At 66.8% G+C, this 48261-nt stretch carries 40 protein-coding genes, 2 pseudogenes and 1 other annotated feature; of the genes and pseudogenes, 12 read left to right on the top strand and 30 right to left on the bottom strand.

The window, feature by feature from the left end:
- Positions 1-754: 754 nt before the first annotated feature.
- Positions 755-1612, top strand: a complete 858-nt coding sequence (purU, locus tag QLH51_RS14640; RefSeq protein ID WP_125660631.1) for a formyltetrahydrofolate deformylase — start codon at positions 755-757, stop codon at positions 1610-1612.
- Here purU and QLH51_RS14645 read toward each other — a convergent pair.
- The 8 genes from QLH51_RS14645 to QLH51_RS14680 all read right to left on the bottom strand — a co-directional run bounded on the left by QLH51_RS14645 (position 1602) and on the right by QLH51_RS14680 (position 8298).
- Entirely contained in the window at positions 1602-1856 is a 255-nt protein-coding gene (locus QLH51_RS14645) for a hypothetical protein (protein WP_125660634.1), read from the bottom strand. The two genes, purU and QLH51_RS14645, sit on opposite strands and share 11 nt — an antisense overlap.
- Entirely contained in the window at positions 1853-2326 is a 474-nt protein-coding gene (locus QLH51_RS14650; protein WP_206429196.1) for a hypothetical protein, read from the bottom strand. The genes QLH51_RS14645 and QLH51_RS14650 overlap by 4 nt, the downstream gene beginning before the upstream one ends.
- Positions 2323-2565: a hypothetical protein gene (locus QLH51_RS14655; protein ID WP_125660637.1), complete on the bottom strand. Its 243-nt coding sequence runs from the start codon at positions 2563-2565 to the stop codon at positions 2323-2325. The genes QLH51_RS14650 and QLH51_RS14655 overlap by 4 nt, the downstream gene beginning before the upstream one ends.
- A 233-nt stretch (positions 2566-2798) precedes the next feature.
- Complete coding sequence (paoC, locus tag QLH51_RS14660; RefSeq protein WP_125660640.1) at positions 2799-5003, bottom strand: aldehyde oxidoreductase molybdenum-binding subunit PaoC; 2205 nt, start codon at positions 5001-5003, stop codon at positions 2799-2801.
- A complete protein-coding gene (locus QLH51_RS14665; RefSeq protein ID WP_125660643.1) occupies positions 5000-5953 on the bottom strand; it encodes an FAD binding domain-containing protein in 954 nt (317 codons plus the stop codon). Before QLH51_RS14665 ends, paoC begins: the two co-directional genes overlap by 4 nt.
- A complete protein-coding gene (gene paoA, locus QLH51_RS14670) occupies positions 5950-6576 on the bottom strand; it encodes an aldehyde dehydrogenase iron-sulfur subunit PaoA (RefSeq protein ID WP_241217962.1) in 627 nt (208 codons plus the stop codon). Before paoA ends, QLH51_RS14665 begins: the two co-directional genes overlap by 4 nt.
- 14 nt (positions 6577-6590) lie before the next feature.
- Positions 6591-7757, bottom strand: a complete 1167-nt coding sequence (locus tag QLH51_RS14675) for a (R)-mandelonitrile lyase (protein WP_125660646.1) — start codon at positions 7755-7757, stop codon at positions 6591-6593.
- Positions 7758-7785: 28 nt separating this feature from the next.
- Positions 7786-8298, bottom strand: a complete 513-nt coding sequence (locus QLH51_RS14680) for a nuclear transport factor 2 family protein (RefSeq protein ID WP_206429197.1) — start codon at positions 8296-8298, stop codon at positions 7786-7788.
- A gap of 367 nt (positions 8299-8665) precedes the next feature.
- Here QLH51_RS14680 and QLH51_RS14685 point away from each other — a divergent pair, with 367 nt between their 5' ends.
- A complete protein-coding gene (locus QLH51_RS14685) occupies positions 8666-9559 on the top strand; it encodes a LysR family transcriptional regulator (RefSeq protein WP_125660649.1) in 894 nt (297 codons plus the stop codon).
- 165 nt (positions 9560-9724) lie between these two features.
- On the opposite strand, the gene rhaT is transcribed toward QLH51_RS14685, so the two are convergent.
- Both rhaT and QLH51_RS14695 read right to left on the bottom strand, forming a co-directional pair.
- Positions 9725-10780 (bottom strand): L-rhamnose/proton symporter RhaT, encoded by a 1056-nt coding sequence (gene rhaT / locus QLH51_RS14690; RefSeq protein WP_125660652.1) that lies wholly within the window; start codon positions 10778-10780, stop codon positions 9725-9727.
- Positions 10777-11715: a DUF4861 family protein gene (locus tag QLH51_RS14695; protein ID WP_125660655.1), complete on the bottom strand. Its 939-nt coding sequence runs from the start codon at positions 11713-11715 to the stop codon at positions 10777-10779. The genes rhaT and QLH51_RS14695 overlap by 4 nt, the downstream gene beginning before the upstream one ends.
- 317 nt (positions 11716-12032) lie before the next feature.
- Between QLH51_RS14695 and QLH51_RS14700 the strand changes: the two genes are divergently transcribed.
- The 3 genes from QLH51_RS14700 to kduI are packed head-to-tail and all read left to right on the top strand — an operon-like array spanning position 12033 to position 15290.
- Entirely contained in the window at positions 12033-13298 is a 1266-nt protein-coding gene (locus QLH51_RS14700; RefSeq protein ID WP_125660658.1) for an MFS transporter, read from the top strand.
- Position 13299: 1 nt separating this feature from the next.
- Positions 13300-14454, top strand: a complete 1155-nt coding sequence (locus tag QLH51_RS14705) for a glycoside hydrolase family 88/105 protein (protein WP_125660661.1) — start codon at positions 13300-13302, stop codon at positions 14452-14454.
- Between the two features lie 2 nt (positions 14455-14456).
- Positions 14457-15290 (top strand): 5-dehydro-4-deoxy-D-glucuronate isomerase, encoded by an 834-nt coding sequence (gene kduI / locus QLH51_RS14710; protein ID WP_125660664.1) that lies wholly within the window; start codon positions 14457-14459, stop codon positions 15288-15290.
- Positions 15291-15303: 13 nt separating this feature from the next.
- On the opposite strand, the gene QLH51_RS14715 is transcribed toward kduI, so the two are convergent.
- Both QLH51_RS14715 and QLH51_RS14720 read right to left on the bottom strand, forming a co-directional pair.
- A complete protein-coding gene (locus tag QLH51_RS14715; protein ID WP_125660666.1) occupies positions 15304-16578 on the bottom strand; it encodes a BNR repeat-containing protein in 1275 nt (424 codons plus the stop codon).
- A gap of 65 nt (positions 16579-16643) precedes the next feature.
- Positions 16644-19544 (bottom strand): TonB-dependent receptor, encoded by a 2901-nt coding sequence (locus tag QLH51_RS14720; protein WP_125660669.1) that lies wholly within the window; start codon positions 19542-19544, stop codon positions 16644-16646.
- Between the two features lie 108 nt (positions 19545-19652).
- Between QLH51_RS14720 and QLH51_RS14725 the strand changes: the two genes are divergently transcribed.
- Both QLH51_RS14725 and QLH51_RS14730 read left to right on the top strand, forming a co-directional pair.
- Entirely contained in the window at positions 19653-20363 is a 711-nt protein-coding gene (locus tag QLH51_RS14725) for a FadR/GntR family transcriptional regulator (RefSeq protein ID WP_125660672.1), read from the top strand.
- A 527-nt stretch (positions 20364-20890) separates the two neighbouring features.
- Positions 20891-21076: a hypothetical protein gene (locus QLH51_RS14730; RefSeq protein ID WP_125660676.1), complete on the top strand. Its 186-nt coding sequence runs from the start codon at positions 20891-20893 to the stop codon at positions 21074-21076.
- A gap of 231 nt (positions 21077-21307) precedes the next feature.
- Here QLH51_RS14730 and QLH51_RS14735 read toward each other — a convergent pair whose 3' ends face one another.
- The 8 genes and pseudogenes from QLH51_RS14735 to QLH51_RS14770 all read right to left on the bottom strand — a co-directional run bounded on the left by QLH51_RS14735 (position 21308) and on the right by QLH51_RS14770 (position 29658).
- On the bottom strand, positions 21308-22243 hold the full coding sequence (locus QLH51_RS14735) for a glycerophosphodiester phosphodiesterase family protein (RefSeq protein ID WP_125660680.1): 936 nt from the start codon (positions 22241-22243) through the stop codon (positions 21308-21310).
- 16 nt (positions 22244-22259) lie between these two features.
- Positions 22260-25034, bottom strand: a complete 2775-nt coding sequence (locus tag QLH51_RS14740; RefSeq protein ID WP_125660683.1) for a TonB-dependent receptor — start codon at positions 25032-25034, stop codon at positions 22260-22262.
- Between the two features lie 99 nt (positions 25035-25133).
- Positions 25134-26252, bottom strand: coding sequence for an ROK family protein (locus QLH51_RS14745; RefSeq protein ID WP_206429200.1), 1119 nt, complete (start codon positions 26250-26252; stop codon positions 25134-25136).
- A 115-nt stretch (positions 26253-26367) separates the two neighbouring features.
- A complete protein-coding gene (locus QLH51_RS14750) occupies positions 26368-26763 on the bottom strand; it encodes a hypothetical protein (protein WP_125660689.1) in 396 nt (131 codons plus the stop codon).
- Positions 26764-26904: 141 nt separating this feature from the next.
- A complete protein-coding gene (locus tag QLH51_RS14755) occupies positions 26905-27528 on the bottom strand; it encodes an ABC transporter ATP-binding protein (RefSeq protein WP_241217966.1) in 624 nt (207 codons plus the stop codon).
- 234 nt (positions 27529-27762) lie between these two features.
- Positions 27763-27873: pseudogene (locus QLH51_RS14760) on the bottom strand (2Fe-2S iron-sulfur cluster-binding protein); the annotation flags it as partial.
- Between the two features lie 410 nt (positions 27874-28283).
- Positions 28284-28628 (bottom strand): EthD domain-containing protein, encoded by a 345-nt coding sequence (locus tag QLH51_RS14765; RefSeq protein ID WP_164516202.1) that lies wholly within the window; start codon positions 28626-28628, stop codon positions 28284-28286.
- A gap of 46 nt (positions 28629-28674) precedes the next feature.
- Positions 28675-29658 carry an aldo/keto reductase gene (locus QLH51_RS14770; protein WP_125660695.1) on the bottom strand — a complete coding sequence of 328 codons (984 nt, stop codon included), beginning with the start codon at positions 29656-29658 and terminating at the stop codon, positions 28675-28677.
- Positions 29659-29832: 174 nt separating this feature from the next.
- Between QLH51_RS14770 and QLH51_RS14775 the strand changes: the two genes are divergently transcribed.
- From QLH51_RS14775 to QLH51_RS14785, 3 genes are all read left to right on the top strand, one after another.
- A complete protein-coding gene (locus QLH51_RS14775; protein WP_125660698.1) occupies positions 29833-30726 on the top strand; it encodes a LysR family transcriptional regulator in 894 nt (297 codons plus the stop codon).
- A 463-nt stretch (positions 30727-31189) separates the two neighbouring features.
- Entirely contained in the window at positions 31190-32767 is a 1578-nt protein-coding gene (locus QLH51_RS14780; RefSeq protein ID WP_283514631.1) for a carboxylesterase/lipase family protein, read from the top strand.
- A gap of 445 nt (positions 32768-33212) precedes the next feature.
- On the top strand, positions 33213-34211 hold the full coding sequence (locus QLH51_RS14785; protein WP_164516204.1) for a quinone oxidoreductase family protein: 999 nt from the start codon (positions 33213-33215) through the stop codon (positions 34209-34211).
- A 238-nt stretch (positions 34212-34449) separates the two neighbouring features.
- Here QLH51_RS14785 and QLH51_RS14790 read toward each other — a convergent pair whose 3' ends face one another.
- Positions 34450-35199: an SDR family oxidoreductase gene (locus QLH51_RS14790; RefSeq protein WP_125660707.1), complete on the bottom strand. Its 750-nt coding sequence runs from the start codon at positions 35197-35199 to the stop codon at positions 34450-34452.
- Positions 35200-35351: 152 nt separating this feature from the next.
- The gene (locus QLH51_RS14795) at positions 35352-36338 is read right to left on the bottom strand and encodes a hypothetical protein (protein ID WP_125660710.1); all 987 of its coding nucleotides are present in this window, start codon (positions 36336-36338) and stop codon (positions 35352-35354) included.
- Between QLH51_RS14795 and QLH51_RS14800 the strand changes: the two genes are divergently transcribed.
- Positions 36337-37452, top strand: coding sequence for an AraC family transcriptional regulator (locus QLH51_RS14800; protein WP_283514632.1), 1116 nt, complete (start codon positions 36337-36339; stop codon positions 37450-37452). The genes QLH51_RS14795 and QLH51_RS14800 overlap by 2 nt on opposite strands.
- A gap of 77 nt (positions 37453-37529) precedes the next feature.
- Here QLH51_RS14800 and QLH51_RS14805 read toward each other — a convergent pair whose 3' ends face one another.
- From QLH51_RS14805 to hutI, 6 genes are all read right to left on the bottom strand, one after another.
- On the bottom strand, positions 37530-38267 hold the full coding sequence (locus QLH51_RS14805) for a UTRA domain-containing protein (protein ID WP_206429203.1): 738 nt from the start codon (positions 38265-38267) through the stop codon (positions 37530-37532).
- 77 nt (positions 38268-38344) lie between these two features.
- Positions 38345-38908 (bottom strand): HutD/Ves family protein, encoded by a 564-nt coding sequence (locus QLH51_RS14810; protein ID WP_164516205.1) that lies wholly within the window; start codon positions 38906-38908, stop codon positions 38345-38347.
- Entirely contained in the window at positions 38905-40569 is a 1665-nt protein-coding gene (gene hutU / locus QLH51_RS14815; RefSeq protein WP_125660716.1) for a urocanate hydratase, read from the bottom strand. The genes QLH51_RS14810 and hutU overlap by 4 nt, the downstream gene beginning before the upstream one ends.
- Positions 40566-41387, bottom strand: a complete 822-nt coding sequence (gene hutG / locus QLH51_RS14820) for an N-formylglutamate deformylase (protein WP_125660719.1) — start codon at positions 41385-41387, stop codon at positions 40566-40568. Before hutG ends, hutU begins: the two co-directional genes overlap by 4 nt.
- A gap of 3 nt (positions 41388-41390) precedes the next feature.
- Entirely contained in the window at positions 41391-42917 is a 1527-nt protein-coding gene (gene hutH / locus QLH51_RS14825; RefSeq protein ID WP_125660722.1) for a histidine ammonia-lyase, read from the bottom strand.
- Between the two features lie 44 nt (positions 42918-42961).
- Entirely contained in the window at positions 42962-44167 is a 1206-nt protein-coding gene (gene hutI / locus QLH51_RS14830) for an imidazolonepropionase (RefSeq protein WP_125660725.1), read from the bottom strand.
- A 91-nt stretch (positions 44168-44258) separates the two neighbouring features.
- Between hutI and QLH51_RS14835 the strand changes: the two genes are divergently transcribed.
- On the top strand, positions 44259-45611 hold the full coding sequence (locus QLH51_RS14835) for a formimidoylglutamate deiminase (protein ID WP_125660728.1): 1353 nt from the start codon (positions 44259-44261) through the stop codon (positions 45609-45611).
- A gap of 37 nt (positions 45612-45648) precedes the next feature.
- Here the strand turns inward: QLH51_RS14835 and QLH51_RS14840 are convergent, their stop codons facing one another.
- Together QLH51_RS14840 and QLH51_RS14845 are read right to left on the bottom strand one after the other, a co-directional pair.
- On the bottom strand, positions 45649-47253 hold the full coding sequence (locus tag QLH51_RS14840) for a TonB-dependent receptor domain-containing protein (RefSeq protein WP_125660730.1): 1605 nt from the start codon (positions 47251-47253) through the stop codon (positions 45649-45651).
- Positions 47153-48044, bottom strand: a pseudogene (locus tag QLH51_RS14845) (IS3 family transposase); the annotation flags it as partial. The pseudogene QLH51_RS14845 and the gene QLH51_RS14840, both read right to left, overlap by 101 nt.
- Positions 47647-47763 (bottom strand) — a sequence feature (AL1L pseudoknot). Its footprint overlaps the pseudogene before it by 117 nt.
- Positions 48045-48261 lie beyond the last annotated feature (217 nt).

The raw sequence follows: 48261 nt of genomic DNA on the forward strand, positions 1-48261 counted from the left end.
GTGTCTGGGCGAGGGCGGGTGCGGCGCAGAAGGGCAGCGGCGCCAGCAAGGCCGCGGCACGGGCAAATTTGAACACGATCGATCCCTGTTATGTTGTAACGTGCCCTTGCGGTCGTTTTCACGGGCTGTCAATCGCGCCCGGAGTCGCCATGGATCATCGCCGTTCCGCGCCGGATGCGCCCCGGCGGCGTACCGCGCCATCGGCATGTTTCGCCAGCAGCGCGCGTCGGGTCGTCACCGGCGTTCATCGGGTCGATGTCGTTCGCCGCTGCGTTCGGCCGGACGCCGTGCCGTTCAACGGGTCGGCGGGGCATTGCGGAACCATGGTCGCCGTGTCGATGCCGGGGAGCGTTCGGTCGCTAGGTGTTTGATCCACGCATATTGAACCGGGCGCCATCCCGGCGAAGGCCGGGATCTCCCGGTGGTAGCGCGCAGCAGGAGCCGATGGAGACCCCAGCCTTCGCTGGGGTGACGTTTCCATACGGATGGATCAAACTCTATAGCCTGATGGCCTCGAACGGAGCCGTTCGTCCTGAGTAGTCGCTGAGCTTGTCGAAGCGGCGTATCGAAGGACTGTGGTGATGCTTCGATACGGGCCTTCGACAAGCTCAGTCCCTACTCAGCACAAACGGTTCTTCCTGATGTCATTTAACACCCGGCGTTTCTTCGCCGCGGGGCGGGCTTCGGCGCCGTCCGGCCTTGCGGATCGGTGCCGGCCATGGTTCATCCGCCCGTCTCCAGCCAAGGCCGCGCCATGTCCGACCGTCTCCATGTCCTGACCCTGTCCTGTCCCGACCAGCCGGGGATCGTCGCGCGGGTGACCGGGCTGTTGTTCGATCATGGCGGCAACATCCGCGAGGCGGCGCAGTTCGACGATGCCGAGACCGGGCGCTTCTTCATGCGGGTCGTGTTCACCCTGCCCAATGCGGCGGCGGGCGACCTGGACGGGCGCTTTGCCGGACTGGCGCAGCGCGATGGCATGACGTGGTCGATCCGCCCGGCCGATCGTGCGCGCCGGGTGCTGCTGCTGGTGTCGAAGTTCGACCACTGCCTTGCCGACCTGCTCTATCGCTGGCGGATCGGGGAGCTGGCGATGGAGGTCGTCGGCATCGTGTCCAACCATCCGCGTGCGGGGTTCGACGGGATCGACCTGGGCGGGGTGCCGTTCCACCACCTGCCGGTCACCCCCGCGACCCGTGCGGCACAGGAAGCGGCGATCAAGGCGGTGGTCGATGACAGCGGCGCCGAACTGGTCGTGCTGGCGCGATACATGCAGATCTTGTCGGACGATCTGGCGGCGTTCCTGTCGGGACGGTGCATCAATATCCACCACAGCTTCCTGCCCGGGTTCAAGGGTGCCAAGCCCTATCACCAGGCCCATGCCCGCGGGGTCAAGATGATCGGCGCCACCGCCCATTACGTCACCGCCGACCTCGACGAGGGGCCGATCATCGCGCAGGATGTCGAGCATGTGTCGCATGCCGACAGTCCCGAGACGCTGGTGCGCAAGGGGCGCGATATCGAACGGCGCGTGCTGGCGCGGGCGGTGCGCCATCACCTTGCCGACCGCGTGCTGCTGAACGGCGCCAAGACGGTGGTGTTCACCGACTGAAGCGCGCCCGCACCGCCCGCAGCCGCGCGGCGTGGATCGCCATCGCCGTGTCGGCATGGCCGCGCCACTGCGCCCGTATCGCCTGACCCACCCGCCGACCATGGACCATCAACGGCAAGCCGAGCAGGGCGGGGGGCAGCAGCATGACGGCCAGCGCCGATCCGTCGAGCTTCACGCACAGCGCGGACGCCCCGCCGGTCAGCAGCATGCCGCCTGCCCGCCATGACCAGTCGCGCCGGGTCACCGGCGGCACCCCGGGGCGGCGTCGTCGATGACTGCCTTACCCGCCGCCGCCAGCAGCGCGGCGTCGTGCGGCGCGCGGCACAGCACGATATCCGCCGGAAACGCCGTTTCCTCGCCCAGCGCCGCTGCCATGTCGACGCAGTCGAAGCGATAGCCGATTGCCGGATCGGCGTGGCGCAGCGCGGCGGCCCGTGCCCGGCCGATCATCGCCGGGGCACCGTCGATGCCGCGCACCTCGATCGCGGTGAAGCCGATCGCGCGGGCATAGCGCGCCGCCTCGATCAGCAGCGTGCCGCAGCCGCAATCGGCATCGACGATCCGCACCGAACGCCGGTGCCGCAGCCGCAGCCCGTCGAGCGTCGCCGCGATCCGCGCCCAGCGCGGGTCGGCGCGCGGGGCGCGGCGGACCGGAACGGCGGGCCGCGGCACGACCGGATGCCCGGCAGGGCGCGGCTGCGGCAGCGCATTCATCGCTCGGCCCCCAGCGGTTCGAACGACACGCGCGGCACCAACGGTTCGGCGGCGCAGCGCAGGACCGCGCGATACACCCGGCATTCGGCCGCCGCGAACTGCATCGCCGCGCCGCGCGACACGAAGCGGCCCTCGAGCATGCCGTGGCTGTCCTGCACCAGCCAGTGGCCGGCACGGTCCTGTCCTACGAAGATGGCGGTCCCGCGTTCGTCGGGTTCCGGGTCGGGTTGGTACGACATGGGCGTCGCAAGTCCTCGCATGATCGGACGTCCGGCGTCCGCCCCGACCAGCTACGCATCCCTCCATAGGCTTTCGAGATCGATTCCGGGAAAGCGCATAGCGGCGGCGTAGCGCAGCGCATGGTTGGCCCCGGCCGGGGGCGCAAGGCTATCCGGGACGGCAGCCTGACCGGCGTTTGGCGCGTGCGAAATCGACCGCATGGTACGGCGCGAGAACCGCTGCGCACCCTGCATCACACGATCTCCGGCAGCTTCGCCAGATGCTTGTCGAGGGTGATCGGATATTCCCGGACCCGGACCCCGGTCGCGTTGTAGACCGCGTTGGCGATGGCAGGGGCGACGCCGGAAATGCCCAGTTCGCCCACGCCCTTCGCCTTCACCGGCGACATGGTGGGATCGGTTTCGTCGAGGAAAATGACCTCCTGATGCGGGATGTCGGCATGGACCGGCACTTCGTATCCGGCGAGGTCGTGATTGACGAAGAAGCCGAAGCGATTGTCGACGGCCAGTTCTTCCATCAACGCCGCGCCTGCGCCGCCGACCATGCCGCCGATCACTTGGCTGCGCGCGGTGACGGGGTTGAGGATGCGTCCGGCCGCGCAGACGGCGAGCATCCGGCGGATGCGGATTTCGCCGGTATAGGCATCGACCGCGACTTCGCAGAAATGCGCGCCGAAGGTCTGTTGCGAGAAGCGCTGCGACAGGTCGCCATATTCCATCTTGTCTTCGGCGGTGATCGCGCCGTCCTTCGCGGCCCGGGCGAGCGGGGCCCGTCGGTTGCCCGAGCGCACCTCGCCGTCGACGAACTCGGCGTCGGCGGAGTTGAACCCGAGCTTCGTCGCCACCGCCTCGCGCAGTTTGACGCACGCGGCATAAGCACCGGCGGTGGCCGATGCGGCGCCACCCTGTCCGCCACCCCCGAAGGCTTCGGGGAAATCCGAATCCGCGAGCTTCACCACGACGCGGTCGAGGGGCACGCCCATCATCTCGGCGACCGTCTGGCCGATGATGGTGTAGCTGCCCGTTCCCATGTCGGTCATGTTGCTCTCGACGGTCACGAGCCCCTTGCCGTCGAGCGTGACACGCCCGCCGGCCGGGATGATCGGCGCGCCGCGGATCGCGGCGGCCATGCCCATGCCGATCAGCCAGCGGCCTTCGCGGCGACTGCCGGGCTTGGGGTTTCGTTCCTTCCACCCGAAGCGTTCGGCGCCGGTGCGCAGGCAGGGGACGAGCTGCCGGATCGAGAAGGGGCGCGGCGTCTGGCCTTCGTCGCCGGGGACGACCTGCGTATCGTTGAGGACGCGCAGCTCCACCGGGTCCATCCCCAGCTTGTCGGCCAGCTCGTCCATCGCCACTTCGAGCGCCATCAGGCCCGACGCCTCGCCCGGCGCGCGCATCGCATTGCCTTCGGGCAGGTCGAGCGTCGCGAGCCGGGTCAGGTTGAGACGGTTGGCCCCGGCATAGAGCAACTGCGTCTGCGCAGCCGCGATCTCCGGACCGCCGCCGGGCAGATTGCCCGACAGGGTTTCGTGGCCGACCGCGACCAGCCTGCCGTCGCGCCCCGCCGCCAGACGGACCCGCTGGATCGTGGCCGGGCGATGCGACGTATTGTTCGGCATCAGCGGGCGCGGCAACGCCACCTTCACCGCCCGGCCGACCGCGCGCGCGCCGAGCGCGGCGAGGATCGCGTCCGAACAGACGCTGCCCTTTCCGCCGAACCCGCCGCCGATATAGGTCGCGACGACGCGAATCCTGTCCTGCGGGATGCCCAGCTTGTTGCCCAGATCGCGCCGCGCCCAGCCGACGATCTGCTGTGCCGACCATATCGTCAGGTGGTCGCCATCCCAGCGCGCGATCGTGGCGTGCGGCTCCAGCATCATGTGGCTGTGGTCGGGCGTGGTGTAGGTTTCATCGACCTTCACCGGAGCCGATGCAAACGCCGTGTCGAAGTCGCCGATGCGAATATCGGGCTGGCGCTGATGCGGCTTCGCTCCTGCGCGTGCGGCGGCAAGGTCGAACGCGCCCTGTTCGCGCGCATAATCGACGCGGATCAGCGAGGCGGCATGGCGCGCCTGCTCGAAGGTTTCCGCGACGACCAGCGCGATCGCCTGATGGTAATGCTCGACCTCCGGCCCGGTGAGCGGCCTGGCGACGTAGAACCCTCCCGTCTTGATCGGGCCGGCATTATCGGCCGTCACGATCGCGAGGACACCCGGCGCGGCCCTGGCCTCGCGCACGTCCATCGACGCTATGCGGCCCTTGGCGATGCCCGCGCCGACGACATAGCCGTAGGCGGCGTTCGGCGCGGCCGCATGGTTCTCATAGGAATAGACCGCGCGCCCGGTCGTCTTCAGCGGTCCCTCGATGCGCGGGTGCGGCTTGCCGACAACCGTTTCCCGGTCGATCGGGTTGGTGCCTGCTGGCGTGTCGAACTTCATGCTGACTTGCCCTCCGCGATGGTGGCTGCAAGCGCCCGCGTCGCGAGCGGTATCTTGAACGCATTGTCGTCGGTCGGGCGGGCGTTCGCGAACGCCCTGGCCGTCACGGCAGCGGCCCCTTGGACCATCGCTGCGTCGGCCGCCTCGACCCGCCACGGTTTGTGCGCGACCCCGCCGAACGCCACGCGTCCGCTCCCGTCCTTCTGGATCACGGCCGCGACCGAGACGAGCGCGAAGGCATAGGATGCCCGGTCGCGAACCTTCTCATAGTGGTGCGTACCGCCCAGCGGCCGGGGCAGCGTCACCGCCGTAATCAGTTCGCCCGCCTCCAGATTGTTGTCGAGGTGGGGCATGTCGCCGGGCAGGCGATGGAAATCGGCGATCGGGATAGCGCGGGTCGTGCCATCCGCCTTGACCGTTTCCACGGTCGCATCCAGCACGCGCATCGCGACGGCCATGTCGCCGGGATAGGTGGCAATGCACTGGTCGCTCGAACCGATCACCGCGAGCTGACGCGAATAGCCGCCGATCGCGGCGCAGCCCGACCCCGGCTTGCGCTTGTTGCAGGGCATGTTGGGATCGTAGAAATAGGGACAACGGGTCCGCTGCAGCAGGTTGCCCGCCGTGGTCGCCTTGTTGCGAAGCTGGCCGGAGGCACCGGCCACGATCGCGCGGGTCAGCACGCCGTAATCGCGGCGGACGCGGGTGTCGGCGGCGAGCGCGGTGTTCGTGACCAGCGCGCCGATCCGCAATCCGCCATCCGTCGTCGGCTCGATCCGGTCGAGCTTCAGGTCCTGTACGTCGACCAGATGCCGGGGCGTCTCGATTTCCAGCTTCATCAGGTCGAGCAGGTTGGTGCCCCCGGCGAGGAACCTTGCTCCGGGCTGACGGGCCACAGCGGCAGCGGCTTCCGCGGGCGTCTTCGCGCGCTCATAGGTGAAGGGCTTCATGCGCTTGCTCCCGCAACGTCGGCCATCGCCTCGGCGATGTTGGAATAGGCGCCGCACCGGCAGATATTGCCGCTCATCCGTTCGCGCATTTCGATGTTGGTCGGCTGCGGTCGCGCGGAAAGATCGGCCTGCACATGGCTCGGCACGCCGCGCCTTATCTCGTCCAGCACCGCGACGGCCGAACAAATCTGGCCCGGCGTGCAATAGCCGCACTGATAGCCATCATGCCGGACGAACGCGGCCTGCATCGGGTGGAGCTTGTCGGGCGTGCCCAGCCCCTCGATCGTCTTTACCTCGTCTCCTTGATGCTGGACGGCGAGGCTCAGGCAGGAATTGATCCGCTCGCCGTTCACGATGACGGTGCAGGCGCCGCATTGCCCGTGATCGCAGCCCTTCTTCGTGCCGGTGAGTTGCAGATGCTCGCGCAGCGCATCGAGCAGCGTCGTGCGCGTGTCGAGATTGAGGTCACGACGCGTGCCGTTGACGGTGAGCGATACCGGCATGGTCGCGGGCGCAGCCGATTTTGCGGGCTGTGCTTCTACGTGCGGTGCCGCCGCCAGCGCAGCCGCTGCGGCGCTGCCGGCGAGGACACCGCGCCTCGACATTTCCAGCTCGGTCATCATCGCCGTCTCTCCCGTCACAACTTGTCGTAAACGTCGTCGGCGACCGGTTCGAGCCACGTCACGGACGTACCGTCCTGCGCTTCCGACACCGCCACATGGGTCAACGCGCTATCGCACGCCGCGCCGTGCCAGTGCCTGACGCCCGGCGATATGAACACGGTGTCGCCGGTCGCGATCGGCTTCGCGGCCTCGCCGTCGACCTGGACCCATCCCCGCCCGTCGGTGACGATCAGCAATTGGCCCAGCGGATGCGTGTGCCAGTTCGTATGCGCGCCCGGCTGGAACGTCACCGTCGCACCGCCAAGGCGGGCATCGCCGGTGGCTTTGAAAGGCGACGCGACCGATACGCTGCCGGTGAAATACTCGGCGGGGCCGGATTTCGGCTCCTGACCGGGACGGATGACCTGAACCTGTGACATGACGGCAATCTCCTTGTTGGCGAACACCTTGCCCGCGACGCCGATGGCGGCGTTCGCCTTCGGCCACCCTGCGTAGAACGCGAGATGGGTCAGGGCCTCAACGATCTGCGGCTGCGTCAGCCCATTTTCGAGGCCATATCGGACGTGGAAGGCGAGCTGGTCGCCATCACCGCCTGCGGCGAGCGCGGCGATGGTGACGAGGCTGCGGTCGCGCGGCGACAGGTCGGTGCGCCGCCACAAGTCGGCGAACACGACGTCGTTGGTAAGCTGCGCGAGCTTGGGTGCGACCGGGGCGAGCGTCCGGTCGACGGTCGCGGCACGCGCGGGATCGGAGCCGGGGAGCGGCGCGGTGGCCGGAGGCAGCGTGCCAAGCGACTTCAGATCGACATGGCGTGCGGCAAACACCTTCTCGACCTCGTTCAGGGCCGACACGGCGTTCGGCCACCCGGTATAGAAGGCGAGTTGCGTCACCATGCCCGCGACCTCGGACGGCTTGAGGCCGTTATCGAGGCCGCGACCGAGATGGCTCGTCATCTGCGCGGTCTTGCCCGTGGCGATCAGCACCGACAGGGTGACGATGCTGCGGTCGCGCGGGGCCAGCTCGGGACGCACCCACACGTCGCCGAACAGCACCCGGTCGGTATAGCCGGCAAGTGCCGGCGCGATCGCCTGCATGTTCTTCGGCGCGACCGACGGACGCTCCTGCGCCTCGACCGGCACGGCCATCGCCAGCACGGCGGCAGTTGCGGATGCGACCTTCATCGTTTCGTCTCCCATCCTGACCTCCGATTCAAATCAATTGCTGCCGGCGCTTGCCTTCACCGGACGGACGAGGCGCGAGAAGGTGAGCTGGGTCAGGCGCCATTTGCCGGCCTGCCGGTTGTAGATTTCCGTGACCATGAAGGGATTGGTGACGGTGCGACCGCCTACCACGGCTTCCAGATCGAGGTCTTCCAGCACGATCGTCGCCGAACACGCGCACGTCCACCGCATGGATCGAGGCCTTCTTGTACCAGATACCGCCGCTCTGGATGGTGGCCAGTTCCACCGCCTTGCCCCACGTTCCGCCCATGTGGGTGAACATGGCACGGTCGTCGAACAGCGCCGCCAGCGGGTCGACCTTCCTGTCCGCCATCCAGACCCATTTGGTCTTCGACAGGTCGATGATCTGCTGCTCGGTCGGGGTATGCGTCGCGGCGGTCCTGATCGTCTCGGTGGGCGGTGCCGGCGTCTGTTGCGCGAGTAGCGGCTGCAAGGGCAACATCGACAAGGCGACGGCACCCAGCAGGCCAAGCCGCGTCATTCCGTGGGTCGATCGGGTGTTCATCCAAAACTGCTCCCGCATGTAGTTGAAGAGGCGAGGCCGGTGCCGGGGCATCGGCCCGCGAATGACGAACGGCGCTCGGCGTTGGTCGAGCCACACCGCCTCCGCGCGATCCGTAGCTGGACCATCGCCATGGCTGGCTCCCATGCAACGAAGCCGAAGGGCGGATACCCCATGATCGCCGCGGCCCGATACGCGCGTCTGCATCGTCAAAATCCTCGTCCGGCCCGCCGGTCACGCCTCGGGCCACGATGATCGCAATGTAACCCGAAGCGGTTCTAAGGATTAGACAGGGTAAATCGCTTGGGTCTATGACATCATGTCATGAAACCCCCGGTGCCCCGACATGCAGCGTGAAGAGCTGGGCAATCTGGCCCTGTTCCTGGCCGTTGCGGAGGAGCGCAGCTTTACCAAAGCGGCGGCGAAACTCGGCATTTCGCAGTCGGCGCTCAGTCACACGATGCGCCGTCTCGAAGCGAAGCTGGGTCTGCGATTGCTGACCCGGACGACGAGGAGCGTCGCTCCGACCGAAGCCGGCGAACGTCTGATCGAGACCTTGCGCCCCGCCCTGGAGGACATCGGCGACCGGCTGGCATCGCTGACCGAGCTGCGGGAGCGTCCGGCCGGCACCGTCAGGATCACCTCCAGCGCCCATGCCGCGCGAGCCGTGCTGTGGCCGGTCACCGACCGGCTGACCGCCGAAAACCCCGACATCAATGTCGAGATCAGTATCGACAACGGCCTCGTCGATATCGTCAGCGACCGGTTCGACGCCGGCGTTCGGCTGGGCGAGCGACTGGATCAGGACATGATCGCGGTGCCCATCAGCCCCCGGCTGCGCATGGCCGCGTTCGCCGCACCGGGCTATCTGGACCAGCACGGAACGCCGCAGACCCCCTATGATCTGGCGGAGCACAATTGCATCAGCCTGCGGATGGCGACGTCGGGTGGTCTATATGCCTGGGAGTTCGAGCGCGACGGCAAGGAACTGAAGGTCAGGACGAAGGGGCAGCTCGTGTTCAACGACGCCGACATGGTCGTCGCCGCGGCGTTGGCCGGACGCGGTATCGCGTTCACGATCGAGGGGCATGTCGATCGCCACTTTGCCGCCGGATCCCTTGTCAGGGTTCTGGAGGACTGGTGCGAACCGTTCGACGGCTATTACCTCTATTACCCCAGCCGGCGACAACCATCCCCCGCCTTCACGTTGATGCTGGAAGCGCTGCGTTACCGCGCCTGATGCGACAGGTGGCGAACCTAGAGCCGATCGACATTCAGCCCTGACGGCCTGCAAACGGCGGTTCTGCGCGCTTCCGGTGCTCACGTACCGGTAGTACGCTGCGCTCCGGGTCACGCAAAACCACCGTTTTCGGCACGCCATCTTCTGAATGTCGATCGGCCCTGGTCACCCAACCATATTGCCGTAACCGATGACGATCGTGGCGAGGATCAGCAGCGCGACCCCGGCCCAGACCATGACGCGGGTGGCGGGCGCGGCGTCCTTCCACTCCTTCAGCGCGAAGCCCCAGAGCGTGCCGAAGATGATGATCGACGCCATGTGCAGCGTCCAGCTGGAAAAGCCGAACTTGCCCATCTGGCTCTCGCCCATGGTGTAGAAGAAGAACTGGAAATACCACGCCGTCCCCGCCAGCGCGCACAGGGCGAAGTTGCGGGCCATCGGCGCGCCTGCCGCCTTGCCGCGACCGAACCATTCGCTGCCGCTGCGGTTGCGGACGATCAGGATCGTACACCACACCGCGTTGGTCAGCAGCCCGCCGAACATGACGAGGCACAGCACCGGCAGCCCGGTCCACAGCGGCCCGGTCCCTGCCGCCGCCGACAGCGCCTTGATCGGTTCGCCCGCCGCGAGGCCGAAGGCGAAGCAGGCCGACATGATCCCGGCGAAGATCGCGACGGCGAGCCCCTTGCGGAAATCGAATTCGGCAACCGCCGCCGCCTTCTGTTCGGGGGACAGCGCCTGATCCTTCTTCGCGCCGGCCATGGCGACGACGACGATCCCGGCGAGCGTCAGGGCGAGGCCGAGCAGGATGATGTTGCCCGACACCGTGTCGAGCAGCTTGGCAGAGAAATCCCCGGCAAACAGCGGCGGGATCAGCGTGCCGAACACGGTACACAGCCCCAGCACGACCGCCATGCCCAGCGACAGGCCGAGATAGCGCATGACCAGCCCATAGCCCAGGCCGCCGAAACCCCAGAGGATCCCGAAGAAGATCGGCCAGAGCAACGTCGGCGAAGGTGTCGCGGAGAGGACGCCCAGCAGGTCGTTGGTCTGGATCGAGGCGAAGAACCAGGGTGCCAGGAGCCAGGAGAAAATGCCGCCGGTCAGCCAGTAGATCTCCCACGACCAGCGCTTCACCCCGCGATAGGGGACGTAGAAGCTGGCGGAGGCGAAGCCGCCGAGCCAGTGATAGAGGACGCCGGTCAGCGGATTGGGGGTCATCGGGTCTGGCCTGTTCGGGTTGCGGGCTGGAAGTCGAGCGGGGCGCGTCGCGCATGGTCTGTCCATGCCGCCGCCGACCGGAACCCGCCGACGCCGCGGCTCCACGCCGATCCGGCGTAATAGACGAAGGGGCGGGCGGGGACGGCGTTCAGCAGGATCAGGTAATTGTCCGCATCCTGACGGATATCGACGATCGCGGCGGGATCGACGCGAAGGGCGAGCCCCAGCGTGCCGTGGTCGGCGTTTTCGGGTCCCCAGAGCGCGATCAGGCCGCGGGCGCGGTCGATCGTCACCGTCGGATTGTCGCCGCCCGCGCGCTTCGACAGGCCGATGCCGATCGTCAGCGGACCCGCCCGGTCCGAGCGGATGGTCGATTCCATGCGCGTGAAATGGGTGCCCATCGGCAGGCTGAAGCGCCGCGTTTCCCAGACCCGCCGACCGACATCGACCGGCCATGGCGCATAGTCCACTTCGAACGATGCGACCCGCCCTCCGGTCCGGAGGATGCGATGGGCGACGAAATTGCGCGAAGTCCACAGCTTGTTGTCGAACCAGATGCCTAGGCCGCCCATGCCGCGACTGCTGCCGACATGGTAGAAATCGATACCCTCGCCATGAAAGGCGTGCTGGTCGCCGGTGCGCAGTTGCCGGTCCATGAACGGCCGTGCGACATTCTTTCCCCAGGCGTCGATGCCCGAGCCGGACGGCGGCTCGACCGCTTCGAGCGCATGGCCGTAGATGCGGTGCGCCGTCCGGTCGTTTTCCCACAACAGGTCGTCATGGCGATAATCGGCGAGGATCACGCGCGCGCCCGGCGTCCGGTCGGCGGCGGGTGGTTCGGGCAGGGGGCCGACGACCGGCGGGAGCGGTGCATCCTGCCCCGGCGCGGCGGCGGCTGCGGTCAGGAGAGCGAGCAGGGCGATCGATCGGCGCATTCGGGTGGGTCCCTGCGGGTTGAGGGCCAAGCGTAGCGCGAAAGAATTGATAGGACAACTGGTCGCGTGCTGCCTCCATGCTGTTCGATGTCAGCGGTGGTCGGAATGTGATGACTTTGGCGTGCAGGAATGGTCGATCAGCCGGGGCGGAGCAGGACGACAGGACGAACCCGATAGGGCGGCGCGCGCGGTCGCAGCGTCCGCCGCGTTTCCATTCTTTCGGGGAGCGGTTGACAGTGCGGAAATAGTTATCCTACCAATTATGGCGACCGGAACGATCCGGTGGGGAGGGTGCCGTGACCGGAACGAGCAGCACGATGGCGACCAGAGCCGGATCGTATCGCTGGACGATCTGCGCCCTGCTGTTCGCCGCGACGGCCATCAACTATATCGACCGGCAGATGATCGGCGTGCTCAAGCCGCTGCTGCAAGCCGACCTGGGCTGGAGCGAGCGGCAATATGCCGACATCGTGTTCTGGTTCCAGGCGGCCTATGCCATCGGCTTCCTCGGCATCGGCCGGTTCATCGATCTGGTCGGACCGCGTATCGGCTATGCACTGGCGTTCGGTTTCTGGACGCTGGCCCATATGGCGCACGGCATGGTCAACAGCGTCGTGCAGTTCGCGGCGGTGCGCTTCGCACTGGGGCTGGGCGAGTCCGGCAATTTCCCGGCGGGGCTGAAGGTCGTCGCCGAATGGTTTCCGCAGAAGGAGCGGGCGTTCGCGGTCGGCCTGTTCAATGCCGGGGCGAATGTCGGTGCGATCGTGACGCCGCTGCTCGTGCCGGCGATCGCGCTGACCTATGGCTGGCGGATGGCGTTCATCGCGACGGGCGCGTTCAGCATCGTGTGGCTGGTGGCGTGGGTCGCGATCTATCGCCGGCCGCGCGAGCACGTCCGGGTCGGCGCGGCCGAGCTGGCGCTGATCGAGAGCGATCCGATCGCGCCGGCCGGGCATCTGCCGTGGCGGCGGCTGTTCGCGCGGCGCGAGACCTGGGCCTATGGAATCGCCAAGTTCATGACCGATCCGATCTGGTGGATGTTCCTGTTCTGGCTGCCCGATTTCCTCGGCAAGCGCTATGGCCTCGACCTGAAGGGCTACGGCCCGCCGCTGGTCGCGATCTATGTCCTGTCCGATCTGGGCAGCGTTGCCGGCGGATGGATGTCGTCGCGGTTGATGGCACGCGGCCGCAGCGCGAACGTGGCGCGCAAGCTGACCATGCTGGTCTGCGCACTGGCGGTGCTGCCGATCGTGACCGTGCAATATGTCGACCATCTGTGGGGCGCGGTGTTGCTGATCGGCCTGGCCACCGCCGGGCATCAGGCGTTCTCGGCCAACCTGCTGACGCTGCCGTCCGACCTGTTCCCGCGCGCCGCCGTCGCGTCGGTGGTCGGCATCGGCGGCACGGCGGGCGCGATCGGGGGCATGCTCATCGCGCAGTTCGTCGGCCATGTGCTGGAGGCGACCGGTAGCTATGCTCCGATCTTTGCCGTAGCGGGCAGCGCCTATCTGCTGGCGTTGCTCGCCATCCATCTGCTCAGCCCGCGTCTGACCCCGGTGCATATCCCCATTGTGGAGAAGTGAGATGAAGAGCGTATCGTTGTTGGCGCTGGTCCTCGCGGGGCTGCCGGCCGCGGTGCCGGCGCAGGCGCCGGCATCGGCCACCGCCCCGGCGCAGCAGCCGCTGGTGCTGGCCGAAAAGGTCGCGGGGTGGCAACTGGCGCGGATGGGCGACCTGTCGCAGGTGTCGCGGGTAACCGACGAGACCGCGCGCCCGCGCAGCTGGGAACAGGCGGTGTTCTGGGTCGGCATGACCGCGCTGGCCGATGCCGGGGCACCGCCCGCGATCGGGCAGGCGGTGCAGGCGATGGGCCGGCGCAACGAATGGCAACCGGGGCACCGGCCGTTCTTCGCCGACGATCATGTCATCACCCAAAGCTATCTATGGGCGGCGAAGCACGGTGCGGGCGCGGCGGCGATCGCCCCGACCAGGGCGACGTTCGACAAGGTGCTGGCGCAGCAGCCGCGCGTCCACCTGTCCTTCTACGTCCCGCCATCGGGTTATGGCGATACCGCCTGCCTGTCGCGGTGGTGCTGGTGCGACGCGCTGTTCATGGCGCCGCCCGCGATGCTCGAACTGGCGCGGCAGACCGGGGATGCGCGCTATCGCACCCATGCGATGTCCGAATGGTGGGCAACGACCGATTTCCTGTACGACGAACAGGAGAAGCTGTTCTTTCGCGACAGCCGCTTCTTCGAACGGCGCGACGACAAGGGGCGCAAGCTGTTCTGGTCGCGCGGCAATGGCTGGGTCTTTGCCGGCATCGCCCGGTCGCTGCCGCTGCTGCCCAAGGGGAGCGCCGACGCGGTGCGGATGACCGCGCTGTACCGCGCGATGGCGAAGCGGATCGCGGCGTTGCAGAAGCCCGATGGCTATTGGGCACCGTCGCTGCTGGCGCCGGAGGGTTCGCCGCCCGAAACCAGCGGCACCGGCTTCTTCACCTATGGCCTTGCCTGGGGGATCAATGCCGGGCTGATCGACCGGGCGGCCTATGAACCGGTCGTGCGGCGGGGCTGGGCGGCGCTGGAACGCGCCGTGCAGCCCGATGGCAAGCTGGGGTATGTGCAGCAGGTCAGCGACCGGCCCGAACAGGTCGCGGCGGGCGATACGCAATATTACGGGGTCGGTGCGCTGTTGCTGGCGGCGACCGAGGTCGCCCGGCTGAACGGCAAGCGTTGAGCATGTTCGAACGGACCTATCACCCCACGCACCCGGCGATGATGGCGGGGGCGAGCAACGCCGATCTGGCCGGACAGCACCGGATCGACGACCTGTTCCGCGACGGCGAACTGGTGCTGGTCTATTCGCATGGCGAGCGGTTCGTGATCGGCGCGGCGGTGCCGGGTGCGGGGTCGCTGCGCCTGCCCGACCAGACCGAGCCGGCGAGCGCCGCCGGGCTGCCGCTGCTCGACCGGCGCGAGCTGGGGGTGGTGCAGGTCGGCGGACGGGGAACGGTGACCGTCGACGGCGTGGCGACGATACTCGATGCCTGTGAGGCGCTGTACGTGCCGATGGGCAGTCGCGAGGTGACGTTTTCGGGGGAGGGCGCGCGCTTCTTCCTGCTGAGCGTGCCGGCGCACCGGGCCTTTGCGTTGCGCAAGGTCAGCGCCGCCGACGCGCCGCCGATGCGACGGGGCGATGCCGCGACCGGCAATGCGCGGACGATCCATCAACTGATCCTGCCGCACCGCTGCGCCAGTGCGGCGCTGTGTCTGGGCATCACCATCCTCGATCCGGGCAGCGTGTGGAACACCATGCCGCCGCACGTTCACGACCGGCGCAGCGAGGTGTACCTGTATTTCGGGCTGGGGCCGGGCGAGCGAGTGATGCACTATATGGGCCGGCCCGACGCGATGCGGCATATCGTCGTCGGCAACGAACAGGTCGTGCTGTCACCGCCATGGTCGGTGCATATGGGGGTGGGCACGCGCGCCTATGGCTTCGTCTGGGCGATGGCGGGCGAGAATCTGGATTACGAGGATATGGACGTCGCCGACGTGGCGACGCTGCGATAGGGGCGACGCGCCGTCAGGGCAGGACCAGCCGCAGCGTCGTCGGTTCGGGAATGTCGCTAGTCGGCAGGTCGCGGTGCGGGGGACGGGTCGGCCACGCGATCGCCGCGCCATCGGCCTCGACGGTGTTGAGCGTCATGCCGGGCGGGGTTGCGATCATGGGCGCCAGGCGATCGGCCAGCGTCGTGCCGGGGCGTTCGGCGACCCGCCCGAGGGTCGCTTCGTCGACGATCAGGTCGATCGGTGCGTTGTCGCGGCGGACGCGGATGCGCATGCGGCCGGGCGCGTCGGGGACCGCGCCCTCGACGAACAGGCGACTGTCGAGCGAGCCGCCGCCGCCGAAATCCCAGCGGAAACCGCGCCAGTCGCTGGCCTGTGCGATCCGCCAGCCCTTGCCTTCGAAGCGGGCGAGGAAGATCTGGGTGGATCCGTCGGCGACGAATTTGTGATAGGTGATGATCGGGCGGCGCTGGCGGTCGAAGCCGATCACGGTGTTGTTGTTGATCATGCCGGCGCGTTCGGGAACGGGATCGACGACCTCGGCGGCCTTCAGCGTGATCGGTAGCGCGAGCGGCGTGCCGTCGGCGCGGGTCCAGTAGATCAGGTCGCGGCTGACGGCATAGGACAGGTCGTGGTTGGTCGCGGCATCGGGCGTCTCGCGCCATACCCAGGCGAGGTGGAAGCGCCCGTCGGGACCGAGGGTCGGGCCGACGAAATAGGCGTTGCGCCGTCCCTCGCCATCGGCGAGCGGGGTGGCAAGCAAGGCGCTCCAGCGGCCGGTCGCGGCGTCGTAGCGGTTGTAGATCTCGTTGCCGTTGCCGCTGCCCCCGTCGCGATACTTGAAGGCCAGGCCGCCTGCGGCATCGGTCAGGAAGACCGGATAGGTCATGCGCCGTTCGCGCGACGCATCGACCATCGTTGGAATACGGGCTAGGGTGCGCGGATCGCCCGGCCGCGTCGTGCGGTAATAGACCAGCGGGTCGTTGTGCAGGTTGGCGACGACATGGATCTGGCCCATGCGATCGACGGCGGCGGCGACATAATTGTGGCTGTCCCACCCGGTCCAGCTGTCGAGCCGGTGATAGACCCAGCTGGCGCCGTTGTCGCGCGCGCGGGTGGCGACGGTCAGCTGCCGGTTGGCATCGTAATAGGCGATGACCATCTGCCGCTGCGTCGTGACCAGCGCGAACCGGCTGTAATGCCCCGACCAGACGCGGTCGATCGCTTCGAGTTTCGGCGGCGTCGGTTGCGCTGCGACCGGCGCGGCGAAGAGCAGGGCGGCAAGCAGCATCACGGACTCCGGGCAAGGGGGCGGCGGCGCGGCGCGAACGCCGGCCGCCGTCAGGCTGGGGGATATCAGAACAGTGCGCGCACGCCGAACTGGAAGGTGCGGCCATCGAAATCGGCACGGCGCGGTTTCAGCGGATCATTCTCGTATTCGATGCGCTCGGCATTGGTGATGTTGAACGCATCGACGGTCAGCGACAGCCGCGCGTTGAGGTTGAGCGAGGCCGATGCATCGAGCTGGCCGCGTTCGCGCACCTGCCGCGCCGCGCCGGCAAAGGTGCCGCCCGCCGCGAGGTCGTATTTGCTGCGGTAGTTATAGGTCAGGCGCAGCCCGAACAGCGGCGTTTCGTAATAGCCGATCAGGTTGCCGGTATGCTTCGACACGCCCGGCAGGATCGCGGCGCTGCCCGACGCGGTGCGGCCCGAGACCTCGGTATAGGCATAGTTGATGCCGCCGCCCAGACCGTTCCACGGCGCGGGCAGGAAGTCGAGATTCTGCTGGATCGAGAATTCGACGCCGCGCACCGTGATCGGATTGGCGGAGTTGATGTTGCCGTTCACCACCACCTGTACCGGCTGTCCGGCCGACACCAACGTCGTCGACTGGCAGGTGTCGCCGACCAGTTGCAGCGGGCCGAGGCCGAAGCCGCCGCCATCACTCGGGCAGAGCCGCGTCCGGTCGGTCTCCGGCGCGATCAGCCCGTCGATCCGCTTGGTGAAGGCGGCGAGCGAGATATTGCCGCCGGGCCGGTTGTAGAATTCGAGCGAGACGTCGAACGAATCCGCGGTGAAGGGTTCGAGATCGGTATTGCCGAGCGTCACGTTGAACAACGTGCCGCTGCCCGAAATCACCGTGGCCGGCGATACCTGCCGCGGCTGTGGCCGGACGAAGGAGCGGTAATAGGCGCCGCGCAGGATCAGCCGGTCGGTCAGGTCGGCGGCGACCAGCGCCGAGGGCAGCCATTCGCCATAATCATTGTCGTCACGCCGCGACGACGGCACGCCGCGCAGATATTGCGTCGACAGGATGCTCGACCGGGTATGTTCGTAGCGCAGTCCGACATTGCCGCGCACGTTGATACCGGCGACCTCCCCCTCCAGCTTGCCCATGGCGTAGGCGGAGGCGATATCGTTGGTGATGTCGAAGTTCAGCTGGCCGACGCCGCCATCGGCGGTGTTGTTCACGAAGCCGTTGCCGGTCAGCGTCTGGCCGGGTTGCAGCGTCACCGGCTGCAACTGGCTGCGGAGCAGGTTGAAATCGACCGTCTGCCAGTTGCTGTTATAGCCATCGACCTTGTTGCCGAAGAAGCGGTCGGCGAACGGGCTCTGGACGATGATCGCCGAGGTCAGGTTCTGGCTCTGCACGCCGAACACGGTCGAGCGGAATTGCTGCGAACTGAAGCCGGTGCGCTCGGCCCGGACCCCGGCCTGGATGCTGCGCAGGAAGCCGGTGCCGAAGAAGCGTTCCACGTCGCTCTGCCCGGCATAAAGATCGTTGCGCGCCACGGCCTCGCTACCCGCGACGATCAGCACGTCGCCGGTGGCATTGCGGAGCTGGTTCGCATCGAGCACCGCGAACGGCCCCGGCGTGAACACGATGGCGGGGGAGGGGGCTATGGTCGCGCGATAGTCGGCGATATCGGCCCCGCCCGATGCGATGCTGCCGCTGGTGCCGTTGCCACCGGCCCGGGGCAGGCGGCGGAAATCGAACTGGGTCTGCAACACCGAATTGCTGGCATCGGAATAGGAGAAGGTGGTCAGCAGCCGCCAGTCGTCATTCTTCCACCCGATATCACCATACAGGCCGAAGGCGCGGACCTGCGACGGTTCGGAGCGGTAGGAGCCGAACACGCGGGCGTTCGAAAAGTCATAGGCGTTGATGTAGCGATTGCCATCGGCCAGCGTGAACACGTCACCGGTCGGGTTCACGACGGTATTGCCGTCGCGCATGTCATATTCGTTCAGGTCGGTATTGGCCTGCTTGTAGTCGCGCCGGGTATAGATGCTGTTGAGCGACAGCGTCAGTTCGGGCGTCGCCGCATATTCGAGGCCACCGGCCAGCGACAGGCGATCCCCCTTGTTGGTCTTGACGAACTGCCGCACGTCGGAGGGGAACAGGACGTTGCCGGTGGCGCCGTAGCGCGCGGCGTAGTTCGGCGTCGTCGTCCGCGAAAGCGGGGTATACTGGTTGAACGAGATCGAATCCCGCCGGAAATTCTGTTTCGACCACGCGCCTACCGCATAGACGCCGAGCGTGTCGTTCAGGAAATGCTTCGAATAGCTGCCGGTGAACGACGGGACCACCGCCTGCGTCAGCGCTTCGTAGCCGGCCATCGCCTTGACCGACAATGCGCCGTCGGCACGGGCAAGGGCGCGCTGGATCTGCAGATCGACATTGCCGCTGATGCCGCCAGGCAGTTCGGCGGCGCCGGGCGATTTCACGACCACGAACGCGCTGAAGATGTCGGATTCGAACGCACCGAGCGGGCTGGACCCGTCGAGCACCGGATCGGCGAAGCTGTTGCCGTTGATGGTGGTGCGGGCATAGGTGCCGGGCAGGCCGCGCACGTTGATCGTCGCGTCGCGGCTCTCCGCCTCGCGATTGATCTGGACGCCGGGCACGCGCTGCAATGCTTCGCCGACGTTCAGGTCGGGAAAGCGACCGATGCCGTCCGAGGAGATGCCGTCGGTGACGCCGACCGCGCGGCGCTTGGCCTGTAGCGCATTGGCGTAGCTCTGGCGGATGCCGGTGACGACGATCTCGCCCTCGCCACGGGCGCCTTCTGCCTGAGCGATCGCAGCGTCGGCGACCGGATCGGTGCCGGTCACCGGGCTGGGCGGACGATCGGTCGGCGAGGTGGCTGGTTCCTGTGCGGTGGCCTGTGCCTGTACGGCCGCCGGCAGCGCGGCGACCAGAATGGCGGCGGCGGTGCCGAGCAGCCGCAGCCGCCCGGTCGAAATGAACTCCATGGTTCCTCCCCTGTGTAGTTGCACCGAGTCGTAGTACAACTTTTCCGGCCTCACAAGATAGGTACTACAAATCTTGCGAACTTTGCATGGATGGGGTAGGGCGGTATCATGGTGAGCGTTTCTCTCGCGGACGATCTGTTCCGCAAGCTACATGCCCAGATCCGCTCGGGCGCGATCGGTCCGGGCGACCGGTTTCCGACGCAGCGCGAGATTGCCGAGCAGGAGCAGGTGAGCCGGACGGTCGTGCGCGAAGCGGTCGCCCGACTGACCGCGCAGGGGCTGACGGTCTCGCGCCAAGGGTCCGGGGTCTATGTCGCGCCCGATGCCCGGTACGAGGCGTTTCAGGTCACGCGCGACGATCTGCTGGAACTGACCGAGGTCGTGAAGCTCCTCGAGATGCGGCTGGCGATCGAGACCGAAATGGCGAGTCTCGCGGCGCAACGCCGCAGCGATGCCGATATCGCCGCGATGCGCGCCTGTCTGGCGGCGATTGTCGATGCCGGCGAAGATATGGTCGCCGCGGCGGAGGCCGATGCGGCGTTTCACCTCGCAATCGCAGAAGCGACCGGCAACAGCTATTACGAGCGGCTGATCGAATTCGTCGGCGTGCGACTGGTGCCGCCACGGACGCTGGTGTTGCGTAACCAGTCGGTCGCAGCGCTCGACGCGTATTCGCTCACCATACAGCAGGAGCATGATGCGATCCTGAACGCCATCGAACTGGGTGATGGCGAAGGCGCCCGGTTCGCCGCACGCCGCCATATCGCGAACAGCATCGTCCGCCACAGCCGAACAATGCACAAAGAACATGAGGGCTGATTGGTAGGATAAGATCCGCCGAAACCCGGCGCTTGCGATGTCGCCGGTGCGAGCGGCACGGACGCCGGAAGCGGGGTGACCGCGTGGGGGATAGGTCGAGCCGGGCCCGGTCGGAGCAACGCTGTTCGGCAGCGCGCGAGGCCGGTCGAAGGTTTGGACGAATAACATGCTCCCGCCGCAGCTTGCGCATGGCCGGCGGGCGTCATCGGGTTCGATCGACTCGGCAGCGATGAGCCGTTCTGACGACAGCGTTGACGTAGCGATTGGGTCGACGGCTGGGATGGGCTTGATCGGCGGAGACCGTTCCTCGAACATGTCGACTGGAACCAAGCTGCCCGCTTTCAGTCATTCCGCCGCCGGGTACATCCGGGCGACATCGAGCCAACAGTTGCCGGGTAGGGCTTCCGGGCTGTCGTCCATCGGAAGGGCGGCGGCGAGGGGAAAGTCGGTGTTGAGGACGTGCCGGGCGGTGTCCTGCGGCCACCAGACAAGCCCAGCGTGGGCCCGCGCGCCCAGAGACCCTGCGAATGCCGGGTGCAGCTGAAGTCGTCGACGATGAACCTTTCCCGCTCGGGCGAGATTTCATCCGCGACGTTCTGCGCGGCGATCCGGGCTTCGGTCGCCGCCGTCTCCTGCTCGAGTTCGGCATGGGCACGGACGAAGAGCGTCTGGCCTTCGCCGGATCGCGCGTCCTGAGCGGGCGACGCACCTGACGCCGGCCCGGCTCATCCCGCAGATGCGGCGGCAGTTCCTTGCGGCGATGGTGGATGCCGGTGCGGGGATGTCGCCGGGGTGCGATCATCTGCACCATGCGCTTCCATGTAATGCACGCCGGAAAGTAGCTATATTATCGATAAATTGGCGACATCTATAAGTCGTCATCATGAGACTATTGGATAATCGCAATGGCAGGCTCGAGGATAAACTGAAAATCTGCCGCGCAGCTATTTTCGGGTACTGCCTGCGGCGTGATAGCGCAGCAGCGCTTCGGGCTCGTCGGTCTGGATCATCGTGATGCCCGACCGGTAGAGCCGGCCCCACACCGCATCGGGATCGCGCAGCGCATCCACGTCGCCGCCGACGCCGGCGATGAAGCCGTCCCACAGCGAATTGACCCACAGCCGCCCGCCCGTCGCCCGGACGCGCGCGACGATGGCGGGCACCGCGGCGGCGGGCGTGCGCGGGAGTTCGTAACCGATCGGCCGGCGCGCGCCCGATGCCTGGCGATCGACCACCGCGGGAAGGTCGGTGCCCGTACCGTCGCCGCTGGCGATCATCGGCATGAACGGAACGCGGTCGAACGGTGCCATCGCGGCGAGCGGTGCAGACCCGGTGCCGGCCGATACCTTGACGATCACCCGGTCCGCCGCGCCGAGGCGCACCGCCATGTCGATCACCTCGGCATAGATGGCGTCCTTCACGTCGAGGTTGAGGACGATCCGCCCCTTCGCCAGCGCCAGCATCTCCGCCAGCGTCAGCACGCTCTGGTCGGTCGGTGCGGCTTCCGCTCCGCCCTCGTTCGCGCGCAGGTGAAGCGCCTTCAGCTGGGCGAGCGTCAGTTGCGCCACCGCGCCCTTGCCATCGGTCGTCCGATCGACCGTGGCGTCGTGCATAATGACCAGATGCCCGTCACGGGTCTTGCGGACGTCGGTTTCCATCACGTCGACCCCCAGCGTCGCGCAGTGATCGAGCGCGCGCGCAGAGTTTTCCGGCGCGGACGGCAGCCCGTGGTGCGGCGCCGGTTGATGGCAACCGCGATGGGCGATGACGATCAGACCGGCTTGCGGGTCGCGGATGCGCCGCATCGTGTCGACCGGATCGGTGGCATGCGCTGGCGCGGTGACCGCGGCGAGGCCCAGCAGGGCGGCGAGTGTTCGCATGGTAAGGAAATCCGATTCAGAAACGGGGCGTGAAGCGCACGCCGAGCCAGAAGGTGGTCGGGACCGAATAGCTGTCCTTCAGCAGGTTGCGTCCCGGCCCGGTCAGGCTGGTCAGCCGTTCGTGCGTGACGTTCGCGACCTGCCCGACCACCGCGACGCCGCTCGACAGCGTATAGGACGCGCTGAGATCGACCTGCTGGCGCGGTGCCCAGTACAGGTCCTGCCACGGGGTGTTGGTGACGATCGAGCGCAGCGCGCGGCCCTTGCGCACATAGGCGGCGCGCAGTTCGAGCCCGCCGTCCGAATAGAATAGCGAGGCGTTGACGATATAGTCGGGCTGGCCGACCAGCCGGTCGGTGCGGCGGACCGCGCCCGCAGTGCCGAACGGCACGTCGATGAAGCCGTCGAGCCAGGAGGCATTGGCACTGAACCCGACACCCTTCAGCAACGGATCGACGAAGCCGAGCGAGTTGACCACCGCATTGGCCTCGACCCCCCTGATCCCCGCCTTCGACGCATTGTCCGGCCGACTGACCAGCGCGTTGGCATAGGTGACGCCATCGAAGGCGAAGCCGGTCGATCCGACGTTGAAGATCTCATCCCGGATGTTCTTGTAGAAGGCAGCGAGCGACAGGATGCCGCCGTAGCGGCTCGACAGTTCGTAATCGAAGGCGACGTCGATGTTGGTCGAACGGCGCGGCCTGATGTCCGGGTTGCCGATCGTGACCGTCACGTCGGTGGCGTTCGGATTGCCCTCATCCTGCGCGTTGCGGAACCCGATCGAGGTGCGCGCGGCATAGCTGTCATAGGCCGGACGCCCGATCGTCTGGCTCGCGCCGAAGCGCAGGTCGATCTGCGGCGTGGCGTGCCAGGTGGCGATCGCCGACGGCAGGACATAGGTGTATTTCGAGCTGGTCGCGAACGGCCGGAATGTCCCCGCCGCCCGCAGCCGTCCGACCGTATCCTGGTCGGTATGGTCGAGCCTCAGCCCCGCTTCCGCGGTGAAGGCGTCGGTGCGGTAGCCGGCGAGCGCATAGGCGCCGACGATCTTCTCGACATGCTCGAAATCGTCCTGGTTGTTGTAATTGGACTGGTTGGTCGAATTGAACGCGCTGGCCGGCAGCGTGCCGATGTCGCCCAGCGCCTTCGCCGGGTCGATCGTCAGCAGGAACAGCCCGTTGGAATAGCGCAGCGGCGCGCCCGTCGGCCCGAGCGCGGTGGCGAGTGTCAGCGTCCGCGCGCCGCTGGTATTGGGCGACAGGTCGATGCGATCGAGATTGAAACTCGGCCGGTCGTCGGTGTAGCTTCCACCGAGCGCGAAGCCGACGCCATCCGCATCGCGACCGCGGTTCCAGGCATAGTCGATCCGCCCGGTCAGAACCTCGTTCTCCGCCCGGCGACGGTTGAACGGCCGGTAATAGTACAGGCCGTAATTCTGCAGATTGTAGAAGGCGGCGGGGTCCACGTTGAAACTGTGGTCCAGGTTGCCGGTGTCGTAGGTGATCGCATAATCGCGCGTCGGGGTGATCGACGGCCCGGCAATTCCCGGCGCGGGACGATTGGTGCCGGTGATGTACTTTATCATCTGGAACTGTTCGTCATAGGTCGCCCGCGACGCACCGAACCGCGCCGATAGTTGCTGCCGGTCGTCGGGTCGCCAGTCGATCCCGGCCTGCGTTAGCGCGGTGCGGGTGACGACGTCGGAATGGGCATAGCCGACCTCGATATCGCCGACAGGGTAGAAGCCCGAGGTCGGCGTCTGGCGCTGCACCGTCGTCGTGGTGCGCGGATCGATCAGCAGCTCGTTGCGGTCGATCGCATCCTTGAAATAATAATAGCCGAGCGAGAGATAGCTGGTCAGCGTGTCCGATATCCGCGCCTCGAACTTGCCCGTCAGGCCGTAGCGGTCGCGCTTGCTCTGCACGTACCAGTATTTGTCCTGCTGCGGCACCGCGATCCCGTTGCCGAGGTTGGTTCCGGACTGGCGGATGCCGGCATCGTTGTAGAAATTATAGTGGACGCTGTCGGTCGTCATATGGGTATCGGTGTAGCTGTGCAGCGTCTGGTAATTCCCGGACAGGACGAGGCCGAACTGGCGATCCGCGCCGAAGGTCGTGCTGGCGGTGCCGCTGATCCGGGTGCCGAAATCGGGTTGCTTCGCCGGCAGGCCGGTGTCGCTGGAATGGCCGAGCGACGCCTCGCCGGTGAAGAAGGGTTTGCCACCGCCTTCGAACGCACTGCGCGTGACGATGTTGATCGCGCCGCCCACCGCATTGGGATCGAGATCGGGGGTGAAGGTCTTCACCACCTGCAACTGGCTTATCATCGACGACGGCAGGATATCTAGGCGGACGCCGCGCGTGATCGACCCCAACGTGCCGTTGGGCGTGCCCGGAGAGGCGAGTTGCAGGCCGTCGACCGTCACGTTGTTGTAGTTCGGCCCCAGCCCGCGGATGATCGGCGTCGCCGCCTCGTCGCGCGGATGTTCGTTGTCGGTCGCCGGGATCACGGACACGCCGGGGATGCGCTGCAACGCCTCGACGATCGTGGCGTCGGGCAGCGCCCGCACGTCGGTCGCGCCGATCGCATCGACGATGTTGGTCGCATCGCGCTTGGCCCGGATCGCAACGTTGTTCGCGCGGCGTACCCCCGTCACGACGATGTCGCCGCCTTCGGCTGCGGGCCGCGCCGGCGTGGCCGGCTCGTCGGTTTGTGCGCGCGTTTGCGCGGCTGCCGTGCCGGACATGAACAGCAGACCAAGTGCAGAGCCGATGTGGAGATGATGTTTCATGATGCCCCTCAACCGGCATCGAGGACGATGCCGCTTTCATGGCGAGGGCCGCTATCCGCGTGATGTGACCGATTTAGTTATTTCCGGAGAAATAAAGAATTATCTGGCGGTCAGCGCGTGGATGGGGAGGAGCGCCGCACCGATCGCGACCGCAGCGCTGCCCAGGCGCGAAGTTCGCAGGCTTGGGCTGGCGACCGATAGGTGGTGCGGCATGGGGTGCCGCCCAAGTCTATCTGTCAGCGTGTCGAGGACGGCCAGCGGCAGCGCGCCGGATATCACGATCGTCTCCGGGTCCAGCCAGGCAGCCCCCGCGACCAGTACCGGGTGCAGTTGGTCCGCGGCCCGGGTACACCAGGTATCGATCAGCGGTGCCTGTCGATCGAGGCACTGGTCGATATCGGCCAGCGACTGGATATCCTCGCCCGCCGCCTGCAACGCCGCAAGCAGGTCGATACCGGATGGTCGCGGCCCATCCATGGGAAATACCAGCCCGATCTCCCCTGCATTGCCGTGATCGCCCCGAAACAGATCACGGTTCAGAATCGCACCCGCCGCGACGCCGTGGCCGATGGAGACAACCAGCGCCGACCGCGTTGCGGATGCCAGATCACCGTCGTAGAATTCGGCGAGCGCGGCGAGGGTGGCGTCGTTCTCGACCCAGACCGCTTCGCCCAGTTCCGCTGAAAACAGTTCGGGCAGATCGACGTCGCGCCATCCGCGCAACCGGCTCACCGCCATGCGATGGCCCGGCCCGTCGATGGTCGATGGCCCCGTCGCGGCGATGCCGATGCCGAGGAAACGCGCACGGCGAATCTCGCTTCGCGATTCCAGCACCGCGATGCGATTGCGCAGCACCGTCGCGAACAGCCGCGGGTCGGGACTGTCGAAATCCTCGATGTGCCGTCCGATCGGCCGGCCTGCGAAGTCCACCAGCACGACCTCCATCCATCCCGGGTGCAGCGTCGCCCCGACCGCGTAGCATCCGCCGGGATCGAGTTCGAGCGGGATAGTCGGTCGCCCGCGCGGGCCGGGTTCGTTCGCCCCGGCCTCCCGGACAAGCCCCAGCGTCAGCAACTCGCGGCTGATCCGCGTCATCGCACCGTTATGGATGCCGAGCCTTGCCGCCAGCGCTGTACGCGGCACCGGTCCGCCGATGCGCAGGTTCCAGATGATGCGCTTCTGTTCGTCGTGGAGTTGAAAGGCGGGTCTGGGCTTCACGTTGCAATTCCCGAATCGCCCGGACCTGACGGATCGTGCCGCGCAGCATTGGTCGATGCAACCCGGCGGTCGAATATCCAGCATCCGGAACCAATCGGACTACGCCGGGAACAGGTCAGTGCCACGTTCCTGCCGTCGGCGTGGCCCTCCAGATACTCGATTTGTTCGCATCGATGCTGAGCTGACGCGCTGCCGGGCCCAGCAGAACCACAGTCTTGTCGAGATTGCGCTGCGTAGGGCCGCTGCCCCGCTGTTCCCATCGATCGAACCAGGGATGATCGCGGTATTCCACATCGTGTCGCAACGGTGCGATGTCGATGTGCGACCGTACGGCTTCTGCGCATGCGATGCGCGGTATTGCGGGAGGTGAGCGTCGACGCGAAGGCGTTTCGCGCACCGGGAGCAGGCACGCGAAATCGACCGCTCCCGCGTGGAACGAGAATTGCGGGATGTCGGTCGGCAGGCTGTGCATGCTCTGGTGAAGCTCACGCAGCCCGGTCTTTTCCGTCATCGATCGTTTGCCTCTCGTGCTGGCCGCTCACGGATATGGGCCGGCGGCAGTGTCTGTTCGAGAGGTGAGGGGGCGCGGCCGGACCTTTCTCGTTCGGTATCAAAGAACGAGTACGGGCCGGCATGCATTGTCCCACCTGGATTAGACGATAACTGCCGAACCCGCTGTTCCCGCCTGCCGCTCGAACAGGCGACGGTAATGCCCGCCGTCGGCTCGCAGGAGAGCGTCATGCGTGCCGTCCTCGACGATCCGTCCATTCGCGAACACGAGGATTCGATCGAGCGCCCGGACGGTTGAAAGCCGGTGCGCGATGACGATCGCGGTGCGGTTCACCATCAGCCGCTCCATGGCCTGCTGGATCGCCCCCTCGGACTCGGAATCGAGGCTGGAAGTGGCCTCGTCGAGGATCAGGATCGGTGCATCGGCGAGGAAGGCGCGGGCAATGGCAACGCGCTGACGTTCGCCACCTGACAGCTTTACCCCGCGCTCGCCGACCGGGGTGCGATATCCCTTGGGCAGCCCCATGATGAAGTCGTGCGCATTGGCTAGCCGTGCCGCCTCCTCGATCTCCGCCTGGGTCGCATCGCCGCGGCCATAGCCGATGTTCTCGGCAAGCGTCCGGTGGAACAGCACCGGCTCCTGTGGCACGATCGCGACCTGCCGGCGCAGCGAGGCTTGCGTCGCGTGCGCCACGTCCTGCCCGTTGATCGTCACACGGCTGGTATAGAGCGGCACGAACACCTCGGTCAGGGTGGCGAGCAGCATCGCCGTGGCACAGGCAACCGCCAGCAGCGGCGCGCGCGCCCAGAGCCGGAAGGTGAACGCCAGCACCTTGCGCAGCACAAATCCTCCTTCAGCGCCGTCGCGAGGCCTTTGCGGTCCTTTCAGGAAACGAAATCCATCGAATTCCTGAGCAGGTGGACGATGCAGGTCTGGACGATCGCGTTCGCTATGAGGTCGGTCTAAACGTGGCTCGGGGGCCCCTGCCTTGATCTCGGCCAGAACCGCGATCGCCGAGCAGATCTGCCCGGGCGTGCAACATCCGCACTGATATCCGTCACGTTTGACGAAAGCAGCCTGCATCGGATGCAGTTTGTCTGACGTTCCCAAGCCTTCGATCGTCGTGATCGCATCGCCCTGACCGGTTCGAGCCAGGTCACCGACGTGCCGTCAAGCGCTTCCAACACGGCGACATGCGTCATCGCCGTATCGCGAGCCGCACCATGCCAGTGTTTGACGCCCGACGAGATGAAGACGGTATCGCCCGTCGCGATCGGCTTTGCAGCCTCGGCGAACACCACTTCGTTGGTGAGCTGAGCGAGCTTGGGTGCGATCGGCGCGAGCGTCTTTTCAACGGTCGCGGCACGTGCGCCATCGGAGCCGGGAGCGGCGCCGTGGCCCGGGGGATCGCTGCGAGCGATTGCAGATCGACATGTCGTGCGGCGAATACCTTCTCGACCTCATTCAAGGCCGAGACGGCGTTTGGCCATCCGGCGTAGAAGGTTAGCTGCGTCACCACACTACTCGAAGACGGCTATCTCGTTGGTGATCAGCAGTTCGGTCTTCTCACCGTCAATAAAGCCTTCTTCGTCCGGGCTGATCGATTCGATGTAGTCAGACGACGCAAAGAACGCCTTCACGTCATCCACGCTGTCGAACCAAACCTCGGCGATACCGTCAAATTTCGAGGATGGTGTAACAGGCAGCGTGTCGCCGGTTGGATGGCTTTGGAGGTATCGACGCATATATTTCCGCGCTGATGGCGGCGCTTTGACAGTATCCAAATGCTTTGTCCGCCAATGTTCGGCGAACTCATCATGCGTAAGGCCTTCCTTGCGGACGATCAGAATGTTCAGCTTTATCACCACATTTCCTTCAAGATTGCCTCATGAAGGCCAGCCGGATCTTCGTTCAGCGGTCGATCAGATTCATGCCCTGCTCCGCGTACCGCGCGCCCTGAACAGGCACATCGGACAGGATGGCATCAAGTTTTTGCAGGTCGTCAGCGGTCAGTTCGACATCGGCACCGCCGACATTTTCCTGGAGCCGATGGAGCTTGGTCGTGCCGGGGATCGGCACGATCCATGGCTTTTGCGACAGCAACCATGCGAGAGCGACCTGCGCCGGGGTCATGCCTTTGGCCTCTGCCAGCGTCCCGACCTGTTCGGCCAGCTTCTGGTTCGCTGCACGCGCCTCTGCCTGAAAGCGGGGTAACGTGTTGCGAATGTCACCCTCGGCGAAACTGGTTGTCGTATCGATCTTGCCCGTCAGGAAGCCCTTGCCCAAGGGGCTAAACGGCACGAAGCCGATGCCCAGTTCATCAAGGACGGGCAGAACCTGCGCTTCTGGATCGCGCGTGAACATCGAGTATTCGCTTTGGAGCGCCGCTACCGGTTGCACGGCATGGGCGCGCCGGATCGTCTGAACGCCTGCCTCCGACAGACCGAAATGCTTCACTTTGCCTTCTGCGATGAGGTCGCGGACTGCGCCGGCGACCTCTTCGATCGGCACCTCGGGGTCGACGCGGTGCTGATAGAAGAGGTCGATCCTATCGGTCTTCAGCCGCTGCAACGACTGATCGGCCACGAAGCGGATGCGCTCGGGGCGGCTGTCGAGCAGGCCCGAGCGCGCATCGCCATCCTTCCAGCCGAACTTGGTAGCGATCACGACCTGATCGCGGAACGGTGCAACGGCCTCCCCCAGCAATTCCTCATTCTCAGCGCCGTAAGCTTCGGCTGTATCGAAGAAGGTTACGCCCAGATCATGAGCAGTACGGATAAGCGCGAGCGCGTCACGGCGCTCGGTGGCGGGGCCATAGCCGAACGACAAACCCATACAGCCGAGGCCAAGGGCCGATACCTCGAGTCCGTTCGTGCCAAGCGAGCGCGTATCCATCTCTTTTCCTTTCGCGTCAGTATCGGGGCGTGCTGCAGAAATCCGATGTAGGGTCACGAACGCCACCTTCCCGTTGTGGTCAGTTGGCTTCCAACCGCCGCTCGACATGTGGCCTTCGGGCTTCCCTACGATTAGATGCGATAATCGGCATGTCCTTAGAAGGATTGTTTCTTAATGCCTCAGGCCAAGCTCGACGACCTGGAGGTCCTGCTGACGGTTGCGCGCGAAGGCAGCTTCACGCGTGCCGCAGCCCTGCTCGGCGTATCGCAATCGGCGCTCAGCCAGACAGTGCGAGCGCTTGAAGCGCGGATCGGCATTCGCCTGCTCGACCGCACGACGCGCAGCGTGGCGCCGACCGAGGCAGGTGCCCGGCTGCTCGAACGGGTTTCACCCAGGCTCGAGGAAATCCGCGCCGAGATCGCGGCGCTCAGTGCGCTGAAGGAAACACCTGCGGGCACGATCCGCATCACGGCCGACGAGCATGGCGCGAGAACGGCCGTCTGGCCGCGGCTTGCCCCCTTGCTGAAGGCCTATCCGGACCTGAATGTCGAGATCGTCACGGACTATGGCCTGACCGACATCGTCGCCGAGCGCTACGACGCCGGCGTTCGATTGGGCGAACTGGTTGCCAAGGACATGATCGCCGTGCCGATCGGCCCCGAACAGCGCATGATTGTCGTCGCGGCACCTGCCTATTTGCAGGACAGGGCGGCACCGACCACTCCGCAAGATCTCCTGGCACACGCCTGCATCAACATCCGCCTGCCCACCCATGGCGGCCTGTATGCATGGGAGTTCGAAAAGGACGGTCACGAGGTCAAGGTTCGCGTCGAGGGCCAATGCGTGTTCAACACGCTGGCGTTGATTCTGGAGGCGACGCTGGAAGGTTTGGGATTCGCGTTCCTACCGCAGGAGGCGGCGCAGCCGCATCTGGCAGCGGGAACGCTCTGCATGGTGCTGGAAGACTGGTGCCCCGCCTACCCGGGATATCACCTCTTCTACTCCAGCCGGCGTCAGCCCTCGGCAGCGTTCGCGCTCGTGGTTGATACGCTGCGCTACCGGGCCTGACCGGGTACTGATAAGCGCTTCTAATAGGAGCATGCCGAACTTGGCGTCTAATCCCTCGAGCGTCCGGGGCCTACCTTTGTAACGCGGTCAGGCCATCCGCCATGACAGTGCAGCAAAAGGGGTCTTCGATGCGCGAACCGAATTCCGAGCAAGCCGATGGCCCAGGCAGGCGCGAGCTGATGCGGACCGGCGCGGTGGGGTCATTGCTTGGTCTTGTGACAGCAGCAGGTGCTGCTCCGGCTGCCGCTCATTGGCAGTCGGTCGGCCCGGACAGAAGCGGCTGCGTTGCGCGAACTTGAACTAGCCGGTGCTGTACCGACCTCGGTGCTCAGCCTGACGACCCGGGTTGCACCGGACTTCGCTCATCCGCCAGGCTCCGAAACCCTCGCCGCGCTCGAGCCGATCCTGAAACAATGAGCCGGCTCACCCGCCGGCGTACGGGACAAACCCCATGCCTTTGATGATGACCGTGCGACACACCGTGGCCGCTGCCCTTGCTTCGCTGAGCCTGCTCGGCGCCGGGCCCGTTGACGCACAGCCGGCCCTGGATGTCACGACTGCCCAAGGTCCACTGTCAGGCGTCGCCACCGATGATCTGCAAAGCTGGCTCGGCATTCCGTTTGCGGCCCCGCCGGTTGGCGCTCTGCGCTGGCAGCCGCCTCGGCCGATGAAGGCCTGGACCGCGGTTCGCAAGGCGAACACCGTGGCGTCGAGTTGCGCGCAGAACGCCGATCTCGGCGTGTTCGCACGCGCCGGGGGCAGCGAGGACTGCCTGTACCTCAACGTCTACCGCAGCGCATCCGCGGCGCACGCGGGCCGGAAGCTGCCGGTGTTCGTCTGGATCCACGGCGGGGCGATGCAGGTGGGTCAGGGGGCGGATTACGACGCGACCAAGCTGGCGCTGCGCGGCAAGGCGGTCGTCGTCACGCTCAATTATCGCCTCGGCGTGTTCGGTTTCTTCGCCCAGAAGGCACTCGACAGCGAGGGGCATCCGTCGGGCAATTACGGACTGCTGGACCAGCAGGCGGCACTGCGCTGGATCAGGCAGAACATCGCCGCTTTCGGCGGCGATCCGGCCAATGTGACGATCGCCGGCGAATCGTCGGGCGGCAACAGCGTGATGCTCCAGATCGCGTCACCGCTGGCGGCCGGTACCTTCCAGCACGCGATCGCGATGAGCGGCGCGGGCGTGATGACACGGCACCCGGCGTTCGGCGCTCCGCGGCCGCTGCCGATCGCACAGGCGCTGGGTGACAGGCTCGCAAAGGAAGTCGGCTGCGTGGCCGACACCGCCGCCTGCCTGCGCGCGCTGCCGGCCAAGCGGCTGCTCGACACCCAGACCGACTATCTCCTGAACGAGGCGATCATCGATGGCACCATCGTGCCGATGCATCCGTCGGACGCCTACCGGACGGGGCGGATCAACCCCGTCACGCTGGTCAACGGCAATACCCGTGACGAGGCGCGCTTCTTCGTCGCTCTCCCCGAACTCGCCTCGGGCAAGGCGATGAGCGCTGCCGATTATCCCGTCTGGCTGGAACGCCAATATGGTGCGGCGCTCGCCCCCAGGGTCGCTCGCGAATATCCGCTCACCCGCTATGACAGCGCGAGTGAAGCGTTCGCCGCAGCAGCGACCGACAGCATGTTCGCCTGTACGGGACTTGCCCTGAACCGTGCGCTGGCCGACAGGATTCCGGTCTACGCCTATGAATTCAGCGACGGCACCGCGCCCACCTATGTCGGCCCGACCACCTTTCCGTTGCTGGCGTCGCACACCTACGAGCTGGCTTACATCTTCCCCGGCTTCCGGGGTGGTGCCGACGTGACGGTAAAGCTCAACCCGTTGCAGGAAAAGCTGTCGGACCAGATGGTGGACTATTTCGCGCACGTCAGCGACCTCGCGTCCCGGCCGGAATGGCGGCGCTTCGACGCGAAAAGCGACGAGGTGATGACCTTCAAGCTTCCTGGTGCCGAGATGGTGTCGGGTCGGTTCGCGGCGTTCCACCGCTGCGGGTTCTGGGATCGCACGAACACCTACTGACCAACCCGGACAGGGGCGGGCCCAGGGTGGCATGCGGCAGATCCTGTCCGGTCACTGCACTCTCCCGCTGATCCATCCCATGCCCCCCGTGCGCTGTCCGACGCGTGTAGGGCGCCGGTCGCCGCCTCGCCGTCCCCGGTTGCGGGGACAGCGAGGCGCACGTCCTCGCACGGGGGGACAACCGCGGCGGCGGCACGCTGCTACGGCACCGAAGCCGCCACTCGGAAAGCCGCATGCCCGTCATCCCCATCATCCACCCGCGAAGGCTGCGAGCCAGCGACGGTCGCTCTGCCGGGTCCGTCGATCAGGGCAGCAAGACGTGGGTCGTGACGAGGCCGCGGGGCGGGGGCCGCCGCGCGTAGGGACCCGGCCCTTCGGCCGATGCCGCGCCACCGCTCACGTCGATCGCGACACATTCCGAACCATCGATACAGGAGACTTCCGCATGAACATGGCCGTCCGCATCCACGACCACGGTGATCGCGAACAGATGCGCTGGGAGGAGGCGCCGATCGCAGCCCCGGACGCCGGATGGGTCCAGCTTCGGCACACGGCGATCGGGGTGAACTTCTCCGACGTCAATGTCCGCCGCGGCGGCTTCTACCCGGGGCATCGACCTGGCTTCCCGCTGACGCTGGGGAACGAGGCGGCGGGGGTGGTCGAATTGGTGGGAACCGGCGTCACCGACGTCGCGGTCACCGACCGCGTCGCCTATGCGGGTCTGCTCGGCCAGTTCTTCGAAGACACCGGTGCCTATACGCAGCGTCGCAACGTGCCCGCCGCGCGACTGGTGGCCATCCCCGACGCCGTGACCGATCAGCAGGCTGCGGCCATGCTGATGAAAGGCTGCACGGCATCGCTGATCATCAACCGCCTGGGCCGACCTCAAAAGGGCGACGTCGTGCTGATCCACACCGTCGCCAGCGGCGTCGGTTCGATCCTGTGCCAATGGGCGCACCATCTGGGCGCGACGGTGATCGGCACGGCAGGATCGACGGCCAAGGCCGGCATCGGTCGAGCCAACGGCTGCGCGCACGTCATCCTCTACCGGGAGACGGGCTTCGTCGCGGCCGTGCGTGCGCTGGCCCCGCAGGGGATCGACCTCGTCCTCGACGGGGTGGGCAAGGATACGTTTCTCGACTCGCTGGATCTGCTCAGGCCGTTCGGACGGGCGGTCAACTACGGCAATGCTTCGGGCAACGTTCCCCCGTTCGACATCATGAAGCTGGCGGTGAAATCCATCACCGTCGCGCGCGCCGGCGTGACCGGTCACATCGCCGACACCACCGCGTTCCGCCAGGTCGCCGGGGAGTTGTTTGCGTTGGTCGCCGCCGGGGCGATCCATCCGGCGATCGGCCAGACCTACGAGCTTCGTGACGCGTCAGAGGCGCACCGCGACTTGGAGGAAGCACGCCATTCGGGATCGCTGCTGCTATTGCCCTGACGCGCGACGGCCCTCGATCGCAGCGTCTGTCGGGCGTCGATATGCTGGCTGTATTCAGCACAAGCCGGGCTGCGAATTGAAACGGGCATGGCGAGCATCGACCCGTGACGACCGCGTGAAGACCTGCCCGATGGTCGCCAGCCGTGAGATCGGATCGATTTCGCCAGGTATCGCGACCGGTGAACCGACCGCCCCCTTCCGGGGCAGTCGGTTCGTGCCGATCCGGAAACCGGTGCGGTCAGACCTGTCCCAGACCACCGTCGACGGGCAGGTCGACGCCGGTGACGAACGAGCTGTCGTCGCTGGCGAGGAACAGCGCGACGGTCGCGGCTTCCTCCGGTCGGCCGACGCGGCGCATCGGCATGTTGGCGAGCATCGCCGGCAATCCCTCCCGGATCGCTTCCTCGGGCACGCCCAGCTTGGCGAAGATCGGCGTCTCGATCAGCCCGGGGCTGAGCGAGTTGACGCGGATCCGGCGATCCTTGAGGTCGGTCGTCCAGGTGCGCGCGAACGACCGCACCGCGGCCTTGGTCGCAGCGTAGACGGAGTGCATCGGGGTGCCCCGCTTTTGCGCGATCGATGCGTTGAGGATGATCGACGCGCCGTCGACGAGCAGCGGCAGCGCCTTCTGCACGGTGAAGAACACGCCGCGGACGTTGGCGGCGAACTGGGTATCGAAGTCCTCGACCGTCACCGCCGCGAACGGCGCCATGTTGTTCACGCCGGCATTGGCGAAGATCACGTCGATCCGGCCGAACCGCTCGCCCACCTCGGCATAGAGGGCATCGAGCGCAGCCAGGTCGGACACGTCGGCGACGATCGCCACCGCATTCTCGCCGATGTCGGCGGCTGCGGCATCGAGCGTCTCGCGGTTGCGGCCGACGATGACGACGGTCGCGCCTTCCTGGGCGAACAAGCGGGCCGAGGCGAGGCCGATGCCGCTGCCGCCGCCGGTGACGACGGCGATCTTGCCGGTGAGTTTAGCCATGTCGATAGTCTCCTTATGGATTGATGGATGCTATCTGGCGTGGCTTGTCGGGATGATCCATTACTGTGAGTGCTGCATTCCTAACCAATCGTCCGAGATTGCCCACCTCACCCGGATCCGCCACGAAAGAGAGGTCCGATGATCCGGTGATCTCACCCGACGGCTTCGCGCAATTGAGTGGCATGAAGGTCCATCGAATAGGGTCCGTTGGAGGTCAGCAGGCGCAGGTGAGGCTCCCAGACCACTTTGGCCGCAGCCGGATTGAGCGCCAGCCGCACGTCATAGCCCGACGCGGTCAGCGCCTCGTCGATATAATATGGCAGCCGGGTCTTCTTGCCCGGGATCTTGGGATAGTTGGTGGTCAGCGCGATCAGCTCCCCGAACTTCGACACCGTCGTCAGCTTCGCCCCCCGGAACGGATGATCGGGGACGGCGCGGGGGGCGCCGCTCGCATCGACGCGGAACGCCGCGGAGGTCATCGCGATCGGTGCGTGGCAGATCAGCGAGAGTACGACCTCATGCTCATGGGCGAGATGGATGATCTCCCCCAGCCATGGCGAATCCCGGAAATCGACCATCGGCGCGTGGCCGCCGGGGAAATGGATGAAATCGAAATCGGCGAGCGAAAGGGCGTCGTCGGGATCCCGGTGTCGTTCGACCACGGTCTTCGCCGACAGATAGTCCGGCTTCGCAAAGCCGGCCAGCGACCGCGCCGCCTCGTCGCGGAACGCAGCGACTTCGGGATCGGTGTTCGGCAGGGACTGCGATAGCGGAACGTCACCGAGATGCTGGGCGGCAAGGCGAAGTTCGGCGTCCCGTCGCGCCACGAGATCGGGGCGCCGGCGGGCGAAGGATTTCGGCGCGAGCATCTGCGACACCAACGCCGTGCTGAACCGGTCGGTCGCCATGAAGGGCAGGGACAAGCCGTTGATGTCGAGCTGGGGCTCTGTGCCGTCCGGCGTGCAGAAGGTGAATTCGTGAGTGTCGCCGAACGCCTTCAGCACCTGCGCCAGCTCGATCAGGAAGAAGCCCGTCGAGAGGGGGCGATGGCCGGCGGGTTCGCTCAAGGGGAGGTCGTGCGCCGACGAAAGGACGATCAGCGCCTTGCGTTTCGGCGAGCGTGCCGGGGTGTCGATCATGGTCCGATCCGATGCTATTGAAGTTGTCTCGATCCGCCGCACGGCTGCGCCGACTTCCCGTCCTGCCGATGTCATAGCGACGCTTGACCGGATCATCCATTACGTGGAGTACGTGGTTCATAATCCATCGTCCGAGATCCCTATGCACCCGTTCGATTCCGTCCTCAGCGCCATGCAACTGAAAAGCTCGCTCTTCGTCCGCATGCATGCGCGCGCGCCATGGGCGATGTCGTTCGACAGTGGCGGCCAGGCGCGACTGGTCGTCATCGCCAGGGGGCGAGGCTGGTTCACTCAGGACGGCTCCCCGCCGGTCGTCGTCCAGGCTGGCGACTGCCTGATCATCAAGCAGGGGATCATGGGCATATTGGGCGACAGGCCCGATCGGGAGGCCGTGCCCTGCCGGCAGATCGCCGATCATGTGACGGGTCACGCCGTGTCCTTCGGCGGGGACGGCGAGGCGTGCGAATTCTTTTCCACGCTGTTCTCGTTCGATCACGCTGCGGGTGAGCCTCTGGCCGCACTGCTGCCCGATGTCGTCCACGTCGCCATGCCGGGTGCGCAAGCGGGGCGGATGGTCTCCATCCTCGAACAGATCGGGGCCGAGGAGGCGCAGGAGTCGCTCGGCGGTTCCTATGTCGTCGGCCGACTGCTCGACGTGCTGTTCATCCAGGCGATCCGGACCTGGGCGACGTCCGAAGGCAACATGCCGGAGGGCTGGCTGGCCGGACTGACCCATCGCCAGTTGGCCGGGACGCTGCACCGGATCCATGCCGATCTGGCGCACCCCTGGACGCTGGAGCAATTGGCGCGTGACGCCGGGATGTCACGCTCCACCTTTGCGGTACTGTTCAAATCGGTCGTCGGCGTTCCGCCGCTGACCTACATCGCCACATGGCGCATCTATCGCGCGAAACTCGTCCTGATCGCCGGCCACTCGATCGCCGATGCCGCCGCACAGACCGGCTATGGGACCGACATAGCGCTCAGCCGGGCGTTCAAGGCCGCGACGGGCATGGCCCCGGGTCAGTGGCGGCGCGCCCGACAGGCAGGCGACCGCCGTGGCCCGGACCGCGATGGAGCAGCGGCACTCAGCCGAGCATCCGGCACCATCTAGCGTCAGAAGCGATCAGGATGATGACGGACAGGCCATTCATCCGGTCGGCCCGGTGCCGGGGACGCCACGTCAAGCGATCACGTCCGGGGTGTCGATGAGAATTTCGCGACCAGACTGAATTCCTCGCTGGGGAATGATTGCAAGACGTGAGTCACTTGCGCATCGTTGCGCCACGTCTTGCGTTCCAGCGCCAGACACGGCGTCGATGACGCGATCCCGAGGTGCGGGGCGTCATGGCCCGCCTTTCTGGCGGAGATGCGGTTCTCGGCCTCGGTCCACGGAATGTTTTCGAGCAGCCAGCTTCCCGGCGCGATCGTGCCGAAGTCGATCGCCTCGGCGGGCGGGACCTCTGCCAGATTGATGACCCGGCGCTCCAGTGCGAAGGGCTGGGTATCGGCCAAGTGGACGCAGAGCAACTCCAGCAGGCGCGTTCCGGGCGCTGCCTGCATGCCGATCGCGATGCCGTCGGACTTTATCGTGATCTCGCGCGTCAGCAGCTTCAGCCCATGCGTCGCACCCCGCGCCTCGATCTCGGTCCGCATGTCGGGGATGGCGAGCGCCGCCATGTCGATCCGCTGCGGGGCGACGAACGATCCCGCGCGCCGGCGCCGGACGATCAGACCAGCCGCCATGAGGCCGGACAGCGCTTTGTTCACCGTCATCCGCGAGCAGCCATAGGCGGTCATCAGTTCGTGTTCGAAGGGGATGCGGTCACCCGGCTTCAACGCGCCCGACATGATCCTGTGCTCGATATCGGCGCGGATCCGCACGTGGAGCGGGTTCGGCTTGTCGGTGATCGCGCTTCGCTCCCGCACTGATCCAGGGATGCCGTCCCGCGGCGTGGATCATGGAGCGTTGACGATAGCGTGGCGGAATGGCCGTTGCCAGCGGCTTAGGCCGAGCCCGGCGCGATCAGGATGGCGGCATGGTCGATCTTCACCATCGTCCGGCCAGTGGCGCGGATCGCACAGGCGTCGTGGGTTCCGAGCGACATGATGCGATCCTCGACGCCGACCATCGTCGCCCGGCGGGCGAACAGGATCGCCAGCGGTGCGTGCAGCACATGCGTGCCGCCCGGGACATGCGCCATCGTCGCACGTCCCCATCCGCGCCGGACCATCAGGTTCAGGTCCAGCACCGGACCATCCACCGGCGTCCCGGCGGCGGGGACGTCGCCCGGAAAGGCGTGCGGATCGCTGGCGGCGGTCAGGCGGACGGCGAGTGCGCCGGCGACGTCGAGCAGCAGGTCGCCGCGCAGGATCGCCATGACCCGGTCGGTGTCGGGAAAATGCGAGAACGGTCCCGCCCGGTCGACCGATGCTACGCTCAGCCGCCAGTCGAAATCGCCCACCCCCGCGGCGGCGGGGTGCGACAGGACCTGCCATGTCGCGCCGCCGCCGTTCCGCCACGGGCGCGCGATGCGATCGCACGCCGGCAGCGACAGGAGTTCGATCACCGCTGCGACGGCAGGTCGAGGCCCCGGTCGCGCGCGCAATCCTGTGCTATTTTGTAGCCCGCATCGGCATGGCGCATCACGCCGGTGGCAGGGTCATTCCACAACACGCGCTCCAGCCGCCGGGCGGCGGCGTCGGTGCCGTCGGCGACGATCACCATGCCCGAATGCTGCGAAAATCCCATGCCGACGCCGCCGCCGTGATGCAGCGACACCCATGTCGCGCCCGATGCGGTGTTGAGCAGCGCGTTGAGCAGCGGCCAGTCGGACACCGCATCCGACCCGTCCTGCATCGCCTCCGTCTCCCGGTTGGGGCTGGCGACGGACCCGGAATCGAGATGGTCGCGACCGATCACCACGGGCGCGCTCAACTCGCCGGACGCCACCATTTCGTTGAACGCGAGGCCCAGCCGGTGCCGGTCACCGAGCCCGACCCAGCAGATCCGCGCGGGCAGGCCCTGGAACCGGATCTTCTCGCGCGCCATGTCGAGCCAGGTGTGCAGATGCGCGTCGTCGGGCAGCAGTTCCTTCACCTTGGCGTCGGTCCTGTAGATATCCTCGGGATCGCCCGACAGCGCCACCCAGCGGAACGGCCCGATCCCCCGGCAGAACAGCGGACGGATATAGGCGGGGACGAAGCCGGGGAAATCGAATGCGTTCGTCACGCCTTCGTCCAGCGCGACCTGACGGATGTTGTTGCCGTAATCGACCGTCGGCACCCCGGCGGACTGGAAATCCAGCATCGCGCGGACATGGTCGGCCATCGACGCCTTCGCCGCGCGCGCGACCTCGGCGGGTGCGGTTTCGCGCTTCGCGATCCACTGGTCGAGTGACCAGCCGGCGGGGAGATAGCCGTTCACCGGATCGTGCGCGGAGGTCTGGTCGGTCAGCATGTCGGGGCGGATGCCGCGCCGGAACATCTCCGGCAGGATCTCCGCGGCGTTGCCGAGCAGGCCGACCGACACGGGCTTCCTGTCCGCGCAGGACCGTTCGACGATCGCCATCGCCTCGTCGATCGTCGTCGCCATCGTGTCGAGATAGCCGGTGCGCAGCCGCATCTCGATGCGCGAGGGCTGGCATTCGATCGCCAGGCACGATGCGCCCGCCATCACCGCCGCCAGCGGCTGCGCCGCGCCCATGCCGCCTAGGCCCGCGGTCAGCAGCCAGCGGCCCGACAGGTCGCCGCCATAATGCTGGCGACCCATCTCGACGAACGTCTCGTAGGTGCCCTGAACGATGCCCTGGCTGCCGATGTAGATCCACGATCCGGCGGTCATCTGGCCGTACATCGCCAGCCCCTTGCGATCCAGTTCGGCGAAATGCTCCCACGTCGCCCAGTGCGGCACCAGGTTGGAATTGGCCAGCAGGACGCGGGGCGCATCGGCATGGGTGCGGAACACGCCGACCGGCTTGCCCGACTGGATCAACAGCGTCTCGTCATCCTCCAGCCGCCGCAGCGTCTCGACGATCCGGTCATAGCTTTCCCAGTCGCGCGCGGCGCGACCGATGCCGCCGTACACCACCAGTTCCTCGGGCCGCTCGGCGACGTCGGGGTGGAGGTTGTTCATCAGCATGCGCAAGGGGGCTTCGGTGAGCCAGCTCCTGGCCGACAGCGTGGTGCCGGTGGCGGCGCGGATCACGCGGCTGTTGTCCAGGCGAGTCATGACGATCCTTTGTCGAGATGGACGTAGGAAATGCAGGCACGCAGGATCTCGTCGAGGATGACGATCATCGGCGCGGCGACGCTGAGGGAGAAGGGGGGCGGCCAGGTGCCGGGCGCGGGCGTGGCGGGTTCGGGAATATAGCCGCGCATCGCCAGTTCCATCTGGATGGCATGGACGCCCGTTTCCGGTCGTCCATAATGGCGGGTGGTCCAGCCGCCCTTGAACCGGCCGTTCAGCACATGGTCGTGGCCGCTCGCCGCGCAGATCGACTGGACCTCGCGGGCGAGTGTGCGGTCGCACGAGGCGCCGTCGTTGGTGCCGATGCTGAATTGCGGCAGGCGCCCGTCGAACAGCCGGGGGATATGGCTGCGGATCGAATGCGCGTCGTACAGGACGATATTGTCCTGCCGCGCGCGCAGGCGGGCGATCTCGGCCGCGACGGCGGCGTGATAGGGATCGAACCACGTCGCGCGCCGCTCCGCGATCTCCGCCGCGTCGGGGCCGTCGCCGCGATAGAGCGGCTCTCCGTCGAAGCTGGTGAGCGGGCACAGTCCGGTCGTCGCCTGCCCCGGATAGAGCGACGCGCCGGACGGATCGCGGTTCACGTCGATCACGCTGCGGGAAATGTCCGTGCGGATCGTCGTCGCGCCCAGCCCGTGCGCAAAGGCATAGAGCCGGTCGATCCACCAGTCCGCATCGCGGCGCGCCAGCCACGGCGACAGGAACGCGTCCGTATGGCGCGACGTCAGGTCCGTGCCGCTATGCGGGAAGGTGACGATCAACGGCGCGTCGCCGCGGCGGACGTGCAGCCAGTCCATCGCCTACAGCCCCGGCAGCGCGACGCCGGCGGCGGCGATCAGGCTGCCCGACCGGATCAGCGTGTTGGCATGCTCCATGTCGGGATGGAAATAACGATCGTCCGTCAGCGTGGGGACGATGCCGCGCAGATGCTCGCGCGCGGCGGTCAGCGGCGCGCTCGATGCCAGCGGCGCGTGGAAATCCATGCCCTGGCACGCCGCGAGCAGTTCGATGCCGATGACGGCCTGCGCGTTCGCGGCCATGTCGAGCAGGCGACGCGCGCCATGCGCCGCCATCGAGACATGATCCTCCTGATTGGCGGAGGTCGGGATCGAATCGACGCTGGCCGGATAGGCGCGCTGCTTGTTTTCCGACACCAGCGCGGCGGCGGTGACCTGCGGGATCATGAAGCCCGAATTCAGGCCGGGCTGCGGCGTCAGGAACGCGGGCAGGCCCGACAGCGCCGGATCGACCAGCATGGCGACGCGGCGTTCCGCGATCGATCCGATCTCGCACAGCGCCAGCGCGATGATGTCGGCGGCGAAGGCGACCGGCTCGGCATGGAAATTGCCCCCGGACAAGGCTTCGTCGGTGTCGGCGAAGATCAGCGGATTGTCCGATACGCCGTTGGCCTCGATCGTCAGCGTCGCCGCCGCCTGCCGCAATATGTCGAGCGCCGCGCCCATCACCTGCGGCTGGCAGCGCAGGCAATAAGGGTCCTGCACGCGCGGATCGTCGATGCGGTGCGACGCGCGGATGGCCGATCCCGCCATCAGGTCACGCAATGCGGCGGCGACCTCGATCTGTCCGGCATGGCCGCGCAGCGCGTGGATGCGCGGGTCGAACGGGGCGTCCGATCCCTTGGCCGCTTCGGTCGACAGCGCCCCGGTCAGCAGCGCCGACTGGAACAGCCGCTCCGCCATGAACAGGCCGACGAGCGCGTTGGCGGTCGAGAATTGCGTGCCGTTCAGCAGGGCGAGGCCCTCCTTCGGTCCCAGTTCCAGCGGCGACAGGCCGGCGGACGCCAGCGCGTCGACCGCCGACATACGCTGTTCGCCCACCATGATGTCGCCGATGCCGATCATCGCCGCGGCCATATGCGCGAGCGGGGCAAGGTCGCCGCTCGCGCCCACCGATCCCTGGCACGGCACGACCGGCGTCAGCCCGTTTGTCAGCATCGCTTCCAGAAGCGCGACCGTCGCCGGGCGGACGCCCGATGCCCCCATGCCGAAGCTGGCGAGCTTCAGCGCCATCATCAGCCGGATCACTGGCGTAGGGCTGGGATCGCCGGTGCCCGCGGCATGGCTGAGGACGATGTTGCGCTGGAGGATGGCGAGGTTATCGTCGTCGATGCGGACGCTCGCCAGCTTGCCGAAGCCGGTGTTGATGCCATAGACCGGCTCATGCCGTGCGAGGATCCGCGCGACCGATGCGGCGCTTTCCGCGACCACGGGCGCACAGGCGGGGTCGAGCGTGGCGGACGCGCCCTCGTGGATCGCGCGCCATTGCGACAGCGGTACGGCACCCGGCTTCAACGTCACATGCGCCATATCGACTCCTCTGAATGGAAATGCCCTGTCGGCCCGCGCGATCGTCATCGACCGCGCCAGATGCGCCGGTGCAGCGGGTTGAATCCAATGCGGTAGACCAGCTCGGCGGGCTGCTCGACGTCCCAGATGGCGAGGTCGCAATCCTTGCCCGCCTCCAGCGTCCCGATCCGGTCGGACAGGCCCAGCGCGGCGGCGGCGTTGACGGTCATGCCGCGCAGGCATTCCTCGACCGTCAGGCGGAACAGCGTCGCCGCCATGTTCATCGCCAGCAGCGGCGAGGTGAAGGGGGAGGTGCCGGGATTGCAATCGGTGGCGAGCGCGATCGGCACGCCGGCGGCGCGCAGCGCGGCGACCGGGGGCAGATGCGTGTCGCGGGTGAAATAATAGGCACCCGGCAACAGCGTGGCGACGGTGCCGGCCGCCGCCATCGCGGCGACCCCGGCGTCGTCCAGATGCTCCAGATGATCCGCCGACAGCGCGCCGAACCGCGCGGCCAGCGCGCCGCCGTGCAGGTTCGACAGCTGGTCGGCATGCAGCTTGACCGGCAGGCCGTGGCGCGCCGCCGCGGTGAAGACCCGCGCCGTCTGCGCCGCCGAAAAACCGATGCCTTCGCAAAAGGCGTCCACGGCATCGGCCAGCCCCTCGGCGGCGATGGCGGGCAGCATGTCGTCGCACACGTTCGCGATATAGGCGTCGGCGTCGCCGGCATATTCGGGGGGCAGGGCGTGCGCGCCGAGGAAGGTCGTGCGGATGCCGACCGGGCGTGCGTCGCCCAGCGCGCGCGCGGCGCGCAGCATCCTGACCTCATCGGCGAGCGACAGGCCATAGCCCGACTTCACCTCGACCGTGGTGACGCCTTCGGCGATCATCGCGTCGAGCCGGGGCAGCGCGCCGGCGACCAGTTCATCCTGATCCGCGGCCCGCGTGGCCGTCATCGTCGACAGGATGCCGCCCCCGGCGCGGGCGATGTCCTCATAGGACGCGCCCTCCAGCCGCAGGGCGAATTCGTGCGCGCGGTCGCCGCCGAAGACCAGATGGGTGTGCGGGTCGATCAGTCCGGGGGTGATCCACCGGCCCGCGCAGTCGATCGTCTCGCGGGCGGAAAAGGTCGGCGCGTCGCCGGCGGTGCCGACATGGACGATCCGTCCATCGGTGGCGGCGACAACGCCCGATTCGATAACGCCCAGACCCTGCGCGCCGGGGCGCATCGTCGCCAGCCGCGCATTGGTCCAGACTGTGTCGCACTGCATCGACTATCGTTCCGATCGGCTATGGTCATGCCTCAGTAATGTATATACATAACGAGTCAAGAGAGACTGTCCATACGGGAAGGGGCGAGCGATGGCATTGTGGTTCGAACGGGCGCTGACGTCCGATGGCTGGCGGGATCGGGTGCGGATGGCGCTAGCCGGCGGCGTCATCGCCACCATGACCGACGATGTGCCTGCACAGCCGGGCGACGATCGCCAGGGGATCGCGATTCCGGGCCTCGCCAACGTCCACAGCCATGCGTTCCAGAGGGGCATGGCGGGGCTTGCCGAAATGTCCGGCGACGGCAGCGACAGTTTCTGGACGTGGCGCGAGATCATGTACCGGTTCGTCGATCGCCTGACGCCGGAGGGGCTGCGGGCGATCGCGGCGCTGGCCTATGCCGAGATGCTGGAGGGCGGCTTCACCCGCGTCGGCGAGTTCCACTATCTGCATCACGACCGCGACGGCACGCCCTATGGCGACCGGGCGATCATGGCGCATGCGATCGTGGAGGCGGCGCAGGAGACAGGGATCGGGCTGACGCTGCTGCCGGTGCTGTATTCCCATGCGGGCTTCGGTGCCAAGCCGCCCACCGACGGGCAGCGGCGGTTCGTGAACGACCTGGACGCGTTCGCGCGGCTGTTCGATGCCACGCGCGCGGCGGCGGCGGGCCTGCCCGATGCGATGGTCGGGATCGCGCCGCACAGCCTGCGCGCGGTGACGGCGGCGCAACTCGACGGGCTGGCTGCGATGGCACCGGACGTGCCGGTGCATATCCATATCGCCGAGCAACAGGGGGAGGTGGATGCCTGCATCGCGTGGAGCGGCGCGCGCCCGATCGAGTGGTTGTACGACCATGCCGCCGTCGACGGTCGCTGGTGCCTGGTCCACGCCACTCACGCGAGCGACGCCGAACTGGGCGCGATGGCGGGCAGCGGTGCCGTCGTCGGCCTGTGCCCGATCACCGAAGCCAACCTTGGCGACGGACTTTTCCCCGTCGATCGCTTCATGGCGTTGGGTGGCCGGTTCGGCGTCGGATCGGATTCCAACGTGCGCATCGATGCGGCGGAGGAATTGCGGTTGCTGGAATATGGGCAGAGGCTGCGCTTGCAGACCCGCAGCGTGCTGGCCGGCGGTGCGCGGCGGTCCACGGGTGCGCATATCCGGCAGACGGCCCAGGACGGCGGCGCGCGTGCATTGGGGGGCGCTTCGCCGGGCCTGTGCGTGGGCGCGCCGGCGGACATCGTCACCCTGCGCGCCGACGATCCCGCAATGGTCGCCCGGGCCGGCGACGCCTTGCTCGACAGCTGGATCTTCGGCGGTCGCCCGCTGATCGACGGGGTATGGCGCGCGGGCGTCAAGCAGGTCAGCGATGGGCGGCACAACGCCCGCGACCGGATCGACGCAGGTTACAAACGGGTCATGACGACGATGCTGGGCTGATCCGGGCCGGGTTCGCGACGACCCGGCCCGGCCATGGTCAGCGTGAGCGACCGAAGGACATGCGCGCGCCCGCATAATAGAATCGGCCGATGGTGCCATAGGGGATCGCGATGCTGGCGACGTCGGCTTCCTTGCCGGTCAGGTTGTTCGCGCCGACATAGAAGCTGAACCGATCGTTGACCGCGACCGATGCCTGGACATCATGTTCCCAGCGCGCGCGAAACGAGAGGAACCGCGGCTCGGCGATCGTCGGGTTGGCGGCCACTTCCTGCGGCGAAAACCGCACCAGCGGACTTTGATAGAGCAGTCCGTAGTTCAGCGAGAAGGGCCCCTTGGTCCAGGTCAGGTCGAACACGCCGCTATATTCGGGGGCGGGATAGCGGGCATTGTTCAGATCGTTCAAACGATCGGCGCCCGGCGTCGATACGAAATCCAGCCGGTTGAGATAGTTGCCGACCAGCCGGACGTTGAACAGGCCCGCCGCACCGGCATCGAAGCGATAGTTCACCACCACGTCCAGCCCCTGCGTACGGAACGCCGCGACGTTCTGGGGACGGACGAAGAAGCGGTTGATGTACCCCGTCGTCGTGCTGCGTCCGATGTTGGCGCAGAACGGGTTGTCGAGCGTCGGCTGGTCGACGCACAGATTGGCGACTGCCTGCAACGACGGCGTGTTGACCGCATCGGTCAGGCGGATATTGTACCAGTCCGCGCTGATCTCCAGTCCGGGGACGAAGGACGGGGCGATCATGACGCCGACGGTCCAGGTCTTGGCGGTCTCGGGCGACAGCCCCGCATTACCGCCGGTGAAGCCGGACTGGGCCGAGGTGGCGATCAGGTCGTTGGCCGGCTGGAACGCCGCGATCCGGGCGGCCGACAGGCCGGCGGCGGTCAGCGCGGCACGGCAATTGGCGACGCGAAACTGCGTGCCGAACACGATGTTGGAGGGATCGCACGGGTCGCTGACGAAATCGATGATGCCCGTCTGCGGCGCGAACAGTTCGTTGATGTTGGGCGCACGGACCGACTGCGAATAGCCGCCCCGGAACCGGACGTCCGCCACGGGTGCCCACACGCCGTTCACCTGCCACGCCGTCGTCCGGCCCACGGTGGAATAATCCGATTTGCGCAGCGCCGCATTGACCTCCAGCGTGCGGGCGAACGGCACGTCCTTGAGCAGCGGGGCGCGCAATTCGCCAAAGACTTCCTTGACGTCGAATCCGCCGCGCAACGGCGCGACCAGCCCCGTATCCTTCAATGCCCCGGCCCGTTGCAGCGGATCGGGCGTGTAGTCGCTCTGCTCCTTGCGATATTCGGCACCGATCGCGAAACCGACCGGGCCGCCCGGCAGGCTGAACAGCGCGCCGAAATCGCCCGAGATCGATCCCGACACGACATGCTGTTGCAGGCGATACAGGTTGTTCAGGTCGGCGATGAAGAACTGGCGCGCGGCGGGATCGAACGCGTTTTCGCCCAGGATGTTGAGCGGTACGCACCCGCTGTTCGGTCCCGGCGTGAAGGTGGAGACGGGCAGCCTGTCGCCGAACTGATCGATGATCGGGCAGCGCCTGCTCGAGCGCATCCAGCACGAATCCGGCATGCGCCGTCCTGCTGGCGCGCCAGCCGACGATCCGCCTGGCATAGGTATCGATGACGAAGGCGACGTAAACGAACCCCGCCCAGGTCGCGACGTAGGTAAAGTCCGACACCCACAGCCTGTTCGGCGCCGGAGCACGAAACTGACGGTTCACGTGGTCGAGCGGGCATGGCGCTGCCTTGTCGCTGATGGTCGTGCGCACTGGCTTGCCCCGGATCACGCCTGCCAGACCCATATCGCGCATCAGCCGTTCCACGGTACATCGCGCGACCGCAAAGCCCTTGCGCATCATCTGCCGCCAGACCTTGCGCACGCCGTAGACCGCAAAGTTCTCGGCGAACACACGGGCTATCTCGGGCTTGAGGGCCAGATCCGCCCGCGCCCTAGCCGACAGGCGCGTAGCATCCTGCCGCTGTGCGACATGCTTGTGATAGGTGGATGGGCGATCGGCAGCACCTTGCAGATCGGCTCGACCCCGTAAGCTTCACGATGCTCATCGATGAAGCCGGTCATCGCTTGAACGGGCGGTCGAGCTTCGCCTGAGCAAAATACGCTGACGCCTTGCGCAGGATCTCGTTGGCCTGGCGAAGCTCGCGGTTCTCGCGTTCCAGCGCCTTCAGCTTGTCGGTAATTTCGGTGGGAACCCCGGCGCGCTTGCCGCTGTCGACCTCGGTCTTCTTCAGCCACTCATGCAGCGTCTGTGGCGCGCAGCCGATCTTCTCCGCAATTGAAACCACCGCCGCCCATCGAAACGGATGGTCACGCTCGTGATCCAGCACCATCCGCACCGCTCGCTCGCGGACCTCAGGCGCAAACTTGTTCGTCGTCTTGCTCATACAGGCTCCACCTTCTCAGGAGTTGGAGCCTCCGACAAACACGGGGCGGTTCAAAGACTGAGATCGGCCACACGCGAGCACCTATTCAGTCTAGAGGCTGTTATGGACTTGGAAGCGGGCTTGATTCATCCGTTATTGGATGAGCATTTGCCGCAAGTCGTATCTGTCTGACGTCAGTGATGAGGAATGGTCGCTGGTCGCACCATATTTGCTGTTG

It is taken from the genome of Sphingomonas sp. 2R-10 (genome assembly GCF_030062225.1).
Taxonomy (GTDB): Bacteria; Pseudomonadota; Alphaproteobacteria; order Sphingomonadales; family Sphingomonadaceae; genus Sphingomonas.

Excerpts from the sequence above, each read along its gene's own strand:
- QLH51_RS14840 (WP_125660730.1), bottom strand. The coding sequence starts at position 47,253 with ATGCCAGGCGGATCGTCGGCTGGCGCGCCAGCAGGACGGCGCATGCCG.
- QLH51_RS14755 (WP_241217966.1), bottom strand. The coding sequence starts at position 27,528 with ATGCTGCTCGCCACCCTGACCGAGGTGTTCGTGCCGCTCTATACCAGC.
- hutI (WP_125660725.1), bottom strand. The coding sequence starts at position 44,167 with ATGCAGTGCGACACAGTCTGGACCAATGCGCGGCTGGCGACGATGCGC.
- QLH51_RS14735 (WP_125660680.1), bottom strand. The coding sequence starts at position 22,243 with ATGCGAACACTCGCCGCCCTGCTGGGCCTCGCCGCGGTCACCGCGCCA.
- rhaT (WP_125660652.1), bottom strand. The coding sequence starts at position 10,780 with ATGACCCCCAATCCGCTGACCGGCGTCCTCTATCACTGGCTCGGCGGC.
- QLH51_RS14715 (WP_125660666.1), bottom strand. The coding sequence starts at position 16,578 with ATGCTGCTTGCCGCCCTGCTCTTCGCCGCGCCGGTCGCAGCGCAACCG.
- QLH51_RS14790 (WP_125660707.1), bottom strand. The coding sequence starts at position 35,199 with ATGGCTAAACTCACCGGCAAGATCGCCGTCGTCACCGGCGGCGGCAGC.
- hutU (WP_125660716.1), bottom strand. The coding sequence starts at position 40,569 with ATGACTCGCCTGGACAACAGCCGCGTGATCCGCGCCGCCACCGGCACC.
- QLH51_RS14795 (WP_125660710.1), bottom strand. The coding sequence starts at position 36,338 with ATGATCGACACCCCGGCACGCTCGCCGAAACGCAAGGCGCTGATCGTC.
- QLH51_RS14705 (WP_125660661.1), top strand. The coding sequence starts at position 13,300 with ATGAAGAGCGTATCGTTGTTGGCGCTGGTCCTCGCGGGGCTGCCGGCC.
- QLH51_RS14720 (WP_125660669.1), bottom strand. The coding sequence starts at position 19,544 with ATGGAGTTCATTTCGACCGGGCGGCTGCGGCTGCTCGGCACCGCCGCC.
- QLH51_RS14695 (WP_125660655.1), bottom strand. The coding sequence starts at position 11,715 with ATGCGCCGATCGATCGCCCTGCTCGCTCTCCTGACCGCAGCCGCCGCC.
- QLH51_RS14700 (WP_125660658.1), top strand. The coding sequence starts at position 12,033 with ATGGCGACCAGAGCCGGATCGTATCGCTGGACGATCTGCGCCCTGCTG.
- QLH51_RS14725 (WP_125660672.1), top strand. The coding sequence starts at position 19,653 with ATGGTGAGCGTTTCTCTCGCGGACGATCTGTTCCGCAAGCTACATGCC.
- QLH51_RS14650 (WP_206429196.1), bottom strand. The coding sequence starts at position 2,326 with ATGAATGCGCTGCCGCAGCCGCGCCCTGCCGGGCATCCGGTCGTGCCG.
- QLH51_RS14770 (WP_125660695.1), bottom strand. The coding sequence starts at position 29,658 with ATGGATACGCGCTCGCTTGGCACGAACGGACTCGAGGTATCGGCCCTT.
- QLH51_RS14740 (WP_125660683.1), bottom strand. The coding sequence starts at position 25,034 with ATGAAACATCATCTCCACATCGGCTCTGCACTTGGTCTGCTGTTCATG.
- QLH51_RS14785 (WP_164516204.1), top strand. The coding sequence starts at position 33,213 with ATGAACATGGCCGTCCGCATCCACGACCACGGTGATCGCGAACAGATG.
- QLH51_RS14680 (WP_206429197.1), bottom strand. The coding sequence starts at position 8,298 with ATGACGCGGCTTGGCCTGCTGGGTGCCGTCGCCTTGTCGATGTTGCCC.
- hutH (WP_125660722.1), bottom strand. The coding sequence starts at position 42,917 with ATGGCGCATGTGACGTTGAAGCCGGGTGCCGTACCGCTGTCGCAATGG.
- hutG (WP_125660719.1), bottom strand. The coding sequence starts at position 41,387 with ATGGACTGGCTGCACGTCCGCCGCGGCGACGCGCCGTTGATCGTCACC.
- paoC (WP_125660640.1), bottom strand. The coding sequence starts at position 5,003 with ATGAAGTTCGACACGCCAGCAGGCACCAACCCGATCGACCGGGAAACG.
- QLH51_RS14730 (WP_125660676.1), top strand. The coding sequence starts at position 20,891 with ATGCCGGGTGCAGCTGAAGTCGTCGACGATGAACCTTTCCCGCTCGGG.
- QLH51_RS14775 (WP_125660698.1), top strand. The coding sequence starts at position 29,833 with ATGCCTCAGGCCAAGCTCGACGACCTGGAGGTCCTGCTGACGGTTGCG.
- QLH51_RS14800 (WP_283514632.1), top strand. The coding sequence starts at position 36,337 with ATGGTCCGATCCGATGCTATTGAAGTTGTCTCGATCCGCCGCACGGCT.
- paoA (WP_241217962.1), bottom strand. The coding sequence starts at position 6,576 with ATGATGACCGAGCTGGAAATGTCGAGGCGCGGTGTCCTCGCCGGCAGC.
- QLH51_RS14655 (WP_125660637.1), bottom strand. The coding sequence starts at position 2,565 with ATGTCGTACCAACCCGACCCGGAACCCGACGAACGCGGGACCGCCATC.
- QLH51_RS14675 (WP_125660646.1), bottom strand. The coding sequence starts at position 7,757 with ATGAAGGTCGCATCCGCAACTGCCGCCGTGCTGGCGATGGCCGTGCCG.
- purU (WP_125660631.1), top strand. The coding sequence starts at position 755 with ATGTCCGACCGTCTCCATGTCCTGACCCTGTCCTGTCCCGACCAGCCG.
- QLH51_RS14685 (WP_125660649.1), top strand. The coding sequence starts at position 8,666 with ATGCAGCGTGAAGAGCTGGGCAATCTGGCCCTGTTCCTGGCCGTTGCG.
- QLH51_RS14835 (WP_125660728.1), top strand. The coding sequence starts at position 44,259 with ATGGCATTGTGGTTCGAACGGGCGCTGACGTCCGATGGCTGGCGGGAT.
- kduI (WP_125660664.1), top strand. The coding sequence starts at position 14,457 with ATGTTCGAACGGACCTATCACCCCACGCACCCGGCGATGATGGCGGGG.
- QLH51_RS14750 (WP_125660689.1), bottom strand. The coding sequence starts at position 26,763 with ATGACGGAAAAGACCGGGCTGCGTGAGCTTCACCAGAGCATGCACAGC.
- QLH51_RS14665 (WP_125660643.1), bottom strand. The coding sequence starts at position 5,953 with ATGAAGCCCTTCACCTATGAGCGCGCGAAGACGCCCGCGGAAGCCGCT.
- QLH51_RS14780 (WP_283514631.1), top strand. The coding sequence starts at position 31,190 with ATGACCGTGCGACACACCGTGGCCGCTGCCCTTGCTTCGCTGAGCCTG.